Annotated in this window: 55 protein-coding genes and 1 pseudogene (1 of these 56 cut by a window edge); 18 read left to right on the forward strand and 38 right to left on the reverse strand. The window is 62.8% G+C overall.

Annotated elements, in window-relative coordinates:
- Window positions 1-425: 425 nt before the first annotated feature.
- Window positions 426-716 carry a GcrA family cell cycle regulator gene (locus tag MET49242_RS09505; protein WP_036282587.1) on the forward strand — a complete coding sequence of 97 codons (291 nt, stop codon included), beginning with the start codon at window positions 426-428 and terminating at the stop codon, window positions 714-716.
- Between the two features lie 385 nt (window positions 717-1101).
- On the forward strand, window positions 1102-1356 hold the full coding sequence (locus MET49242_RS09510) for a hypothetical protein (RefSeq protein ID WP_036282590.1): 255 nt from the start codon (window positions 1102-1104) through the stop codon (window positions 1354-1356).
- Window positions 1357-1377: 21 nt separating this feature from the next.
- On the opposite strand, the gene MET49242_RS09515 is transcribed toward MET49242_RS09510, so the two are convergent.
- The 8 genes from MET49242_RS09515 to istA form a co-directional block, all read right to left on the reverse strand.
- The gene (locus MET49242_RS09515) at window positions 1378-1743 is read right to left on the reverse strand and encodes a hypothetical protein (RefSeq protein ID WP_036282592.1); all 366 of its coding nucleotides are present in this window, start codon (window positions 1741-1743) and stop codon (window positions 1378-1380) included.
- A gap of 211 nt (window positions 1744-1954) precedes the next feature.
- Complete coding sequence (locus MET49242_RS09520; RefSeq protein WP_036282596.1) at window positions 1955-2344, reverse strand: hypothetical protein; 390 nt, start codon at window positions 2342-2344, stop codon at window positions 1955-1957.
- Window positions 2341-3675, reverse strand: a complete 1335-nt coding sequence (locus tag MET49242_RS09525; protein WP_036282598.1) for a recombinase family protein — start codon at window positions 3673-3675, stop codon at window positions 2341-2343. Before MET49242_RS09525 ends, MET49242_RS09520 begins: the two co-directional genes overlap by 4 nt.
- Window positions 3672-4175: a DUF2924 domain-containing protein gene (locus tag MET49242_RS09530; protein ID WP_192815589.1), complete on the reverse strand. Its 504-nt coding sequence runs from the start codon at window positions 4173-4175 to the stop codon at window positions 3672-3674. The genes MET49242_RS09525 and MET49242_RS09530 overlap by 4 nt, the downstream gene beginning before the upstream one ends.
- A gap of 394 nt (window positions 4176-4569) precedes the next feature.
- Window positions 4570-5007: a DUF488 family protein gene (locus MET49242_RS09535; RefSeq protein WP_192815590.1), complete on the reverse strand. Its 438-nt coding sequence runs from the start codon at window positions 5005-5007 to the stop codon at window positions 4570-4572.
- Window position 5008: 1 nt separating this feature from the next.
- Entirely contained in the window at window positions 5009-5512 is a 504-nt protein-coding gene (locus MET49242_RS09540; RefSeq protein WP_144259546.1) for a DUF488 family protein, read from the reverse strand.
- 127 nt (window positions 5513-5639) lie between these two features.
- Window positions 5640-6482 (reverse strand): IS21-like element helper ATPase IstB, encoded by an 843-nt coding sequence (istB, locus tag MET49242_RS09545; RefSeq protein ID WP_036282603.1) that lies wholly within the window; start codon window positions 6480-6482, stop codon window positions 5640-5642.
- Window positions 6479-8017, reverse strand: a complete 1539-nt coding sequence (gene istA, locus MET49242_RS09550; protein ID WP_051134102.1) for an IS21 family transposase — start codon at window positions 8015-8017, stop codon at window positions 6479-6481. Before istA ends, istB begins: the two co-directional genes overlap by 4 nt.
- Window positions 8018-8520: 503 nt before the next feature.
- On the opposite strand from istA, the pseudogene MET49242_RS09555 reads away from it, so the two are divergent.
- Window positions 8521-9333, forward strand: a pseudogene (locus MET49242_RS09555) (IS5 family transposase).
- Window positions 9334-9638: 305 nt separating this feature from the next.
- Here the strand turns inward: MET49242_RS09555 and MET49242_RS09565 are convergent.
- From MET49242_RS09565 to MET49242_RS25520, 9 genes are all read right to left on the reverse strand, one after another.
- A complete protein-coding gene (locus MET49242_RS09565; protein ID WP_144259547.1) occupies window positions 9639-10199 on the reverse strand; it encodes a hypothetical protein in 561 nt (186 codons plus the stop codon).
- Between the two features lie 59 nt (window positions 10200-10258).
- Window positions 10259-11572 (reverse strand): carbohydrate porin, encoded by a 1314-nt coding sequence (locus MET49242_RS09570; RefSeq protein ID WP_244430773.1) that lies wholly within the window; start codon window positions 11570-11572, stop codon window positions 10259-10261.
- A gap of 153 nt (window positions 11573-11725) precedes the next feature.
- Window positions 11726-12214 carry a hydrogenase maturation protease gene (locus MET49242_RS09575; protein ID WP_036282613.1) on the reverse strand — a complete coding sequence of 163 codons (489 nt, stop codon included), beginning with the start codon at window positions 12212-12214 and terminating at the stop codon, window positions 11726-11728.
- 4 nt (window positions 12215-12218) lie between these two features.
- The gene (locus MET49242_RS09580; RefSeq protein WP_036282615.1) at window positions 12219-13511 is read right to left on the reverse strand and encodes a Ni/Fe hydrogenase subunit alpha; all 1293 of its coding nucleotides are present in this window, start codon (window positions 13509-13511) and stop codon (window positions 12219-12221) included.
- A complete protein-coding gene (locus tag MET49242_RS09585; protein WP_036282617.1) occupies window positions 13486-14283 on the reverse strand; it encodes an oxidoreductase in 798 nt (265 codons plus the stop codon). The genes MET49242_RS09580 and MET49242_RS09585 overlap by 26 nt, the downstream gene beginning before the upstream one ends.
- Window position 14284: 1 nt before the next feature.
- The gene (locus MET49242_RS09590) at window positions 14285-15136 is read right to left on the reverse strand and encodes an FAD/NAD(P)-binding protein (protein WP_084678988.1); all 852 of its coding nucleotides are present in this window, start codon (window positions 15134-15136) and stop codon (window positions 14285-14287) included.
- Complete coding sequence (locus MET49242_RS09595; RefSeq protein ID WP_036282619.1) at window positions 15129-15590, reverse strand: cyclic nucleotide-binding domain-containing protein; 462 nt, start codon at window positions 15588-15590, stop codon at window positions 15129-15131. Before MET49242_RS09595 ends, MET49242_RS09590 begins: the two co-directional genes overlap by 8 nt.
- An 11-nt stretch (window positions 15591-15601) precedes the next feature.
- Entirely contained in the window at window positions 15602-16723 is a 1122-nt protein-coding gene (locus MET49242_RS09600) for a 4Fe-4S dicluster domain-containing protein (protein WP_036282620.1), read from the reverse strand.
- A gap of 341 nt (window positions 16724-17064) precedes the next feature.
- The gene (locus MET49242_RS25520) at window positions 17065-17232 is read right to left on the reverse strand and encodes a hypothetical protein (RefSeq protein ID WP_158497279.1); all 168 of its coding nucleotides are present in this window, start codon (window positions 17230-17232) and stop codon (window positions 17065-17067) included.
- A 444-nt stretch (window positions 17233-17676) separates the two neighbouring features.
- Here MET49242_RS25520 and MET49242_RS09610 point away from each other — a divergent pair, with 444 nt between their 5' ends.
- Window positions 17677-18816 carry an SGNH/GDSL hydrolase family protein gene (locus MET49242_RS09610; protein ID WP_144259548.1) on the forward strand — a complete coding sequence of 380 codons (1140 nt, stop codon included), beginning with the start codon at window positions 17677-17679 and terminating at the stop codon, window positions 18814-18816.
- Window positions 18817-18818: 2 nt separating this feature from the next.
- On the opposite strand, the gene MET49242_RS09615 is transcribed toward MET49242_RS09610, so the two are convergent.
- Entirely contained in the window at window positions 18819-19619 is an 801-nt protein-coding gene (locus MET49242_RS09615) for a DUF1217 domain-containing protein (protein WP_036282626.1), read from the reverse strand.
- Between the two features lie 156 nt (window positions 19620-19775).
- The gene (locus MET49242_RS09620; RefSeq protein WP_036287557.1) at window positions 19776-20603 is read right to left on the reverse strand and encodes a cell envelope integrity EipB family protein; all 828 of its coding nucleotides are present in this window, start codon (window positions 20601-20603) and stop codon (window positions 19776-19778) included.
- Between the two features lie 130 nt (window positions 20604-20733).
- Here MET49242_RS09620 and MET49242_RS09625 point away from each other — a divergent pair, with 130 nt between their 5' ends.
- Window positions 20734-21216 carry a RidA family protein gene (locus tag MET49242_RS09625; RefSeq protein WP_036287560.1) on the forward strand — a complete coding sequence of 161 codons (483 nt, stop codon included), beginning with the start codon at window positions 20734-20736 and terminating at the stop codon, window positions 21214-21216.
- The gene (locus MET49242_RS09630) at window positions 21213-21980 is read left to right on the forward strand and encodes a glycerophosphodiester phosphodiesterase family protein (protein WP_036282627.1); all 768 of its coding nucleotides are present in this window, start codon (window positions 21213-21215) and stop codon (window positions 21978-21980) included. Before MET49242_RS09625 ends, MET49242_RS09630 begins: the two co-directional genes overlap by 4 nt.
- A gap of 236 nt (window positions 21981-22216) precedes the next feature.
- Here MET49242_RS09630 and MET49242_RS09640 read toward each other — a convergent pair whose 3' ends face one another.
- The 3 genes from MET49242_RS09640 to MET49242_RS09650 all read right to left on the reverse strand — a co-directional run bounded on the left by MET49242_RS09640 (window position 22217) and on the right by MET49242_RS09650 (window position 26275).
- On the reverse strand, window positions 22217-23782 hold the full coding sequence (locus MET49242_RS09640) for a SulP family inorganic anion transporter (protein WP_036287563.1): 1566 nt from the start codon (window positions 23780-23782) through the stop codon (window positions 22217-22219).
- 43 nt (window positions 23783-23825) lie between these two features.
- Entirely contained in the window at window positions 23826-24473 is a 648-nt protein-coding gene (locus MET49242_RS09645; protein ID WP_036282631.1) for a carbonic anhydrase, read from the reverse strand.
- A gap of 224 nt (window positions 24474-24697) precedes the next feature.
- The gene (locus MET49242_RS09650; RefSeq protein ID WP_051134496.1) at window positions 24698-26275 is read right to left on the reverse strand and encodes a bifunctional ADP-dependent NAD(P)H-hydrate dehydratase/NAD(P)H-hydrate epimerase; all 1578 of its coding nucleotides are present in this window, start codon (window positions 26273-26275) and stop codon (window positions 24698-24700) included.
- Window positions 26276-26328: 53 nt separating this feature from the next.
- Between MET49242_RS09650 and MET49242_RS09655 the strand changes: the two genes are divergently transcribed.
- Window positions 26329-26913: a transposase gene (locus tag MET49242_RS09655; RefSeq protein WP_244430774.1), complete on the forward strand. Its 585-nt coding sequence runs from the start codon at window positions 26329-26331 to the stop codon at window positions 26911-26913.
- Window positions 26914-26917: 4 nt separating this feature from the next.
- On the opposite strand, the gene MET49242_RS09660 is transcribed toward MET49242_RS09655, so the two are convergent.
- The 3 genes from MET49242_RS09660 to MET49242_RS09670 form a co-directional block, all read right to left on the reverse strand.
- Window positions 26918-27814, reverse strand: a complete 897-nt coding sequence (locus MET49242_RS09660; RefSeq protein ID WP_036282632.1) for a neutral zinc metallopeptidase — start codon at window positions 27812-27814, stop codon at window positions 26918-26920.
- Window positions 27815-27904: 90 nt separating this feature from the next.
- Window positions 27905-29683, reverse strand: a complete 1779-nt coding sequence (aspS, locus tag MET49242_RS09665; protein WP_036282634.1) for an aspartate--tRNA ligase — start codon at window positions 29681-29683, stop codon at window positions 27905-27907.
- A gap of 125 nt (window positions 29684-29808) precedes the next feature.
- Window positions 29809-29997: a DUF1192 domain-containing protein gene (locus MET49242_RS09670; RefSeq protein WP_036282636.1), complete on the reverse strand. Its 189-nt coding sequence runs from the start codon at window positions 29995-29997 to the stop codon at window positions 29809-29811.
- 140 nt (window positions 29998-30137) lie between these two features.
- On the opposite strand from MET49242_RS09670, the gene MET49242_RS09675 reads away from it, so the two are divergent.
- The 4 genes from MET49242_RS09675 to ppdK all read left to right on the forward strand — a co-directional run bounded on the left by MET49242_RS09675 (window position 30138) and on the right by ppdK (window position 35754).
- Window positions 30138-30698, forward strand: a complete 561-nt coding sequence (locus tag MET49242_RS09675) for a hypothetical protein (protein WP_036282638.1) — start codon at window positions 30138-30140, stop codon at window positions 30696-30698.
- 248 nt (window positions 30699-30946) lie between these two features.
- Window positions 30947-32317, forward strand: a complete 1371-nt coding sequence (locus MET49242_RS09680) for an IS5 family transposase (RefSeq protein WP_036287573.1) — start codon at window positions 30947-30949, stop codon at window positions 32315-32317.
- A 124-nt stretch (window positions 32318-32441) separates the two neighbouring features.
- Window positions 32442-33008 carry an HdeD family acid-resistance protein gene (locus MET49242_RS09685; protein WP_036282640.1) on the forward strand — a complete coding sequence of 189 codons (567 nt, stop codon included), beginning with the start codon at window positions 32442-32444 and terminating at the stop codon, window positions 33006-33008.
- 67 nt (window positions 33009-33075) lie between these two features.
- Window positions 33076-35754: a pyruvate, phosphate dikinase gene (gene ppdK, locus MET49242_RS09690; protein ID WP_036282642.1), complete on the forward strand. Its 2679-nt coding sequence runs from the start codon at window positions 33076-33078 to the stop codon at window positions 35752-35754.
- A gap of 140 nt (window positions 35755-35894) precedes the next feature.
- Here ppdK and MET49242_RS25760 read toward each other — a convergent pair whose 3' ends face one another.
- Both MET49242_RS25760 and MET49242_RS09695 read right to left on the reverse strand, forming a co-directional pair.
- On the reverse strand, window positions 35895-36062 hold the full coding sequence (locus tag MET49242_RS25760; RefSeq protein ID WP_192815591.1) for a hypothetical protein: 168 nt from the start codon (window positions 36060-36062) through the stop codon (window positions 35895-35897).
- Between the two features lie 199 nt (window positions 36063-36261).
- The gene (locus tag MET49242_RS09695) at window positions 36262-36936 is read right to left on the reverse strand and encodes a Crp/Fnr family transcriptional regulator (protein ID WP_051134104.1); all 675 of its coding nucleotides are present in this window, start codon (window positions 36934-36936) and stop codon (window positions 36262-36264) included.
- Window positions 36937-37041: 105 nt separating this feature from the next.
- Here MET49242_RS09695 and MET49242_RS09700 point away from each other — a divergent pair, with 105 nt between their 5' ends.
- Both MET49242_RS09700 and MET49242_RS09705 read left to right on the forward strand, forming a co-directional pair.
- Window positions 37042-37458, forward strand: coding sequence for a secondary thiamine-phosphate synthase enzyme YjbQ (locus MET49242_RS09700; protein WP_036282643.1), 417 nt, complete (start codon window positions 37042-37044; stop codon window positions 37456-37458).
- Window positions 37459-37657: 199 nt separating this feature from the next.
- Window positions 37658-38956, forward strand: coding sequence for a cell wall hydrolase (locus tag MET49242_RS09705; RefSeq protein ID WP_051134105.1), 1299 nt, complete (start codon window positions 37658-37660; stop codon window positions 38954-38956).
- A 308-nt stretch (window positions 38957-39264) separates the two neighbouring features.
- Here the strand turns inward: MET49242_RS09705 and MET49242_RS09710 are convergent, their stop codons facing one another.
- Window positions 39265-39927, reverse strand: a complete 663-nt coding sequence (locus tag MET49242_RS09710) for an aminotransferase class IV family protein (RefSeq protein ID WP_036282647.1) — start codon at window positions 39925-39927, stop codon at window positions 39265-39267.
- Window positions 39876-41060 carry an aminodeoxychorismate synthase component I gene (locus MET49242_RS09715; RefSeq protein ID WP_036282649.1) on the reverse strand — a complete coding sequence of 395 codons (1185 nt, stop codon included), beginning with the start codon at window positions 41058-41060 and terminating at the stop codon, window positions 39876-39878. Before MET49242_RS09715 ends, MET49242_RS09710 begins: the two co-directional genes overlap by 52 nt.
- 171 nt (window positions 41061-41231) lie before the next feature.
- Here MET49242_RS09715 and MET49242_RS09720 point away from each other — a divergent pair, with 171 nt between their 5' ends.
- Entirely contained in the window at window positions 41232-42056 is an 825-nt protein-coding gene (locus MET49242_RS09720; protein WP_036287580.1) for a TIGR00282 family metallophosphoesterase, read from the forward strand.
- 19 nt (window positions 42057-42075) lie between these two features.
- On the opposite strand, the gene MET49242_RS09725 is transcribed toward MET49242_RS09720, so the two are convergent.
- The 5 genes from MET49242_RS09725 to rpmI form a co-directional block, all read right to left on the reverse strand.
- Window positions 42076-42561 carry a hypothetical protein gene (locus MET49242_RS09725; RefSeq protein ID WP_051134106.1) on the reverse strand — a complete coding sequence of 162 codons (486 nt, stop codon included), beginning with the start codon at window positions 42559-42561 and terminating at the stop codon, window positions 42076-42078.
- A 100-nt stretch (window positions 42562-42661) separates the two neighbouring features.
- Window positions 42662-43207 (reverse strand): peroxiredoxin, encoded by a 546-nt coding sequence (locus MET49242_RS09730; RefSeq protein WP_036282650.1) that lies wholly within the window; start codon window positions 43205-43207, stop codon window positions 42662-42664.
- 59 nt (window positions 43208-43266) lie between these two features.
- Window positions 43267-44706 carry a dihydrolipoyl dehydrogenase gene (gene lpdA, locus MET49242_RS09735; protein ID WP_036282651.1) on the reverse strand — a complete coding sequence of 480 codons (1440 nt, stop codon included), beginning with the start codon at window positions 44704-44706 and terminating at the stop codon, window positions 43267-43269.
- A 507-nt stretch (window positions 44707-45213) separates the two neighbouring features.
- Window positions 45214-45579 carry a 50S ribosomal protein L20 gene (gene rplT, locus MET49242_RS09740; protein WP_036282652.1) on the reverse strand — a complete coding sequence of 122 codons (366 nt, stop codon included), beginning with the start codon at window positions 45577-45579 and terminating at the stop codon, window positions 45214-45216.
- A gap of 42 nt (window positions 45580-45621) precedes the next feature.
- Entirely contained in the window at window positions 45622-45822 is a 201-nt protein-coding gene (gene rpmI, locus MET49242_RS09745; RefSeq protein WP_036287582.1) for a 50S ribosomal protein L35, read from the reverse strand.
- 281 nt (window positions 45823-46103) lie between these two features.
- Between rpmI and MET49242_RS09750 the strand changes: the two genes are divergently transcribed.
- Window positions 46104-47219: an amidinotransferase gene (locus MET49242_RS09750; RefSeq protein WP_036282653.1), complete on the forward strand. Its 1116-nt coding sequence runs from the start codon at window positions 46104-46106 to the stop codon at window positions 47217-47219.
- A gap of 78 nt (window positions 47220-47297) precedes the next feature.
- Here the strand turns inward: MET49242_RS09750 and MET49242_RS09755 are convergent, their stop codons facing one another.
- The gene (locus MET49242_RS09755; protein ID WP_036287583.1) at window positions 47298-47618 is read right to left on the reverse strand and encodes a multidrug efflux SMR transporter; all 321 of its coding nucleotides are present in this window, start codon (window positions 47616-47618) and stop codon (window positions 47298-47300) included.
- Between the two features lie 160 nt (window positions 47619-47778).
- On the opposite strand from MET49242_RS09755, the gene MET49242_RS09760 reads away from it, so the two are divergent.
- Complete coding sequence (locus MET49242_RS09760) at window positions 47779-48657, forward strand: pirin family protein (RefSeq protein WP_036287584.1); 879 nt, start codon at window positions 47779-47781, stop codon at window positions 48655-48657.
- Here the strand turns inward: MET49242_RS09760 and MET49242_RS09765 are convergent, their stop codons facing one another.
- Both MET49242_RS09765 and MET49242_RS09770 read right to left on the reverse strand, forming a co-directional pair.
- Window positions 48658-50382: an ATP-binding protein gene (locus MET49242_RS09765; RefSeq protein WP_036282654.1), complete on the reverse strand. Its 1725-nt coding sequence runs from the start codon at window positions 50380-50382 to the stop codon at window positions 48658-48660.
- A 10-nt stretch (window positions 50383-50392) separates the two neighbouring features.
- Window positions 50393-51931 (reverse strand): YifB family Mg chelatase-like AAA ATPase, encoded by a 1539-nt coding sequence (locus MET49242_RS09770; RefSeq protein ID WP_036287585.1) that lies wholly within the window; start codon window positions 51929-51931, stop codon window positions 50393-50395.
- A gap of 246 nt (window positions 51932-52177) precedes the next feature.
- Here MET49242_RS09770 and MET49242_RS09775 point away from each other — a divergent pair, with 246 nt between their 5' ends.
- Entirely contained in the window at window positions 52178-52960 is a 783-nt protein-coding gene (locus tag MET49242_RS09775; RefSeq protein ID WP_244430775.1) for a lytic transglycosylase domain-containing protein, read from the forward strand.
- A 205-nt stretch (window positions 52961-53165) separates the two neighbouring features.
- On the opposite strand, the gene MET49242_RS23305 is transcribed toward MET49242_RS09775, so the two are convergent.
- Window positions 53166-53951, reverse strand: a complete 786-nt coding sequence (locus tag MET49242_RS23305) for a hypothetical protein (protein WP_244430776.1) — start codon at window positions 53949-53951, stop codon at window positions 53166-53168.
- A gap of 612 nt (window positions 53952-54563) precedes the next feature.
- On the opposite strand from MET49242_RS23305, the gene MET49242_RS09785 reads away from it, so the two are divergent.
- Window positions 54564-54992, forward strand: the 5' portion of a protein-coding gene (locus MET49242_RS09785) for a Bax inhibitor-1/YccA family protein (protein WP_036282657.1). It continues 339 nt past the right edge of the window; only the first 429 of its 768 coding nucleotides appear in the window; it begins with the start codon at window positions 54564-54566; its stop codon lies off the right edge, out of view.

The raw sequence follows: 54992 nt of genomic DNA on the forward strand, positions 1-54992 counted from the left end.
TCGAAAAACTCTTCGCCGAAGACGCGAAGAAAAGGCAGGTCGAAGCCGGAAAGCAATTCGGGCGAGGGCAAGAAAAGCTTGTCGCAGACCTGCGACAAGCTAAGGACGGCAAGTCCACGCGAACAGGCTGCGAAGGTCGTCGCCACCTGAGCGCCGGCCAGCTTGCCCTCATCGCCCTCGATCTCGAAAAACTCTTCGCCAAAGACGCGAAGAAAAGGCAGGGACAGCGGAATGACCTGAAGTCGCAGAACATTCCGGCAGACTTGCCGGAATGTCGCCAACGTGAGTCCCGCGAACAGGCTGCGAAGGTCGTCGGCGCTTCCGGGCGCGGCGTGAGTTGCCTTGCGGATTGCGGCTTGCCTGTTTAGGTTGAGCAAACGCCGGCGTCGTCCATTCGCCGGAACACGAGAGCCCCGCGACCACGGATGAACTGGCGCGGGGTTTTTTCTATCGAGGGCCTCGATATGATCGGCGTTCCCTTCCTCGATCTGAAGCACGGCCAGTGCAAGTTCGCCCTGGGGAGCATTGACGATCCGCCGGCGCTCTTCTGTGGCGAGGCTTCCGCCACGGGCTCGCCCTACTGCGCGGCGCATCATGCCATCTGCTATCCGCCCAGGGCGAAGAATGAGAGGGGCGGCTTGTTCGCCATCGTTCGCCGACAATCGCGACAAAATGGCGGATTGGATGGCGGATTGGCTCCGCTGCAACATTCATAAATTCTTTGAATACAAAGATTTATGCACAGAAAATGGCGGACACCTCTTCCGCCAGTTTGCAGTCGCAAACCCAAAACGCCTTCCCCTCAGAGCCGAAAAACCTCGTTATTTCCGAAGGGTTTGCGGCCGATATCTCCACGTCAGAGACGACCGAAGACCGAATTTTCGGTCTCTGAACGGCTTTTGTCTCAGGAGGTCACCACGCCCCCCATTTCGGTGGAGATAAACAACTTCAATGAGTTGCATGCATTTTAGATGTTTCTGTTTTGCAACCCTTTTCGCCGCCCGGATGACTTAGCAACCCGGCGTGGAGGGCGCGACTCGACGCTCACCAATGTTCCTGCTATGTTCTATCAATCAGAGGCGACCTTTCGAGGCGAGCGCCATGGCGAGCATCACCTACTTCGTCGTGCTGTCATTCATTCGAGACGAGGACGGCGACCTCATTCCAGAACGCCCGGTCGAGCGTCAAAGCGCGCAGTCGGCCAAGTCATATGCCAAGGCGCTGGTCACCGCCGGCAAGGCGGGCGCGATCGCATTCCAAAGAACCGGAGATCCAAGCGTCGGCGAATTCGATGAGGCTGAAATCCTTGCGCGAGAAGGCAACGTCCCCGACGATCTTTTTGATTTGGCCCTCTAACGCTGCCTGCATCGGTAGGCTTCACATTCGATCCCACAAGTCCTCTGGCCACGCCTCAGGGGCGTAAACGAGTGGCAATTCCAGCTCAGGCGTGTAGAGGAGAGACAGCCGTTCATCCTCAATCGGACAATCGCCATCCCAAGCATACGACACTGAGCCATCCTCGCGAGACGATACCCACGCCGGCCAGTATGTTGGATCAAGCTCAAATTTGCGCGCGAAACCGCGTAATTTATAAAGTCCACTATAGTTTTTCATTTCGACTATCAGTCGACGCCCATGCAACTCTACTTCTACTGTTCCAAGGTACAGCCTCTTTATTGCGCCGTTCTGCCATTTCTCGATCGGCTCAATGCTTTTCGCTGTATCCCGGAGAACTACCAGCATTGGGTTAAACTCCAAGATAATTTAGTTGTGAACATCACGTTACCCATGGGCGACCTGTGACCACGCTATAACTCCGTTCATTCTAAGGCAATTACGCTGATCGCCGCGGTCCACACTTACCGCGATCAAGACTCGATGCGAGATTAAAGCAATTGATCCCTCGCGGGATTAGGTTCCAGTTTCCATGGCACCTGAGCCCCGCCAGCTTAGTCTAGCGGTCACCCGAAACGGCGATATTCTGCTCGATCCACGGCAGAGTGGCAGTCTCGGTTAGCGCCTCAAGCGAAACCCGACACGGTCGCTGCTCAATCACCAACGCCTGCAGCACGTCGGGCGCGAGATAAGCAAGGCGGAAATAGCGGCTGACGAAAGAGAGGCCGAGATTCTCCGTCTTCGCGATCTCCGTCAAAGTCGCCACTTCTCCCCTATCCAATTTCCTCCGCCAACCCCACGCCCGACCGATCGCTCGCAGCACATGCGGATCCTGCCGTCTGGCGGTCAGCGCCTCGACGTTCTCTGGCGGCAGGATCTTCGGCCGGCCATTCCGCTTCTTGAACGTCAGCGGAATGAACACCCGGATCGTGGCGGGTTGACCGGTCATGCAATGGCTTCCTTTCCTTCCGGCGAGAGCATTTCGCGAACGATGGCGCCGACGTCGTGATTGCAAAGATCAACGGCGACGCCGCCGCTGCCCACCGTGACGCGCTCGACAACCAGCTGGACGATACGGGCCTGCTCGGCGGGAAATAGCGATCCCCAGAGCTCGTCGAAGCCCGCGAGAGCCGAGACCACCGCCTTCTCGTCGGGCTCCTGCCCGGCGTTGCGCAACGCCTCGATCGCGCGCGCCGCCACCTCCGGCGTGCGCAGCATGCGTCGCATCTCCCCGATCACCACACCCTCGACCATGCCTGCAGGGAGCCGCTGTGGGCCCGTGGGCGCGCTCGTGGCGCGGTTCTTTATGAGGTCCATGGAGGTGTTGTAGCGGTAGAGTTTTGCGCCCTTCCGGGCCGCCGTGGGCGTCATGGCGACTCCGCTCTCCATGAAGATCAGCCCCTTCAGCAGCGCCGGGGTCGACGTGCGGGTATTGGCGGCGCGGGCGCGCGGGCTCTCGCCCAGAATGGCGTGAGCCTTGTCCCAGAGATCCGCTCCGATGATCGCCTCGTGCTCCCCCGGGTAGGACGCTCCCTTGTGGCAGGCCTCGCCGAGATAGACCCGGTTGTTGAGAACTCGATACAGGAAGCCCTTGTCGATTAATGCGCCACGCTTGTTTCGCAGCCCCTTCTCGGAGAACTCCTTCGCAAGAATTGTCGCCGAGCCCAGTTCGACGAAACGCTCGAAGATCATGCGGACTGTCGCAGCCTCCGTCTCATTGATCACGAGTTTGCGGTCTTTTGCATCGTAGCCCATCGGCACGAATCCGCCCATCCACATCCCGCGTTTGCGAGAGGCGGCGAACTTGTCACGGATGCGTTCGCCGATGACCTCCCGCTCGAACTGGGCGAAGGAGAGCAGAATGTTCAGCGTCAGCCTGCCCATGGAGGTCGTGGTGTTGAACGACTGGGTCACGCTCACAAACGTGACGTTGTGCCGGTCGAAAATCTCGACCAGCTTAGCGAAGTCTATCAAGGAGCGCGACAGGCGATCGATCTTGTAGACGACGATCACGTCGATTAGGCCGGCCTCAATGTCGGCGATCAGCTGCCGGAGTGCGGGCCGGTCGAGATTACCCCCGGAGTAACCGCCGTCGTCGTAGCGGTCGCGGGCGACCCAACCCTCGGCCTTCTGGCTGGCGACATAGGCCTCGCAGGCCTCGCGCTGGGCGTCGAGGGAGTTGAATTGCATGTCCAACCCTTCCTCCGAGCTTTTCCTCGTGTAGATCGCGCAGCGCTGGCGCTTGGGCATGGCGATGACGGAAGCGGACTTGCCTTTCATTTGCGCCCCCGCGACTCGCGAATGCCGAAGAAGCGCCAGCCGTTCCATTGCACGTCGGTGATGGCTCGGGCGATGGCGGAGAGGGATTTGTATTTGCGCCCCTGCCACTCGAAGCCGTCCGTCAGAACGGTGACGGTGTGCGCGATACCCTCCCACTCGCGCACGAAGCGCGTTCCGGCGACAGGGCTACGCGGGTCGCTGATATTTGAGCGCGCTGGAGCCTTCCCCTCGACCTCATCGGCCAGCGCATCCAGCATCCGCCGTGTCTCACGGCCGAGGCCGCCATAGGTCAGTTCCTGGATGCGATAGCCAATCCGCATCTCCAGGTTGCTGCGGCTGTAACTGATTGGCGGCGCGTCGAACAGCGCCTCCCACTTCTCCCGCAACTCCTTCACCGACATCTTCTTCAGCGCCGTCAGCTGAGACAGAACCGACCTGTCCAGCGCCGGGTCGTCGCCCGGCGCCGGCAGTCTATCGATCTCTTTAGTCGCACCTCTCATCATCGCCCTCCAACTCGGTTGCGCCGTTTGCGACCGTCACACCGGTGTTCCGGGGCGAGAATGTCCACTAAACTGTCTCCGGTTTCGGGAGATAAAGAACTCGACTTCTGAGACCACATGCGCCTCAGGCCGGCGGCGAGGATCTGGCCGAGTTCGGACAGGCGTTCATGATGCGACAAGCAACTTGGCGCAACCGCATTGGGGCCGGAGGAGGGTGCAGGCATCAAGACCGCTCGCGTGCGTTTCGGAATTCACGAACGGTAGGCAAATCACGCTGGTTATGCAAATAATTCAATGTCTTATCGAATTTCCAAGAGTCGCATAGAAGTGCTTCGCAATTCCGAGAAATAGAAAATCACCCCATGGGCGGCGGGGCCCGCGAATCATTACGCGGTTATGTGAGGTGCTGGACCTGGACGTCGCCCCAACGCTGGCTCAGATATTGAGCGACTAGGCGGCGATGGCAGTGGTGAGGTTTATCCTCACTGCAGAGGAGACAACCATCATTTATCGCCTCTTTGGGAATGGACTTCTCTATCTGACGCTTGTCCATGAGTTCAAGGAACTCGCACTCATATTTGCTCCAGTTTTTATGCTCCTTTCGGTAATCATCTAGCATCTTCTGGGTCGGTGCCAAGTCCGGGAAATGCACATAACCGATTCCACAAATTTCCTTCAGGAAATATTCAAGGTCGTCACGCTTGGCGAAGCCCGCTAGCTGCGAGACATTGTTTAGCCGTACGTCGACAATTCGCTTTGCTCCAGAAGATCGCAACAATTCGAAAAATTTTTTGGCACTTTTCTTCGTGAAGCCGATCGTAAATATCTTCATGCTACTCCTCCGACTCAGCATTGTCGTCATTCGTATATGCGACCCGACTCTCCTGGACCGCTAAAGCTTCTCGTAATAAATCCTCTTTGTCCCGGAACAAATCTTCGCGCGGCAGCCCAACCAGATCCAACAGCCGCTCCATGGCTTCAGCATGTGGCTCCAGCTTCCCGTTCGCGTGAATATGCTTTATGTCGAATGCTTCACTTTCCAGGGCGCGCGAGACCAGCAAGGTTCTATGACACTCGAGTGGCTCACGCTCAGCACACATCAGCGCAATTCTGTGGGTGCTCGCGCCTCTCTTTAAACGCTCGATTCCTTCGTGGAACTCCGCTCTCTGGGCAAGGCGTGAATACTGTACGCGCCCCTTCACATAGCAACTGGGATCATCCGAACGCGCGCCCAACTCCTTGCCCAAGAAAACATATTTGATACCGTGCTCTTTGAGATACTCGCCGAGGGCCGCGCGATTGAATTGAGGTGTCAATGGCGGGGACAAAATGTGCATGAAGGCGGGGTAAAAGTGTACCGGTCTGGTTTCGAGAAAAGGGCCGCACGGCCCTTGTAGTTTAGTTGACGCGGGCGTTGAGGCGCGCGGAGCGTAGCGCAGCGCGGTTCAACGCGCGCGACGGCGATCAGTTCGTCGTGTCGGCGCCTCCTTTGTCGATTGCGGGCGCGTCGGGGAGATCGCGGTTTCGCCGTTGCGCTTTCTTTGCGGTCGAGAGGCGATAGCTCCCGCCGTTCATTTCCAGAATGTGGACATGATGGGTGAGCCGGTCGAGCAATGCGCCGGTGAGACGCTCGGAGCCAAACACCGACGTCCATTCATCAAAGGGCAGATTGCTGGTCACCAGCGTCGCACCGCGTTCATAGCGCTGGCTGAAGACCTCGAAGAGCAGCTCTGAGCCGACCGCCGTGAACGGCGCATAGCCCAGTTCGTCGACGATCAGCAGTTTGACGGTGTTGAGATGCTTTTGCAGCGCGCGCAGGCGGCGCTCGTCGCGCGCCTCCATCAGTTCGTGCACAAGAGCCGCGGCGGTCGTGAACGCGACGCTGAACCCCTTCTGGCAGGCGGCGAGCCCCAGGGCGAGCGCGACGTGGGTCTTCCCCGTTCCGCTTGGCCCAAGGGCGATGCAGTTCTGTCGCTTCTCGATCCATTCGCACCGCGCCAGCTCCAGCACGAGCGGCTTGTTGAGTGAAGGCTGGGCGGTAAAGTCAAATGTGTCGAGGCTTTTGACCTGCGTAAAGCGCGCCAGCCGGATGCGGCGCTCGACATTGCGCCGCTCGCGATCAATGCGCTCCAGTTCGCACAGGCGTAGCAGATAGCGCGGGTAATCGGCGCGGTCCTGCGCCGACTCCAGCGCCACCTTCTCATATTCGCGCGCGAAGGTGGGAAGCTTCAGCGCCTTGAGATGATTACCCAGCAGCACCTGCGGCGCGACGATCGTCTGCGAACCTGGCTCATGCGAGGTGGTCATGCCGGACCTCCCGCGGTCGTCTCCATGACGCCCGCGATGACGCTCGCGCCGGCGACGAGCCCGAGATAGGCGCGCGGATCCGTCGCGCCGACCGTAGCCGCCGGCAGGTAGGGGTAGAATGTCAGATCGAGCCGCGCGGGCCGGTTCTCCAGCCTGGCCAGCAGCAGCATCTTCACTGCGTCAAAGCTGATCGCGCCAAGACGCAGCGCCTCCGCGACCGCCTGTTCGACCTGATGCTGATGAAAGTCCTCCATCAGCCGCAGCACCTGGATGAACTCGCGGCGCCCGCTATTCCCCATGCGCGCCTCCATCAGCCGCCGCAGACGATGCACGCAGTCGGCCAGACGCCAGTCGTCGAGCGGCGCGGCCTGATCGAGCGCGCGGCTCTTGTGTTCGAGCAGGGCGAGATAATGCAGCGGGTTGTAGATGAACTCGGCCTTGCCGTAGCTGCGCGCATGCACGGCGATGGTCTCCCCGCCGCAGACAATCTCGACCCGATCGACATAGCCCTTGGCCAGCACCTCCCGATGGCCGAAGCGCGTCGGGACCGAGTAATCGTTGTTGCGGTAGCGCACCAGCGCCATCGACGACACGCGCGTCGCGACCTTGTGACAGGCGTCATAGGGAGCCGGCGGCGCCGGCAGGAATGCCGCCATATCCGCCTGCATGCGTTCGCCGATCGGCGTCGACTGGCCGCGCAGGATCGCCCGCCGTCGTTTCGTGCAGGCGTCCAGGAACCTCGCGTTCAGCGCCTCGAAACTCTCCGCCACGGGCAGTGGCGTCATGAAGTTGCGCCGGACATAGCCGACAAGCCCCTCGACCTTGCCCTTGTCATTCCCCTTGCCGGGCCGGCCAAAGCGATCAGCAAAAAGGTAATGGCTCTGGAGTTCCGCAAACATTTGCGAACGCAGACGCTCTCCACCCTTCACGATCCTGGCGACCGCGAGACGCGTATTGTCGTAAAGAATGGACTGGGGGACGCCGCCAAAGAAGGCGAAGGCCGCGACATGGCCGTCGCAGAAGGCTTCCGCCGTCTCCGCCGGATAGGCCTTGACGAAGCAGCCGTCCGAATGCGGCAGGTCCATGCAAAAATAATGAAAGCGGACCTTCCTGCCGGCGATATAGGCGTCCGCCTCGCCAAAATCCGCCTGCGCATTCCCCGGTCGATGGCTGAGTGGAATAAACATCTCGCGCGACCGCAACTGCGCCTGCGCGACATATTCCCGGACGATCGTGTAACCGCCGGAAAACCCTTCTTCGTCCCGCAGCCGTTCGAATATCCGCTGTGCCGTATGACGCTGCTTGGCGTGAACAAGCCGATCATCCGCCAGGACCTTGTCGATCCAGGCCATATACGGCCCCAGCTTCTTCGAGATCGGCCGCTCCCGACGCCGATACCCCGGCGGAACCGAATATTGAAGCATCTTCGTGATCGTATTGCGGTGCACGCCGAAGCGCCTGGCCGCTTCCCGCCGGCTCAGCCCTTCCGCCATCACCGCGCGTCTCACCCGGGCATAGAGTTCCACTGTGAACATCCTTTCGGCCTCTCCATGCCAGTCGATGACATCGAGTTCGGCCTATCAGGACCGGTACACTTTTGCGCCGCCGTCAAAGCAGCCCCCAAAGCCGGTTCAGTGGTACACTTTGCCGCCGCTGTTCATAGGCGTCGCAATAGAAATCCGCTCCACGCCTTTCGGGGGTCCGTAACCTTCTTCGTCGCCGCCGAAGAAACGATCTTTAGTCGCCATCCGCCCTGCCCGAGCGCCCCGTCAGATCGGACGGGCGTCCCCGGTAGGACGCAGACCGCGCTTTGCCCCGCGATACGCCGCGCCTCACCTGCCTTGGAAAACAATGGCGCATGTCGAATAAAAAATGCATTTGCGAGCAAATCATGACCTCCGGCAGGCATGTTTGATCCGAATAGGCCCGTCGCGGCAAGTCCTGCGCAGTCGCGCGGCCGGCTGCGGGGTCGATCCATTCAATGACTTTTCTAGAGGGTGTTATGTACTTTGGTGATTGATTGTCTTAGTAGAATCGGATGTCTCCGATTCGCAAACCTTATCCGTCTGACGTCAGCGACGAAGAATGGTCGCTGGTTGCGCCTTATCTGACGCTCATGGACGAAGGCGCGCCGCAGCGTCAACATTCGCTGCGCGAGCTGTTCAACGGCCTGCGTTACGTGCTGCGCTACGGCATCGCCTGGCGCGCCATGCCCAACGATCTGCCGCCATGGTTCGCCGTGTATCAGCAATCGCAGCGCTGGCTGTCGGCGGGCGTGTTCGAGGCGCTTGCGCAGGATCTGCGCGCCCAGTTGCGCGTCGCTTCCGGGCGGGCGGCGGAGCCGACGGCGGCGATCATCGACAGCCGCACCTTGCGCTCGACCCCTGAGAGCGGCCCACGAGCGGGCTATGACGGCGCGAAGCGAAAGCGCGGCTCGAAGCTGCACATGGCAGTCGACACATTGGGCCATTTGCTGGCGTTGCATGTCACGCCGGCGAATGTCGATGACCGCGCCGAGGTCGGCAAGCTCATCGCAGCCGTGCAGGATGTGACAGGCGAAAGCGTCGAACTCGTTTATGTCGATCAGGGCTACACCGGCGAAAAGGCGTCCGAGGCGGCGAAGGCGCAAGGCGCCGAACTGTGCGTCGTCAAACTTGCCGAAGCGAAGTAGGGCTTCGTGCTGTTGCCCAAGCGATGGGTGGTCGAGCGTTCATTCGCCTGGGCGACGCGATGCAGGCGGCTCGTCAAAGACTACGAGCGCTATGCTCAGACCCTCGCAGGACTCCACGTCGTCGCCTTCGCATGTCTCATGCTCAAGCGCGCAGCAGATTTCATGATCCAAGGTGCATAACACCCTCTAACAAATTCCGCGGCTTTACTCCCGGCTTCGATGTCGTGGCTGTCGGCGCCTACAAGACCCAAGCGCGCGCCCAGTCCGTTCTTCGTCGCGTAGCCGCATGCGTGCCCGACGCCTACGTCAAATACGGCGAACATCTGGGAGAATAGCCCCGCGTCCAGTCGACGCTTCAAGGCGTCCACGGCAAATCGCATCGACGTTGTACCGGCGATCAACGACGAGGGGCCCGCGCCTGCGAAAAGCGCGACCGGAACCGTTTTGGAAACTCAATGATTTCAGGGCTCCCTTTACATTAGCGATTACTGAAGTTGCTTCCAGTTCTCGGCAATGAAGCCGCGTGCGTCGATCGTCGTGACCTGTTCATCGACGCGCGCCTCGCGTCCCACGCATTTCCAGGAATAAACCGTATCGTGACCCGTAGCGAACATCGGCACATTCTCCGCATCAGGATTATCTTTGCAAAACGCAGACGCGCCACTGGACGTTCGACTGGCGTTCGCCTTGTCGCAAACAAGATTGGCTCCGTAGTTGCAGAGCCATGCCTTGCCGCCCATGCAACGATATCTCGTGCTCGTTCGAATAAAGCGGTCTGAAACATCCGATGACAGGCCAAAAATTTGCCGCGCTGGTTGCACGAGTTCAGCGGGCAACCCCTTCAGATGATCATCATCGCCTTTCTTCGCGCAATAGGCGCGAACATTTTCCGCGCGCGCGGCCGTAAATGGTGAAAGGCCGAAAACGCCGATGGTCAATAGCAGGCTCAGGCGGCAGATGCGTCGAAATTTCATCTTCTCTCTCCTTTCGCGAGCGCTGCGACATCGGCCCATGGCGGCCGCGAAGCTCTGCTGGATGTCGGCCAAGGTCGTCAAACGCCGTATCATATCACGTCGACAAGCGTCGTCCGACACGCAAATGCGGTTTAGAATTTCGTCTGCATTCGCAGCGCTGCAAAAGTAGCACGCGACGTCGTCGCATACCACGGATCTATAATTTGCAGATCGGCGGTGAGCCGCAGCCACGGCGTGACCGCATAATTATAAAAAGCCTCTACGCCGCTCTCACTGCGTCGATAAACGCCCGATGCGGCAAGTCCACTCAGCAACGATTCGGAAAGCCCATAGTGGAAATAGCCGACCCCCCAACGGTCGAGTTCGCGGCCCGGGAGCAGATTATTTCCCGCGAGGCCGCCGAGCACGGTCCATTTGACCGGATTCGGGTTGCCGTCCGTAAGCGTAATCAGTGAAAACAGTCCCCAGCCGATCGAAGGATCATCGCTGCTTTGGAAAAGATACTGCTGCAAGGCGTAGGATATGAACCAGTACCCTTTCTTCGTCACGGACGCGCCGCCCACCAGACGTCTCCGCAGCCCCTGAATATCGTCGAGATCGAAGCCGCGAGCATTACTGTAAGCGCCGCGCACAGTGTGGTATCCGCGCAAGCCGGAAACGTCGATCGGAATGGTCGCCGTGCCGGAAACGACGACGCCCCGCTCGAAAGGGTTTTCGATCACTCTGGAATTTTGCGCGTTGCGCGGATCAGCGACCGCCAGCGTGAATTTTCCTACCTGCGTCTTCAATGTCGCCGTCGCGCCCAGCGTGTAGGTCGGCGAAACAACGACTCGGTCGGCAAGCGTTCCCGGCGACGTCACGCCAATTCCTGTCGCCGGCGCCGCGAAGGCGCGGTTCATGAAGGTCTCGACGCCGCCTCCGCCAATGAGTGGCGTTTGCGAAGCGAGCGTCATCGTATTGACCTTGCCCGCGCCGATGGAGAAGCTCTCGCCGAAATCCTGCGTCACCGCAATCGACAACGCGGAGTGATAGCCGTCGCGCTGCACGAACGCCTGCGCGGCGCTGACCGGAAGCAAAGTAAGGTCAGTATTATTTATCGTTCGCCCGAAATAGTGCTCATATTGCGCATTCAAATGTAGACCCTGCCAGAGACCCAGTTTGTGCGCGTCTACCTTCAAGAAGGCATCCAGCTTGCCGCCATAGCGCCAGGTCTTCGAGGCGTCGCCCGCGATCTCGCCCTGATATATCTGCGTGATCCAGACATCGGGCATGATGCCGATTTTGCGCAATTGCGCCTTGGGACCGTCCGGCGTGTCGGTCAAGGAGCCTTGCTTGAGCAAGGACGATTTGGCGTCCTCGGCGAATGCGGCGCTCGTCAAGCCGACGACGAGAAATGAGGCTGCGGCGATAGCTTTCTTCTCTGAGGTGACGCCTGCCCGATGCAAGGGAATTCCAATTTACTCGATGTCTCGACGCCAGCATGAAATACTGACGAGCGTTGAAGCGGATGAATCAAGATTGCTTCATTCGAGCGGTCCGCGCAATGTGGCGCAGTTACAACAGTTCGCGCAGCGACGTCCCGAAAAGCCGATATCAACCTATCCGGTGATGAGCTTTCGCCGGAGCGCGGCGATTTCTGCGCCCAATCCCGCAACTACCTGGTCCACACTGCGCGCTACGGCGTTGGAGAGAGGCGCGCCGATTTCAAAATTTTCAGCCTCAATGGCGTAAACGATGCATTGGGGCGGCATTTGACCGAGCGCGCGCGCAAGTTCGAGCGCCTCGGCAAGGCCAATTCCATGTGACGATAGGCCGAAGCGCACCCGGGGGATTTGCGTTTCGGAAGCGTCGAGGCGCAGAATGGCGCCCGGCGTGGCGCCCGAGACACAGGCGTCGATCATGAATGCGGCATGCGCGCCTTCGAGATGCGCGAGCAATGTCGTCGCCTCCCCGTCGATCTCGACGATTTGGACGCCCTCGAGAATTGTTTCGCAAAGGCGTCTCGCCACTTCCCGTCCGGCTGCGTCATCTCCACGGTCAGGATTGCCAATTCCGATGACGATGATCGAGCTCGCCTCGCTCGGCATCGAGTCACGCCCTGTCGATATCGAGGCGAAGGAAATGCGTTGCGCAGGAAATGCACGGATCGTAATTGCGAACGGTCTGTTCACAACGATGACGCAGTTCTTCCTTCGGAAGGTCAAGGAAGGATCCCACGAAGTCTGTCAGATCCTCTTCGACGCTCGGCTGATTTTGCGAGGTGGGCGGCACGATCTGCGCATCGGCGATTTCGCCGTCCGCTTCGAGGCGGTAGCGGTGATAGAGCAGCCCGCGCGGAGCTTCTGTCGCCGCGTAGCCGACGCCGGCGCGCGGTTCGTATTCGACGAAGGCGCGGTCTGGTTGGTCGTAATTTTCGATTATACGCAACGCCTCGTCACAGGCGTAAAGCACTTCGATCGCACGGATGACGATGCTGCGAAAGGGATTGCGGCAGATGACGCCCAGGCCGGCTTCGACCGCAGCTTGTTTCGCAAGCGGAGAGAGCCGATCGTAATTTAGGCTATAACGCGCGAGCGGACCAACTAGATAGGCGTCTCCATTGTCACGGAGGCGAGAGTGCAGCGCTGTCGAATGTTCTTCATGCCGCTCCTCGAAATGCTCGTCATATTCAGTCGCTGGGATATCGAGCCCCCGGTTCGAGACAATGCGTCCCTCGTTGAAGGGATATTCCTGCGGATGCCTGAGGGAGACGAAAGTGTAATCCCGCTCTCGGTCGGGAAAGTCGAAAGTAGATGTCCAGCGCACCGTCTCGAGCGCTGCATCACGCGCCCATTTCAGCTTTTCGGCGAGCGGCAGTAGCTCGCGCTTCCGCGGCGCGCGGTGAAACCCCCCGACCCGCACATTGATCGGATGGATCTCACGTCCGCCGAGCAATTTCAGGATATCATTGCCGGCCTTCTTCAACTGGAGACCGCGGCGCACAACATCGCCGTGATCACGCGCCATGTCGATCGAACCCTCATAACCGAGGAAATCCGGCGCGTGCAGCATATAGATGTGCAAGGTGTGAGACTCGATCCACTCGCCGCAATAGAGGAGCCTTCGCAACTCACGAAGGGGTCCGTCCACTGTCACGCCGAGGAGGTTCTCGAGCGCATGCACGCCGCTCATCTGATAGGCGACGGGACAGATGCCGCATATTCGCGCGACAATGTCGGGCACTTCGGCAAAGTCGCGGCCACGTAAAAATGCTTCGAAAAACCGGGGCGGCTCGAAGATCTTGAGCTCGGCGCGCTGCACTTTCCCGTCGCGAACGACGACTTTCAGACCGCCTTCGCCCTCAACGCGAGCGAGATAGTCAACCTTGATCGTCTTTTGCGCCATGGCGCTCGCTCTCCTCGCGAAACGGCTGTGCGTTTGCATTGAATGTGCGATAAACGCGCTCCAGCGAGGGCGCATCCATTCCAAGCCCTGCGAGCCATTGACTCAACGATGGCGCATTGGGCGTTTCTTTGGGCCCAAAGCATCCGTAGCAGCCACGGTCATAGGACGGACACAAGGCGCCGCATCCGGCATGAGTGACCGGCCCGAGACAGGGTGTCCGATGCGCCACCATCACGCAGACATTGCCTTTCAGTTTGCACTCGATGCAAACGCTGTGCGCCGGCGTCGCGGGACGCCTTCCCGCGAGAAAGGCTGAAATCACTTCCACAAGCTGCGTCTTGTCGATCGGACAGCCCCGCAATTCGAAATCTACCGGGACGTGATCAGAAATCGGCGTCGAGGCGGCGAGAGTATCGATGTAGTCGGGCCGCGCATAAACGATCGACACATATTCCTTGACGTCGGCGAAATTGCGCAACGCCTGGATGCCGCCCGATGTCGCGCAGGCCCCGATCGTGATGAGTTTCGAAGAACGCCGTCGCACTTCGTATATGCGTTCGGCGTCATGGGGCGTCGTGATCGATCCTTCGACGAGCGAGATGTCGTAATGGCCGCTTATCGCCGCGCGCGTGGCCTCGGGGAAATAGGCGATCTCCACAGCATCGGCCACGGCGAGGATCTCATCCTCACAGTCGAGAAGGCTGAGCTGGCAGCCGTCGCAGGAGGCGAATTTCCAGACCGCGAGTCTTGGCCTTGCGCTTCTCGCGCTCATTTCAGATTTCCTTTACCCCGATAAGGCGCCGCAGTCGATCATAGCTGAAAACTGGTCCATCGCGACAGATGAACACTGGCCCGAATTGACAATGCCCGCAATGTCCGATGGCGCATTTCATATTGCGCTCCATCGACAGATAGATCGCTTCGTCTCCAACGCCCGCCTCACGAAGCGAAGATGCGACGACGCGCATCATCACCTCGGGACCGCACACCATCGCGATGGTTTCCTGCGGATTGATTTGCGTTCGCGAGATGAGCTTGGTGACGGCGCCGACATGCCCGTACCATTCGGAGGCGGCATGATCGACCGTCGCCTCGACGTCGATATCGAAACGGCCACGCCAGCTCTCGACCTCACGCCGGTACAGAATGTCCTCTGGCGTTCGCGAACCATAAAGGAGCGTGACCTTGCCGTAGTTTCCCCGTTCGCGAAGGAGGTGATAAATCGCGGGGCGCAACGGCGCCAGACCCAGTCCGCCAGCCACGAGAATGACGTCCTTGCCGCGCGCCTCAATCAACGGCCAGCCTACGCCGAATGGTCCGCGCACGCCCATCGGATCGCCGGGTTTGAGCTGCGTCAACGCCGTGGACACCGGCCCGACAGCGCGAATGGTATGAATGAGGCCGCCATCCGCTGGATCGCCGCTGATGCTGATCGCAGCCTCACCGACGCCAAACGCCGTAAGCATATTGAACTGGCCGGGCGAAAAGATTTCAGGCGCTCCGCCTTCCATTTCGAGTTCCAGCGTCCATGCCTGCGGCGCGTCACGACGCCGGCGCAAGACATGGGCCACTCGCGGAATCATTGCCGTTGCGGCGTCCGCCGCGCGTGTCGCGACGTCAGACATGGGAGCCGTAGATGTCCAGCATTTGCATACGCGTCGAATGCAGCCGCTCGATCAGCACCGCCATGAGGCGCTTCGACAATTCATAACCGAGATCATGATCCGCCTCACATTTGTTGCGCAGACACGCAGCGTCTATCGCGATGGCGCGGGTGAGCTCGAGCGCCTTGGCGTCATATGTCCATTGGTAGGGCGGAACGAGCCATGTTACGCCGAACACCTCCCCGGCGCCGAGCGTCAGAAATGTCGCGGCGCTACGGCCAGGCGCCGATATCTGGAGCGCGATGCGGCCTTGCCGGACCAGATAGAGTTGATCGGCGGGTTCGCCTTCGTGGAAGATATATTGGCCGGCCTCGAAGCGGACATTCTTGGCGCAGCCGCAAGCGAGCTTGCAAAAGCCCTCGTCGAGATCGGCGAAAAACGGGTGCTCGTGAAGAATGCGTTCGAGTGTCTCCAAGGCCTCGCTCCTCAAATTTGCTCACTATCGTGGATTGCGTGCGCTTCTTCGGTAATATCGATCCCCACCGGACACCATGTGATGCAACGGCCACATCCGACACATCCGGAGGAACCAAACTGGTCGAACCATGTCGAAAGCTTGTGCGTCATCCATTGGCGATATCTCGCCGCAACGCTAGAACGGACGCTTCCACCATGGATATATGAAAAATCCATCGTAAAACAGGAATCCCATCGCCGCTCCCGTGCGGATTCCACGCCTTTCAGATCGCTGACTTCATCGACCGACGTGCAAAAACAGGTAGGACACGCCATTGTGCAATTGGCGCAGGAGAGACAGCGCTCCGCAACCTCGTTCCAACGCGGATGTTGGAGATTGCGCGAGAGGAGCTGATGCAGGTCGACGGCGGGCATTTCGCGTCCCATGTTCGCCGCGGTCCGCTGAACAACGGCCCGCGCCCCGTCGACTTCCGCTGCACTCGCGGGACGATTAGGCAATTCCTCAAGAATCTCCCGCCCCGCCTGCGAACCGGCTTCGATCACAAATGAATGTCCGTCGTCGGAGATGAGTTCCGTAAGGGCGAGATCGAAATCGCCGTCGACTTCCGGCCCCGTTCCCATGGAGGCGCAGAAACAGGAGCCTCCCGCCTTCCCGCAATTCACCGCCACAAGAAAAGCGCCCTCGCGTCGCGCACGATAATGCGGGTCGACATATTCGCCGCCCAGCATCACCCGGTCCTGAATGGCGATTGCGTGAAGTTCACAGGCGCGAACGCCGATGAACGCCAGTTCCTGCGCCGCAGTCTCGGCCGGCTCGACCTTGACCTGATCGCCGTATCTTTCGGCCCGCCAAAGACGCAGCTTCGGCGGATGGAGAAAACTCTTCCAAGAGTGCGGACCGACCGCATAGCCGAACAATGCGCCGTCGTCGCGGCGCCTCAGGTGATAGCGGCCCGCGTCCTGATCGTCGGTGAAGCCGGCGGGGAGATCATCGACAGCGGCAATGTCGTCATATGCGATGACTTTGTCGCGAAGCGTCGGACCGATCACGCGGCGCCCGCGGCGTTGCAACGCGTCTATCAACGCCTGCAAACCCTCTATCGTCATGACGTAGTGTTCAGTCGGCCGCATCTTCTTTCCTTGAAGGCATTATTGATGGAACCCCGGTTGCGCTTCAAAGCGGTTCTTTGTCGCTGCTTCTAACCGTGGCGAAACGCCAATTTCCCGGAGCTTAGATCACGAATTTGAAATTCCAATATCAGCGGGCTTCGGAAGGCGCGGAGATGCGACGCTCGGGCCGCTGCGGCTCCCGTCCGGCCACGATCGAAAAACGCTGGCACAACGAGACGAAAGCTGAGCGCATGTATTCGAGTGACACGAGGCTGTGTTCTATAATCAATCCTTGCATACCATGCCCACGCTCTGGTTATTGGCTCCGATTTTAGCGCCGGTCACTGGTCCCCTCGCTTTTTTCAATTTTGGCGCTTTTCATCAATCCAAATATCATTAGCTTTGACTTGCATCTTTACCGTAACCCAAGCATGAGGGACAATGAAATGATCCAACATAGCGGGACTTCTATGTTCAAAGCAGTCGGGTTTGTTGTCGCAATATTGGCGTTTTTTCTTGTCGTTATGCATCAGGCAGCTCAGATATTCCGCTAGAAATACGTAAACAAAAATATATTCAGGGTTTAAGCTTCTACAGCCGAGGGTTCAGGATATTCGTCGATAAAGACGTTGTGGCGACTCCAGCCTGCGGTCGCCATATCCGGTGACGGCGGAGACGTGGTTGGACATTGTTTAGTCTCCGCCGTCACAAAATATTTCTGCATTTCTCATATTTTTAACCTTCCCGGAAAGTGAACGGACAGTTCCACCCGCCGCTGCATTCGCGCCGTTCGCGCGTCAATTCGACGCCCCATGCGAACGATTGCTCGAATGTCCCAGCTTTGCAGTCACCAAAAACCATGCATTAAGTCCGTCGCCGCCCGCGCGGTCGCCGCGGTGTCGTCCGCCGCAGGGCGGGCCGCAGCGGCGTGAAAGACGCCGGCGAATTTCACGGGAGGCGCAGGAAATCGGCGGATGCGGAACACAGTTCAGCAAGAAAAAACGCAGTGCCCGAGCCAGGGGGATTGCGCGAGCCCATCGGCCGCCGAACAGCCTCCGAAGGGCATGAACATTCTCCTGCTCGGCGGCTCCAATGCGGGCCTGAGGGACGGCTGGGCCACGCAACTGCAGATGCGGGCGGGTGCGCATGTCGTGGAAAACAGATTCCTCGGCGCGGTGGGTTCGCTTTACGGCCTCATGGCGCTGCTGAAGCATCTGCGCGAGGGCGCCGCTCTTCCGGACCTTGTCGTCTTCGAATATTGCCTCAACGATGTGCTTCTGGTCGACGCCGGCGTTCTCAGGGAGCCGCTGATCGTCGATACGCTCGACGCGATCGTGAATCTCTGCGCGGACGCGCGTCTTCCACTGCTGTTTCTCTGCCTCGAACCCCGGCCCGACGGCCCGAGACAATCGCGTAAAGCGCTCGCGCGCGTGCAGCCGCTTTACATGGCGGCGGCGCGGCGCGCGGGCGCGCCCTGTCTCTGGCTCAACGAAATCTTCAACGACGAATTGACGAAAGCGGACTACCAGGACGAGAACCATCTCACGCCGGCGGCTTCCGCGCGCGTCGCGGAAGCCGTGCTGGCGTCGATCGGCGCGGGCGCCTCGACCCCGCGGCGGATCTCCGTGGAATCGCCGCGTTTCGATTACGTCGACGCGACGCAGGCGCGCACGCAGGGACCCTGTCATTTGCGGCCTCTCACGACGCGCGTATTCGCCGGGCCTTTTCTCGACATCGCGCGCGGCGGCGCGAGCTTCTGGACAGGTGACGGACGACTTGTCGGATTGATGCTGCAATCGACCGAAACGAGCGGCGTTTATCTCATTCGCGCGCAGAGCGGGACCTATCGCAAGAATCCCTGCTCCCGGATGCAAGAGATCGTAAGGAATCTGGTGCTGCTTCATTACACGTCGCGCGTCATTTCAGTTCACGGCGAAGTGGAAATCTCCATGCCGGACAATGAAGCGCGTCTCATGAACGTTGCCGAGGACCGCACATTGCTTGCGGTCCCCCCTGCTGCGCCCTTCGCGGCGCAAAGGCTCGAGATTCACGGCGTGATGTTCTGGCGCCCGCGTTCGATGCTTCATCGCCTGCGCGCGTATTTTTCACGCTGAAGCTACATCAGCCGGTTGGCGTTCTGCAGTCGCAGGATGAGGCTGAAATCGACGCCGACCGGCCCATCCGCCCCGAGCAGCGAGGCGCCGTAGAGAATGGCGTTTGACGACGCCGTCGCCGACGATACCGTTCCCTGATTCTGCATGTCGTACATCGCCGAAAAACGCGCGATGAAGGCGGTTAGCTTCTTGGGGTCCTTGAAGTCCTCAACGTTCACCTTGGCTTTCAGCAGCCGCGCCTGCGTATCGATATTCTGCGCGGAGGTTCTCGGCGAAATGTCGAGCGCGGTCTGCACGACCTGCACCAGCTTCTTGTCGGCGAGAACGCCATAAATGCTGGTCAGGCCCGGCGCCTTTTCGCGGAAATAGAGAGCAAGCTCCACGCCCGGATTCCGCTTGCCCTGCTCGGCCTGCATCGCCTGCTCGACGAAACGGGCGGTGACATCCTGGATGAGTGTGGCGGAAGGAACGCCGGCGCCCTTGGCCGAGAAATCGAATGCCTTGGCGAAAGCGAGGATGTTCGGGTTGTTGAGCGTTCTCGCGAGCGCCTTGGGATCATCGACGCCTTGCTCCATCACCTTGCGCATCAGGCCGATCGCAAATGTTCTGTCGCCGAGACCAAAGGCCTTCATGGCGTAGTTGAACAGGCGTCGATCCTTGAGAAAGGCCTCTATCGACGTCGCCTTGCCGATATTCTCCTTGAAATATTTCGTCTCGAGCGCAACGTCCGGCGCCTTGGCGGTGATCGACCGCCACCTGCCGAGATCATTGGCGATGGAAAGATATGATGCAATCGTCGTCATCGCATGCGCCTTCGCAAAGGGCGCGCCGAACCACGCGCGCCCGTCTCGAAAGTCACGGTTAGCAGACAAGGCTTTACGGAAAACTACGAGACCAGATAAATACGGCTCATGTCGACATTAATACTGCGCTTTACTGCGCACGACGCACGGGGAGCGTCATTTCTTGCAGGGCGGCGTCGGCGAGATTGTCAACTCGCTCATCTCGCCCTTCAGGACGAAGTCCCCGTAATCGAGCTTCAGGGCGCGCGACACCCCGTTCTCGTAGAGGTCGAATGACAGAACGTAAATGGGCTGGCCGTCGCGTTTTCCGGGCTCGAAATAGGAAACCGCCACCGGCCAGCGGGCCATGCCCTTGAGCGCGTCCGCCTGCGCGGCCTTCTCCTGCGCGGGCGCCCCGATTGGCTTGCCGATGAGCGTCAATGTGTCGAAAGCCTTGTCGCCCTCGCCGGTGCCGTCATAGACGCGGGCCTCGATCAGCGTTTCGCCAGCGCGCGCGGCGGCTATCACGCGGCGCAGATGTTCCGTAGGAAACAGCGTCGGACCATCGATCTGCAAATGAGCGCGTTTGGGCTTGGCGATGTCTATCGAAATGCCCGAATTCTTTGTTTTCTGCGCCTTGCCGTCGATCGCCTCGGTGGACGAGTTGTCGACCTTTGTTTCGATCTTGAAGCGATAATCCGCGCCGTCCGGCGCTTCGAAGGTCGCCGAACGCATGTCGGAGAGTTTCGCGGCCCCCTCAGCGGGCTGAAGTTCGGTGATCTGGCGGAAATTCTGCACGTATCCGTCACAGGCCGAGCCGGAGAAATCGAAGGCGATTCGCCCGCGCGCCTGCGCCGGCGCCTTGGCGCCCGAGCCTTTCGCCAGGGTCAGATCGTAAACCGCGCGATGCGACGCAAGCGGAACCTGCGTCTCCGCCTTCGCGAAAGGAAGCGGCAGAAGCGTGAGTGCGCAGGCGCCGGCGGCAAACGCGCGAAAAAGGATCATGGAACTCGTCTCGATGCGGCGAACGCGCGCCTGGGGCCTGCGCGCGCAGCCATTGCGTCGCGCGCGCGACGAAATTAGGGTCGTGGCCGGCATGGAGCAAATGATTTTGTAGATGGGGGGCGCGCCAGGCATGACGACTGCATCGGAAACCACGCCGCTCGCGCGGCTCGCCGCCCTCGGGCTGACCTTGCCGGCTGCGGCGGCGCCGGTCGCCAATTATGTTCCCTGTTCGCGCGCGGGAAACCTGCTGTTCGTATCCGGGCAGTTGCCGATAGGCGCCGGCGGGATAGACCCCGCCCACAAAGGCAAGCTCGGCGCAGGCGTCTCTCTCGAAGCCGGACAGGCGGCGGCGCGCCAGGCGGCGCTCAATGTTCTGGCGCAGGCCGACGCCGCGGTCGGCGATCTCGCCCGGCTACGCGCGGTGCGCATCGGCGGCTACGTCAATTGTGCGCCGGATTTTGGTTCGGTCCCGCAGGTCGTCAACGGCGCCTCCGATCTCTTCGCCGCCGTCCTCGGCGACAATGGCAGGCATGCGCGTTTCGCTGTCGGCGTGGCGCAACTTCCGCTCGACGCCGCTGTCGAAGTCGAAGGGATTTTCGAGATCCTCGCGTGAACGCGCGCAACCACGCATGGATCGCCGCGCGACCCGTTGCGCATCGCGGCTTGCACGACGCGGCGCGGGGAATCATCGAAAATTCGATCGCCGCTGCGCGCTCGGCGGTCGCCGCAGGTTACGCCATTGAGTGCGACGTCCAGCGCACGAAGGACGGCGAGCTCGTGGTCTTCCACGATGAGCGCCTTGAGCGACTGACCGAAAGCGCCGGCAGGGTCTGCGATTTCACGGCCGACGCCTTGGCGCGGATCGCCTTGCGCGGCTCCAGCGAAAAGATCCCGCGTCTCGCCGACTTCCTCGCAGCGATCGGCGGCAACACGCCGCTCGTCGTCGAGATCAAGAGCGACTTCGATGGCGATCTGACCGCGGCGCGGCGGGCGGCCGCACTGCTCGCGCATTATCATGGGCCGGTCGCCGTCGAAAGCTTCGATCCCGAGCCCATGTCATTCTTACGCGAAAACGCCGAAGCGCTCGGCGTCTCACATATACCGCTCGGCATGGTCGCGGAGGCGCGTTACGATGAAGACGATTGGCCTGCGCTGACAGCGGCGAAGCGCGCCGAACTGACGCATTTTCTGCATTATTCCCGCACGCGCCCCGACTTCATTTCATGGAATGTCGCCGACCTGCCGCACGCTGTTCCGCTACTCGCGCGCGAAGGTCTCCATATTCCGGTTACGACCTGGACCGTGCGCTCGCGCGAGCAGGCCGGGCGCGCGAGACAATGGACCGATCAGATCATTTTCGAGGGCTTCGCGCCATAAAGCAGTAGAGGCGTCCGGCGGCGCCAATCACGCGGCGCATCTGCGCAATATCGCGCAAGGACAGGCTTCTGGCGCGCCGCTATTTTCACAAGGCCTGCAAGCTCGATCCGGATTTCGCGGCCTGTGATTTCGCCCGTTCGGAGCTTCACGAGATGGACAGGAAATGACGCTCGATATTTGAAATGACGTTCCCCGGGCGAGCGGCGCAAATGCGCCCGCCCGGGAAAGTTGGCAGGTCATGCGGCGACGAGGCCATTGTTGTTAGGCGTCAGACCACGCACGTTTTTCAATTCGACGCGGATGTTCTTGTCGCTCGCGGCTTTGATGAAGTCCTCGAGCGTCTCCATGATATCCTGATCGATGAAGGTCGCACGCGAGCCGTCGATCATCAGATAGCTGTCTTCGTCGATGCTCTCGAGATAGGTGCGCAGCGGCGCCTTGTTGAGGAAGGAAACGTCCTTCTGAAGCCGGAGCAGATAATTCTTGCCGTCGCGCGTCAGCGTGAAGGCCGAATGATAATTCGCCCGCAGCACGAAGAACAGCCCTACCGCCATGCCGATCGCCATGCCCTTCAGAAGATCCGTGACAAGGATCGCGGCGATGGTGACGGCGAAGGGCGCGAACTGATTGAAGCCCTTTTCATATTGCTCCTTCACCAGTTTCGGCTTCGCGAGCTTGTAACCGGTGAGCAGCAGCACCGCAGCAAGGCAGGCGAGCGGGATCATGTTGAGCACAGTCGCCAGAAACATCACGCTCAGCATCAGCAGCCAGCCATGGACGATGCAGGCCACCTTGGTGTGCGCGCCCGCGTTGATATTGGCCGAACTGCGCACGATCACCGCCGTGATCGGCAGGCCGCCGATCATTCCGCTGACGAAATTGCCGACGCCCTGCGCCTTCAGCTCCTGATTGGTCGGGGCCGTTCGCTTGAGCGGATCGAGCTTGTCCGCCGCCTCCAGGCTGAGCAGCGTCTCCAGGCTGCCCACAAGGGCCAGAGTCGCCCCGGTAACGTAAATTTGAGGATCGGTCAGCCGGCCAAAATCAGGAAATTTGAGCTGATGAGCGAAATCGATCGGCCCCGAAATCATCGGCAGAGTAACGAGATGTTGCGACGCAACCGCGAGAGACGGCAGGAGCGCTTGCGCGACCGCGTTATATGTCACACCGAAGATGACGGCGACGAGCGGACCCGGCACGAGCGAGAGGACGCGATGTTTCTTGATCCGGGACGTTTCCCAGAAAAGCAGGATGGCCATGGACGCGAGCGCCACGATCGTCGCGCCGGGCGAGACGGCCTTCAGCGACTCCCACACGAATGAGAATGTCGCGCCCTTGTCGTCCTCGACGAATGAAAGATCGCTTTCCGCATCCGCGTCGTACCCGACCGCATGCGGCAACTGCTTCATGATGAGGATGAGGCCGATCGCCGCCAGCATTCCCTTGATGACGGCGGACGGAAAATAGGCGCCGATCAGGCCGGCGCCGAGAAAACCCATCGCAAGCTGGAAAATGCCGGAAATCGCGACGGCGAGAAGCACGCCGTCGTATCCGAATTTCTCGATCGCGACGGCCACGATCACGGTCAGGCCGGCCGCGGGGCCGGAGACGCTGAGCTGGGACCCGCTGACGACCGATACGATCAGGCCGCCCACGATGCCGGCGATGACGCCGGCGAAAGGCGGCGCCCCAGACGCCACGGCGATGCCGAGGCAAAGCGGCAACGCAACCAGAAACACGACGACGCCCGCCGGAATGTCATGGTCGAGGTAACGCAGGTAATAGTCGAAATGCTTCTTCAGCACGCTCACGCACTCCTGTTGAGGGTCTTGCCGCCAGTCCCGCCGATCAGAAGCCGTCGACGTCGTATTGCTGGTAGATAACGTCGACGTCGCTTCCAGCCGGAAGCGTCACCAATTGCTGCAGCACGCCGTCATCCAGCCCATAGACCCAGCCGTGAAGCATTGGACGCTGGTCGTTCTTCCAGGCGGTCTGCACGATGGAAGTGTGCGACAGGCGGCGCACCTGTTCGATCACATTCAGTTCGACGAGCCGATTGGCCTTTTCGACGGACGTGTCCAGAGCGTCGATCTCCGCGCGATGCATCCGGTAGATGTCCTTGATGTGCATCAACCATTTGTTGAGCAGCACCAGATCCGGACGCTGGCGGTCGAGCGCGGCTTTCACGCCGCCGCAATTGTAATGGCCGCAGACGATGATGTGCTGAACCTTCAACACCTGCACCGCATATTGAATGACGCTGAGGCTGTTGAAATCCGTCGCGATCACCTGATTGGCGATATTGCGATGAGCGAAGATTTCGCCCGGCTCCGCATTCACGATGATGTCGGCCGGCACGCGGCTGTCGGCGCAGCCGATCCACAGAAATTCGGGCTTCTGATCGGCAGCCAACCGCTCGAAAAAGTCAGGCTCGCGCAGCTTTTTTTCTTCGGCCCAGGCCTTGTTTTCGAGCAGCAGTCTCTCGTGTGATTTCATTTGAAGCCCATCAAGTTTATGCTCACGGCGCAGCCGCAAGGCGACGTGCCCCCCGAATGTTACAGCATTGCGACTGGAAGCGTCGCTTATGCTCGCCTCCGGCTTCGCCACGTGTCAGCGGGCCTCGGGCGCCATATTTACACGGTTCGGAAACATTGCAGAAACGTGGCGTCGTCTCAAGAGCCAAATCGTTGATTCTATAGGTCCACTCTGAACTATTTGAATTACGCCACACAGCTTTCGCTTGATGAGCGCGGACAGTAGCGCAGCTGCTTTCCCTGCAGTTCGCGCCACACCATCGGCAGGGTCGCGGTGATGTCGTCCGCAATCAATCCCGGGCCGAAGATTTCCGCGGCGCGCGCGTGCATCCAGGCGGCGCAGGACGCCGCTGCAAAAGCATCCATGCGTTGCGCAAGAAGGCCCGCGATAATTCCTGTCAGCACGTCGCCCGAGCCCGCGGTGGCGAGCCACGGCGTCGCCCAGGGCAGGATCGAGGCGCGTCCGTCGGGCGCCGCGACGACCGTGTCGGGCCCCTTGTAGAGCAAGACCGCACCGCTCACGCGCGCCGCATCGCGCGCCTTGTCGAGCTTCGAGCGAAGGGCGCGATCACTGTCGCACTCGGAAAAGAGGCGTCCGAATTCTCCGGCGTGAGGCGTCATCACAACGGGTCCGGGCGCCGCGCGCGTCGCGCGCCAAAGACGGAAAGGATCGTCAGCGAAACTCGTCAACGCGTCGGCGTCGAGCACCGCGGCGCGGCGATAGGCCTGCGGCGTGAGCGCCGTCTCGACCTGCCGGCAGCTTTCCTCGCTCACGCCGAGGCCGGGACCGATCGCCACGGCGTTCTTGCGCTCGTCCGACAGCACGGCCGCAAGGCCCTTCGCGCCATCCGCCGGACGCACCATGACCGATGTGAGCGCGCTGGCGTTGACCGCGAGCGCCTCGGTCGGGCTCGCGAGCGTGACGAGCCCGGCGCCTGCGCGCAAGGCCGCCGCCGCGGAAAGCCGCGCCGCGCCGGTGAAGGAAGCGCCGCCGGAAACCACGAGCGCGTGGCCGCGCGAATATTTGTGGCCCTCGATCTGCGGCAGCGGCAGTTCCTGCTGCCAGAGCGCCGGCATGTTCACGAAGGTCTTGACGTCGATCGTCGCGAGCGCCGAGGAGCGGATGCCGATATGGGCGCAGGTCAGCGCTCCGCAGCGCGAACGGCCCGGCAGCAGCAAATGGCCAGTCTTCACGCGAAAGAAGGTTACGGTCGCGTCGGCCTCGACGGCGGCGCCGCGAATCGCGCCGGTCGTGCCGTCGACGCCGCTCGGAATATCCACGCTGACGACATTCTGCTTCGTCTCGCGGCGCCACTGGTTCAGCCGCTTCACCAGCGCCTGCGCCTCGGGATCGAGATCGCGCGCGAGGCCGGTGCCGAACAGCGCGTCGATCACCAGATCGACCCCGGTGAAATCGCAGTCCTGCGCAGGAATCACCTCGCCGACCCAGCCCGCCGCCGCCCGCGCCGCGTCGCCGCGCAGCTGATTCGGCGGCACGAGAGACGCGACGCGCACCTTGTAGCGCTGCCCGCGAAGCAGCCGCGCCGCGACATAACCGTCACCACCGTTATTGCCCGGCCCGCAAAGCACCAGCACGCGACGGCCGCTCGTGCGTTGCAGAATCTGGCTGGTGACGCGCGCCAGCGCCGCCGCCGCCTTCTCCATCAGCGCCATGCCGGGCACGCCGCTTTCGATCGTCAAGCGATCGGCGCGCGCCATCTGCTCTGTCGTGAGAAGCTCGAGAGGAAAAGGACCATACGGCATGAGCCGGATGGTGACCGAAGGCGACGCCCGGCGCAATGGGCGGCGCCGCGAGAATGACGGAAACGCCTCAATATTTGGCGCCGCATTCCGTCGCGCCAAGCTTTACGCTATGTGTGCGGCTCATGCTGACGGCTATCCTTCTCGCCTATGACCCGCCTGCGCAGCCCCTGCGCGGCGACTCCGTGGCCCGCAGTCTCGGGTCGCTTGTCGAAGCCTGCGTTCAGGGGCTTGTCGCCGACGCCGTTCTCGTCGGGGCGCCGGAGCGCGGATTTGGCCGGATCGCCGATGACGCGGGCTGCGCGCTCGTCGAGACGTCGCGCCCGGACGAGGGGCTGGCGCAAGCGCTCACGCTCGCGCGACATGACGATGTCCTGCTGATGCTCGCGGGTTATGCTGTCGAACGCGGTTTCATCGACGAAGTGCAGGACAATTTCGCCTATGGCGATCACAAGCGCCCGCTCGTCCTTCGCGCGGCGCCGAATTCGTTGCTCACACGAGTTGCGCCGCAGCTCGCGGCGCCTGTCGGAATCATCGCCCGCAGAAGTGACCTTCGCGGCGCCGCCTCGTCCGATCTTGCGCGACTGACAAAAAAAATGGTGGGCGTGGATCTGACGACCCGCGCCCGCCGCATTTTCTAGAGCCTCAACGCGCGAAAGTGTTGCAGGCGTCGATGCTGCCGGTCTGAAGGCCCTTCAGCAGATATTGCGTGCGTTGCGCCGATGAGCCGTGCGTGAAGCTGTCGGGCACGACATAGCCGCGCTGGGCTTTCTGCAGACGATCGTCGCCGATCGCCTGAGCGGCGGCGACCGCCTTTTCGATGTCGCCTTCCTCGAGGAACTGCCGGCGCGCATTGCCGTTATTGGCCCAGACGCCCGCGAGGCAGTCCGCCATCAGCTCCACGCGCACGGAGAGGTTGTTGGCCTCCGCGCGACTTGAGGCGCGAGCCTGGGCGCGCTGCACCTTGGGCAGGATGCCGAGCAGGTTCTCGATGTGATGCCCCATCTCATGCGAGATGACGTAAGCGTAAGCAAAATCGCCGCCGCCGCCGAAGCGCTGTTTCATGTCCCGGAAGAAGGAGGTGTCGAGATAGATGCGCTGGTCGATCGGGCAATAGAAAGGACCCATCGCCGACTGCGCCATGCCGCAACGCGAGCTGGTGACGCCGTCGAAGAGGACGAGACGCGGCGGCTGGAACTGGATGCCCTTCTGCCGAGGCAGCACTTCCGACCAGACTTCCTCGTTGGAGCCCAGCACCTTGGAGACAAAGAGGCCCAGCTGATCCGTTGGCGCGCCCTGCTCCCCGCGCGGCGCCTCCTGACGCGTGACCTGGCTGGGCCCGCGCATCTTGTTCAGCATCTCGGCGCCGCCGATGAGAATGGCGGGATTGACGCCCAGCGCCCAGCCGATGATGCCCAGTATGACCATTGTGCCGAGGCCGATACCGCCCGCGCCCATGCCGGGTCCTCCGGCGACCATCGGTCCTTCCTGGCCGCGGCGGTCCTCAATGTTCTCGGATGTCTGTAAATCTTCCCATTTCATATTCGCTGGCTCCGCCGGGGCCGAACTCAGGGCCGCCCGAAAACCTATTTAATGGACGCGGGCGGGCCTGTGTAGGGGAATAGCGACGGCTCAGGCCTTCTCGGGCAGGTTGAGCCGGATGTGCAGCTCGCGCAGCTGCTTCATGGTGGCGTCCGAAGGGGCGCCCATCAGCAGGTCTTCCGCGCGCTGGTTCATCGGGAACAGCGTCACCTCGCGCAGATTCTCCTCCTCCGCGAGCAGCATGACGATGCGATCCACGCCGGGCGCGATGCCGCCGTGAGGCGGCGCGCCATACTGGAAGGCGCGATACATGCCGCCGAACTTCTCGATCAGCACGTCCTCGCCATAGCCCGCGATCTCGAACGCCTTCTTCATGATCTCGGGGCGGTGGTTTCGGATCGCGCCCGAGGACAGCTCCACGCCGTTGCAGACGATGTCGTATTGATAGGCGAGGATGTCGAGCGGATCCTTCTCCTCCAGCGCCTCCATGCCGCCTTGCGGCATCGAGAAGGGGTTGTGCGAGAAGTCGATCTTCTTGTCGTCCTCGTTCCACTCGTACATCGGGAAGTCGACGATCCAGCAGAATTCGAAGACGTCCTTCTTCGAGAGGCCGAGTTCATTGCCGATGCGGATGCGCGCCATGCCGGCGAGCTTGGCCGCCGCCGTCTCCTCGCCCGCCGAGAAGAACACGGCGTCGCCCGCCTTCACGCCCGCCTTGGCGGCGATCGCCGCCTGCGCGTCGGCCGGAATGAACTTGGCGATCGGCCCCTTGCCGACGAGCGCGCCGCCTTCGTCCTCGAAGATGATATAGCCGAGGCCCGGCGCGCCTTCAGACCGCGCCCAGTCGTTGAGCTTGTCGAAGAAGCTGCGCGGCTGGCTTGCTGCGCCCGGCGCGGGGATGCCGCGCACGGTCTTGCCGCGGAAGGCCTTGAAGGTGACGCCCTCCCCCTCGAACTCGGCGCTGAGATCGACGATGATCAGCGGATTGCGCAGATCGGGCTTGTCGGAGCCATATTTCAGCATCGCCTCGCGGAACGGAATGCGCGGGAATTTCTGCGTCACGGCCTTACCGTTCGCGAACTCCTCGAAGACGCCGCGCAGCACCGGCTCCATCGAGTCGAACACGTCCTCCTGCGTGACGAAGCTCATCTCGACGTCGAGCTGATAGAATTCGCCCGGCGAGCGGTCGGCGCGGGCGTCCTCGTCGCGGAAGCAGGGCGCGATCTGGAAATAGCGATCGAAGCCCGCAACCATCAAAAGTTGCTTGAATTGTTGCGGAGCCTGCGGGAGCGCGTAGAACTTGCCGGGATGGAGGCGCGACGGCACGAGGAAGTCGCGCGCGCCCTCGGGGCTGGAGGCGGTGAGGATCGGCGTCTGAAACTCGAAGAAGCCGCCCTGCTTCATGCGTGTGCGGATCGAGTCGATGATACGGCCGCGCAGCATGATATTGTTGTGGAGCTTCTCGCGGCGCAGGTCGAGGAAGCGATATTTCAGACGGGTGTCCTCGGGATACTGCTGGTCGCCGAAGACCGGCATTGGCAGTTCGCCGGCGGGGCCGAGGACCTCGATCTCCGCGACATAGATTTCGACGTGACCCGTCGGCATGTCGGGATTCTCGGTGCCGGCCGGGCGCTTGCGCACCTCGCCGTCGAGGCGCACGACCCATTCAGAGCGCAGCTTCTCGGCCTGCGCGAAGGCGGGCGAATCGGGATCGACCACGCATTGCGTGAGGCCGTAATGGTCGCGAAGGTCGATGAACAGCACGCCGCCGTGATCGCGGATGCGGTGGCACCAGCCCGAAAGGCGAATCTTCTGGCCGGCGAGCGCCTCGGTCGGCTCTCCACAATTATGCGAACGGTAGCGATGCATGGGCCGCTTTCGGTTGGGAATCTCGGGAAACGCCGGAGAGGCCCGGCGACGCGCGCGAGAAGAAGCGCAATGCGGTCGTCCCTGTCAAGCCAAGAGGCCCCCCGCCGCAAGTCCCACCCGGCGGCCTATTTCCTGAAAAACGTCTCCGCCGTCGCGCTCGCCGCAACCTTGGCGGCGCGGCCATTCTCCAGCCGCGCGATCTCGTACTTCAGCGCGGCGATACGCGCGTCGATTTCCGCGACAGACAGGAGGTCGAGCGGCTGGCCGATTTCGAACGACGGGCGGCGCGGCGGGTCTTCGTCTTCACTTTTCATATGTATACAACCCTCAGTTGTAATTTGACGTTAACTGTCGCGCTCTAGCCTGCTCCCCGCAAGCGCCCTTTCGGGCGTCAGCATGATTAATCGTCGAGGTCGTTCGCAAGAACGCGACTTCCATGCAGAGGCGCTGTCGGATGGGCTATATTCTGTCGATCCTGCTCTCGATCTTCCCGCTTCTTGCGTGGAACAAGATCCGCGAACTGCTGACTCCGACCGGCTTCGAGACTGCGATGCGCGAAGGGGGAACGGGCCTTCGTGGCGACATGATGCGCTTTCTGGCGCTTCGTCTGGACGCGATGCAGATCACCGAAACGCAGTTCGTGGTCACGTCGCTGGTTATGGGACTGCTGCTGATTTTCATCGGCTTCCTGTGCGACGTCCTCCTCCACGACCGAGGATTCGGGCCGAAAGGGAACAGCGGCGTGCTGCTGTTCGGCGCCGCCATTTTCTCGACGGCCTGGGTGGCGCTGGCTCCGAAGGAATATATCACGATCTTCTCGGGCACGGTTCTGATCTCGGCGGTCGGCGGAGCCGTGACGCTGGTGGCGGCGGCCCTGTTGAAGCGCGCCCTCGCCGCGGCCTTCGACGGTTTCACGAGCAAGGGGCCGTCACGGCCCGAGGGCGTCTCCATGCGTCATGCGCGCGGCAATCCAATGACCGTCCTGAGACGTCGAGTGGGTTCCAGCGGACACTGAAAAACGCCGAGAAAGTTACAGGCCGACCGGACGAAAGGCGTCCAGGCGAGCGCGACGGTCGCCGCCCGCGACGATAGGTAGTCACCCGTGAACTATCCATAAGGCGCTGTTGAGACACTGTTTTCCGTATTGGAAAAGTATCGTTTTTTGCAAGAAAGCGGGTGCTTTCGGTCTGTTTTCCGGCGATTTGATCTGGGCGGCATGGCGTGATTCTCTCCTTTTCGGGATCGAAAAGGGAGACGCTTTCGATGCGGCCGAAGGAGCGACGCGACAGCGGGCAGAGCGATCTTTTCCGGGCGCGGCTCGATCAGATCGTCGACAGGGCGCATCCGCTCGTAAAGCTCGCCGCGGCGATCGACTGGGGCTTTCTCGAGCAGCGCTTCGGCGCGGTTTATTCCGACGGTCCCGGCCAGCCGCCGCTGCCGACGCGGCTCATGGCCGGCCTCGCGATTTTGAAGCACATGCACGACCTCTCCGACGAGGTTTTGTGCGACCGCTGGCTGGAAAACCCCTATTATCAGCTGTTCTGCGGCGAGGAGTTTTTCGCCCATCGGCTGCCGTTCGACCGCTCGTCGATCACCCGCTGGCGCCAACGCATGGGCGAGGAGAAGCTCGCGGCGCTATTGCAGGAGAGCCTGTCCGTCGCGACTCGCACCGGCGCAGCGAAGCCCGCCGACTTCACCAAGGTGATCGTCGACACGACGGTGCAGGAGAAGGCCGTCGCCTTCCCCACCGACGCGAAGCTCATGCACCGCGCGCGAGAGAGGCTTGTGCGGCTCGCCAAAAAGCATGGCGTCGCGCTGCGCCAGTCCTATGAGCGAATCGGCAAATACGCGCTCATCGACCATCAGCGCTACAAGCACGCCAAACAGCACAAGCGGGCGAACAAGGCGCTGCGCAAGATCAAAACATTCCTTGGCCGCGTCATGCGCGACATCGCCCGCAAGGCAAAGGGAAACGAGGCGCTCATCGATGTCTTTCGCCGCCCATTGTGGCTGGCCGAGCGCGTGCGCGAGCAGCGCCAGAACCAGAGGGGCAAGAAGGTCTACAGCCTGCATGCGCCGGAGGTGGAATGCATCGGCAAGGGCAAGGCCCACAAGCCCTATGAGTTTGGCGTGAAGGTGTCGGTGGCGACGACGCTGCATCGCTCGAAGGGCGGGCAGTTCATCGTTCACGCCAAGGCGCTGCCGGGCGCGCCTTACGACGGCCACACGCTGGCGACGGTCATCCCCGAGATGGAGCAAATGATCGGCGCGCCGATGCAGCGCATTCTCGCCGACCGCGGCTACCGCGGCCACAATGCCCCGCCAGAGCGCAAGTTCCGAGTGTTCATCGCCGGCCAGAAACGGCGCATGACCAAGGCGATCAAGCGCGAGATGAAGCGCCGCTCCGCTGTCGAGCCGGTGATCGGCCACGCCAAGACCGACCACCGCATGGGCCGAAACTTCCTCGCCCACGCCATAGGCGACGCCGCCAACGCGGTGCTGGCCGCCGCCGGCTACAACTTCAGACGCCTGCTGGCCTGGCTGAAGTTTTTGCGCGCCTTCATCGACGCGCTCTTCTCAGCCTATGGCGAAGCCCTGTCCGCAGCTTCAAGCGCATTCTTCACGGGAGACTAGGTAACAGTGGAAAATCGGCGACGGCGCTTGTCGCGGCCGAGGTTTGCGCCACACTTGAAGGACGAGGCTCCGTTCGTCGGCGGCGGACCGCCGAAAGCGCGGCGCGGAGCCCGCGGAGACAGAAATGTCCTTCTCTCCCTTCAGTCGCCCGACTGACATCGAGGCGGCGATTGCTCGTTTGCGCAGTCGCTGGGCATGGTTCGTCGCCTTCGGCGCCTTCGCCGTCGCGCTGGGGCTGGCGACTCTCGCGCTCGCCAATGTGGCGACGATCTTCTCGGTCTATCTCATCGCCCTGTTCGTCATCATGGTCGGATGGTCGGAGATCATTCTGGGCGTCAACGCCCACATTTGGAGCCATCGGCTGCCGCTCATTCTGGTTGGCCTCCTTTATGTCGTCGCCGGCTCCTTCATGCTCGCCAATCCCCTCACCGGCGCGGCGGCCTTCACCCTCCTGCTCGGCGCCGCCCTGCTCGCGACCGGCGTCGCGCGGGCGGTCTTCGGCGCAAGCCTGCCGGAAGGGCCAAGCGTCTTCATCGTCCTTGCGGGGGCGCTGACCAGCGTGCTCGGCATGATCATTCTCTTCGACTGGCCCGATAATTCGAGCTACGTGCTTGGACTGTTCCTCGGCGTCGATCTGCTATTCTACGGCGCGAGCTGGATCGGATTTGGCCTATTGGTCCGGGAGCGCTAAAGCTGAGATAAGGCGCGCTCCGCCCATTATTCCAACCCGTAACCAAAGACGCGGGAAGAAGAAACAGATGACGAAATGGGTCTATAGCTTCGGCGCGGGTCGATCCGAGGGCTCGGAGTCCATGAAAGACCTCCTGGGCGGCAAGGGCGCCAATCTCGCCGAGATGGCCTCCCTTGGGCTGCCGGTTCCGCCGGGCTTCACGATCACGACCGAGGTCTGCGCCTGGTTCTACGCCCACGGCCACACCTTCCCGGCGGACCTCGAGGCGCAGGTGGACGCGGCCCTCGCCGAAGTTGGCCGGGTCGCCGGGCACGCCTTCAACGACACGGAATGGCCGCTGCTCGTCTCCGTGCGCTCGGGCGCGCGCGCCTCCATGCCCGGCATGATGGACACGGTGCTCAATCTCGGGCTCAACGACGAGACCGTCGAGCGGCTCGCCCGTTTCTCGGGCGATGACCGCTTCGCCTGGGACTGCTACCGCCGCTTCATCGAAATGTATTCCTCGGTCGTGCTCGGCGTGGAGCATCACATCTTCGAGGAGCGGCTCGAGGAGATGAAGGAAGAGAAGGGCCAGACGCTCGACACGCAGCTCTCCGCCAACGACTGGCGCGCGGTCGTCGCGGCCTTCAAGGCGATCGTGGAGGCGAATGCGGGCTGTGGCTTTCCGCAGGAGCCGCGCGAGCAGTTATGGGGCGCGATCAAGGCGGTATTCTCCTCCTGGATGAACCATCGCGCCATTGTCTATCGCCATCTGCACAACATCCCGGAGAGCTGGGGCACCGCCGTGAACGTGCAGGCCATGGTCTTCGGCAACATGGACGCCAATTCCGCGACCGGCGTCGCCTTCACGCGAAATCCGTCGACCGGCGTGCGCGAGCTCTACGGCGAATATCTGATGAACGCGCAGGGCGAGGACGTCGTGGCGGGGCTGCGCACGCCACAGCCTCTGACGGAAGTCGCAAGCCGCGCGTCGCCGGGCGAGAAGATTTCGCTCGAGGCGGCGATGCCAGCCGTCTTCGCGGAATTCAAGGAATATGCGGACCATCTCGAACGCCATTACCGCGACATGCAGGACATGGAGTTCACGGTCGAGCGCGGCAAATTATGGATGCTGCAGACGCGCAACGGCAAGCGCACGGCGCGCGCGGCCCTGAAGCTCGCAGTCGACATGGCCAATGAAGGGCTCATCACGAGGGCTGAGGCGCTGACCCGCGTCGAGCCGACTTCGCTCGAACAATTGCTGCATCCCACCATCGACCCGGCGGCCAAACGAGACATCCTCGTCACCGGCCTGCCCGCCTCGCCGGGCGCGGCCTTCGGCGAAATCGTCTTCAATCCGGAAGAGGCCGAGACGCTCGCGACCTCCGGCCGCAAGGTCATCCTCGTGCGCACCGAGACGAGCCCCGAGGACATCGGCGGCATGCACGCGGCCGAGGGCATCCTCACCGCGCGCGGCGGCATGACCTCTCACGCCGCGGTCGTCGCGCGCGGCATGGGCAAGCCCTGCGTGACCGGCGCGGGCGCATTGCGCATCGATTATGAGGACCAGAGCTTCACGGTCGCGGGCAAACGTTTCGTGAAAGGCGACCGCATTACCATCGACGGTTCGGCCGGCCATGTGATCGCCGGCGAAGTGAAAATGCAGCGCCCTGAACTCACCGGCGAATTCGCCGTGCTGATGGACTGGGCGGACGAAACGCGCCGGATGAAAGTGCGCGCAAATGCGGAAACGCCGTCGGACGCGAGAGCCGCCCGCCGCTTCGGCGCCGAGGGCATCGGCCTTGCGCGCACGGAGCACATGTTTTTCGAGGGAGAGCGCATTGTCGCCGTGCGCGAGATGATTCTCGCCGACGACGCCGCCGGCCGCCGCGCCGCGCTGGAAAAGCTTCTGCCGATGCAGCGCGAGGACTTCAAGCAGCTCTTCGAGATCATGTCGGGCCTTCCCGTAACCATCCGCCTGCTCGATCCGCCGCTGCACGAATTCCTGCCGCACTCCGATTCCGAGATCGCGACGGTGGCCAAGGCCATGGGCGCGGACCCCATCAAGCTGCGACGCCGCGCCATGCAGCTCTCGGAATTCAACCCGATGCTGGGATTTCGCGGCGTCCGCCTCGCGGTCGTGTTTCCCGAAATCGTGGACATGCAGGCGCGCGCGATCTTCGAGGCGGCTATCGAAGCGAGCATGATCACAGGCGCGCCGGCGCAGATCGAGATCATGGCGCCGCTCGTCTTCGCCCGCGCCGAGCTCGATCTCGTCAAGGCGCGCGTCGCGGAGATGGCGAAACTCGTCGAGGACGAGACCGGCATCCGCCCGCGCTATCACGTCGGCACAATGATCGAACTGCCGCGCGCGGCGCTGCGCGCCGATGAAATCGCGCCCTCGGCGGATTTCTTCTCCTTCGGCACCAACGACCTCACACAGACCACGCTCGGCATTTCGCGCGACGACTCCGGCTCCTTCCTCGGCGTCTATGTCGAGAAAGGGATGCTGCCGCGCGACCCCTTCGTGTCGATCGACCAGGAGGGCGTCGGCGAACTCGTCGCCATCGGCTGCAAGCGCGCCCGCGCCGCAAACCCGAAGGTCACGCTCGGCGTCTGCGGCGAGCATGGCGGCGACCCGGCGTCGGTGGCCTTCTTCGAGCGGGTGGGGCTCGACTACATCTCCTGCTCGCCCTTCCGCGTGCCGATCGCGCGTCTGGCCGCCGCACAGGCGGCGCTTGGAAAGAAGGCGGTGAGCACCGCGTAAGAGCCCGTCCGCGCCGCCGCTATTTACTGACGCAAAAAAGGACGGCGCCATTCTGGGAATGGCGCCGTCCTTTTTTTGCCTTGCGCTTTTCCTCGACCGCGGAGTTCGCGCAAGGGGCGACAAGCTCGCCTTTGGAGACGTTACTGGATCATCTTCACCGTGCGGCCGACCTCGGGGGCGCCGACGTCGCCCTGGGGAGCGATCCAGTCGGGAACCCATGTGAGCGCCACGACGACGAAGGCCGCAAAAGCGATAACCCACATCAGGATCTTGCCCATTTCGGCATTGCTGTGCACTGCGAGCGCCATATCAGACCTCCACGATATGATGCGCCTCGACGCAACTGGCGTCTTCTGCGCCGTCGACTGTTGCGACGGGACGTATTGGGAGACGTGGGACCATTCCACCCGAAGGCAAGCAGTCCAGTGAGAAAAAATATAATTAAACCATTAGCTTGGCTGCGTGTCAGGCGGGGCGTTCTTCAGCCGCCCCATTCGGAAGCCGCGGTCAAGAGCTCTCGAGCTCTGCGTCCCGGTGGTTCATCTCGAACCGCCGCACGATGAGACGGACGAGATAGAGGCCGAATTCGGGGTTCTGGAAATAAAGCTGCTCGAACTGCTCATAGGTGATGACGAGGAGGCGCACGTCGCTCGCGCAGCGCGCTGTGGCGGTGCGCGTTCCATGCGCGGTGAAGAGCGCCATCTCGCCGAAAATATCTCCCGGCGCCAGGACAGCGCCGCACTCCACGATCTCGACGCTCCCCTCGACGACGACGAAGGCCTCGGTCGCCGGGTCTCCCTTTTCAAAGACGAGATCCGTCGCCCGCAGGCTGCGTGGATGCATGAAGGGCTTCAGCCACTCGATATTGAGATCGCTCTCATTGGCCTGGCGCACGCTGGCGATGAGGCGGCGCATCTCGCGCATGCGCGTGGCGTTCAGCGGAAAGTTGATGGCGTGCTTGACGATCGTCGGCAGGCTTCCCGTCCCGAGACCGACGATGACGCCGAGCACATTGCCGGACATCGCCATCATGCGCAACGGGATCATGCGCTTGGCGTAGGCCGCGCCCACCACGGTCGCCGCCTCCGCCCAGGCGAGCGCCGCCAGCGCATATCCCCCCATGTCCCGGGCCGTCTCGGACGAGGCCAGAGTCGCGGCGGCGTCGATCACGCTCTCGAACATATTCGTCCCTCATGGTTTTCGACGCGCTTATCGCGTGGGGCGAAAAATGCCAAGCTCCGTCGGACCCAAACTGGACTTTCTCACGCCCATGCTCAAATTGGGGACATGCGACAGGCGACACGAATTCTCCGCATCGACACGACCGGCCGCGGCTTTTTCGAAATCACCGTAAATATCTGCGATTTCGTGCGCAGCGCGCGCATGAGCGAAGGGCTGCTCACGGTTTTCTGCCGGCACACCTCGGCGTCGCTGCTCATCCAGGAGAACGCGGACCCGACCGTGCTGCGCGATCTCGAAACCGTCTTCGCGCGGCTCGCTCCGGAGGGCGCGAACTACATCCACGACACGGAAGGCCCCGACGACATGCCCGCCCATATCCGCGCGGCGCTGACGCAGACGCAGCTCTCCATTCCGCTCATCGGCGGCGCGCTGACGCTCGGAACCTGGCAGGGCGTATTCCTCTGCGAGCACCGCCGCCGTCCGCACCGCCGCGAGATCGCGCTACATCTGATCGGCGAGTAAATCAGCGTCACGGAAATCGAGGCGTCGTTCCTTGCAAGCTTGCCGCAGCCTTGCGCCATTCTGGCACGCTCGCGCTCGCGCCGCAGAAACGGTTCCGCAAGCCTAATAGTCGATAAGATTTTACGTAAATTCGCATCCGGGCGAGCGGCGGCTTGATCGCGATCGCTTGCGATTGCCGCCGTCGGACGTGGATAGGCTTATGCGTCGTCAGTCTAAAGCGCGTTGGGTGAATAGCGTCATGGGGCCCTGGGCGTTCAGCGTCATGGCCCCCTGGGCTCTGGGCGTTGGCGTGCTGGTGTCTTTCACGGCCGACGCCGGGCAGGACTCCGCCGGCGACTGGAACGTCGCCCCCCTCACCGCCCGCGCCCGCGCGACGAACGCCCCCGCCCCTTTCCGGCTGGCTTCTTTCGGCGACGCCGCGACCGGCGATTTCGGCATATCCGGCCAGAGCCGCGCTTTGGTGCAAAGCGCGCGGCTGATGGTCGGCGCGCCGGAGGACATCCGCTCCATCCCCGACGAGAGCGAGCCGCATGTCGATCTCAAGCCGGAAGTAAAGAATTTCCCGGAGGTCGACCGCACGCACAAGGGCGATCCCGTCGTCGCCATGCGCCCGACCTTCGACACGCATTTGATCACGCCGGAAAAACTCGGCATCCTGGAGCCCGCGCATCTGACCTTCCGGATCGAGGGAAAGAGCGCGGCGCGGACGGCGATCAAGCTTGCGCCGCGCGGCGTCATGCCGGGCGATGACGCAATCTACGAGGCTGAAGCCGCCAAGGCCGACGCGCTTTCGACCACTCAGACCCAGAAATCGACAGCCGCCGCCTCGCCGACGCAAACGGCCTCCACCGCGACGCCGCCGGTCAGCGAGCCTGCGCCCGCGACCGTGAACCCGGCGCTGGCCGAGCGCGCCCTGCACGGCGCCACGCCGCAGGTCTCGCGCGCCATGGCGCTCAGCTCGTCGACGCCCGCGCAGCCCGACGCGATCCCGATCGAGGTCTCGTCCTTCCCGCGCGCGATGCTCGCTTTGGGACGGACCGAAACCGGCGCCGCGCGTCCGGATTACGCCGCGCTGATCGATCACGACAAGCTTGATCGCGAGAAGCGTTGTCTTGCGGAAGCGGTCTATTTCGAGTCGCGCAGCGAACCGGAGGCCGGACAGGCGGCGGTCGCGCAAGTGGTGCTCAACCGCGTGCAGAGCGGGCTCTATCCCGCGAGCATCTGCGGCGTCGTCTATCAGAACCGGCATCACTACAAGGCCTGCCAGTTCTCCTTCGCCTGCGAGGGAAAATCGCTTCGCATCACCGAACGCGAGTCATGGGAGCGCGCCGTGCGCATCGCCAATGAGGTGATGGACGGGCGCACCTACATCACCGATGTCGGCCGCTCGACGCATTATCACGCGACATATGTGAAGCCGCGCTGGGCGCGCGCGCTGACGAAGATGGACGCGATCGGTCGTCACATCTTCTACCGGCTCAAGCCGGGGCAGACGTAGCCGGCGGACGCCGGACCTGACTCGCCGGCTCCCTGCTCCGCGTGGACGAATAGATCACGATCCACGCGATGAACGTCAGCGCAAGCCAGACCGACGCGAAGGGATGCTCGATCATCATGTAGCTTATTGCGTTCATTTTCCCCTCACAACGTGTGCAAGCGAAACGCCGAAAAAGTGAACCAAGCGCTTATGCTCAACTTGCAGGCGATGGCGCGGCTGCGCGGCGGAAACTAGGCGCGGCGCGTTAAAAACGGCGAAAGAGCCTGCGTAAACGCACCGTCAATTGCGGCGGTGGTTAACGCCGCTCGCTATTGCATCAAGGTCGCGCGCACGAGACCGCGCACGGAATTGCCGAGATAGAATTCTGGCGGTAGGTCCGCGAGCCGCAAGAAAGCTTCCCGCGCGCGCCCGTCGGCGAGAAGGCGCGCGCGCAGCGTTCCCGGCAGGAGGCCGCACGACAGCGGCGGCGTCAGCAGAATATCGCCCTGCGGCGCGAAGATATTGCAACGCGCGCTTTCGCAAACTTCTTCGCGCTCGTTGAGAAAGAGAACTTCATCCGCGCCGCAGCGCTTCACCGCTTCCGCAAGCTCGTCCTCATAAAGCGCGCGGCGCGTCGTCTTGTGACGCAGGAGCGGATCAGCGGAAGAAAAGCGCCGATGCGCAATTGCGACGCGCCAGACCGTTTCGGGCGGAACGGGATCGATCGGCGTGACGCTTGTTTCGATCCCGCCGTCGCGCGACAATACGAGCCTCACCCGCAGACGCCGATCCACGGCGCCGCCGACGGCCGCTTTCAAGGCGGCCCGCGCACGCGCCTCATCGTAAGCAAATCCGAGCGCCGCGCTCGATGAAGCAAGGCGCGCGAGATGCTCGGGCAGGAGATCGAACCCGCCGTCGCGCGTCCATAGCAGCGTTTCGATCAGCCCGAAGTCGTCGGCGCGCCGGTCAGGAATCGGGCCTTGATCAGACATTCCTCATACTCTTCGCGCGCGCGGCTGTCGGCGACGATTGCCGAGCCGACATTGCAGACGAGTTCATTATCGGGAAAGAGCGTCAGCGTGCGGATCGCGACATTGAAACGGATGTCGCCGTCCGGCGCGATCAATCCCAGCGACCCGCAATAAACGCCGCGCGCGGCGCATTCGAGATCGCGGATGATCTCCATGGCGCGAATCTTCGGCGCGCCGGTCACGGAGCCGCAGGGGAAAAGTCCCGTGAAGAGATCCGCGAGCGTGACGTCGTCGCGAAGGCGCGCCTCGATCCCCGAGGTCATCTGATGCAGCGTCGGATAGGTCTCGATGGTGAAGAGGTCCGTGACCTTCACCGAGCCGACTTCCGCGAGCCGCGACAGGTCGTTGCGCAGCAGATCGACGATCATCAGATTTTCGGCGCGCGACTTCTCGTCCTCGACGAGATATTGCGCGCGGGCCATGTCTTCCGTCGGCATGAAACCGCGCTGCGCCGTGCCTTTCATCGGCCGGGCGCGAATGTGCCGGCCCTGCGCCTCGAAGAAAACCTCCGGCGACAGCGAAACGACCGTCTCCTCGCCGAGCGCGACCACCCCGCCATAGGCGACGGGCTGGCGCTTGCGCAGGCCGCGATAGAGCGTGAGCGGATCACCCTCGTATCGGCCGTAGAGCGGGAACGTCAGATTGATCTGATAGACGTCGCCCGCGTAAATGTAATCTCGGCACTGCTGGAAGCGCCCGGCGTATTCGGCTTCCGTCCAGGCGGGCGTGAGCGGAATGCGCGGCGCGGCGCCTTCGGCCGGCGGCAGCGCCCATTGCTGCGGCGCGCGAAAAGCCCCGAAGAGCAGGAGCGGCGTGCGCGAGCGCGGCGTGACCTGCGTCGCGAATTTCGGCTCCAGCGCATAGCCCAGCTCATAGCTGGCGTAGCCCGCGAGATAGAGCCCGCGCTTCGTCGCCGCCTCCATGCGGACGAAGGCCTCCTTCACCTCGGCTGGCTCGCGCGCGGTGATGATCTCCTCGGGCTGGTCGAACAGCAGCGCCCGGCCGGCGTCGCGCCCGTCCTCGAAGACGACGTAAGGCCGCGCCGGCGCGTCGGTTCGCGTCAGGGCGGCGGGGCGTTCGGCGGCGTCGTGCATCTCTTGCGGGGCTCGGTCTAGCGGGGCGATGTTACAACAGACGCCTTCACGTATGAAAGCTGGCGGATTTCCGCAACACGTCAAATTGGCGGCGCTGACAAAGGATTTTGCTCTCGCTCCCGCCACGGGCTATGGAAGGGGATGTCCACCGCGCCGCAATCCACGCAAAATCTGCGCCTTCTCTTCGTTGGCGACGTTCTCGGCCGCTCCGGCAGGGCCGCGATCACCCGCTTCGTTCCGCGGCTGCGCGACAAATGGGCGCTGGATTTCGTTGTCGTTAATGGCGAGAACGCCGCCGCCGGCTTCGGAATCACGGAATCGATCTGCGAGGAGATGCTCGCCGCCGGCGTCGATTGCGTCACGCTCGGAAATCACGCCTTCGACCAGCGCGAAGCCCTCGTGTTCATCGAGCGTCAGCCCCGCCTGCTGCGCCCGGTGAATTACCCGGCCGGAACGCCTGGGCGCGGAGCCAATCTCTTCTCGGCGGCGCGCGGCCAGCAGGTGCTGGTCGTCAATCCGATGGGCCGCGTCTTCATGGACGCCATGGACGATCCCTTTGCGGCGATGGAGCGGGAAGTCGGCGCCTGCCCGCTGGGCGTCGGCTGCGACGCCATCATCGTCGACATGCACGCCGAGACCTCGAGCGAGAAAATGGCCATGGGTCATTTCCTCGACGGCCGCGCCTCGCTGGTTGTCGGCACCCACACCCATGTGCCGACCGCCGATACACAGATCCTGCCCGGCGGCACCGGCTACCAGACCGACGCTGGCATGACCGGAGATTATGATTCGGTCATCGGCATGGACAAGGAGGAGCCGCTTCGCCGCTTTCTGCGCAAGACGCCCGGCTCGCGCTATGAGCCCGCCCATGGCGAGGCCACGCTCTGCGGCGTCGCCGCCGAGATCGGCGCGGACGGCCTCGCGACAATGATCGCGCCGGTGCGGCTCGGCGGGCGTCTGCGGCAGGAATGGCCGCAGGACTGGGGCGCGCCGTAGAAGACGCGCCCGCGAGAGATCAACGCAGAAGCACGTAGCCGCGGCGCTGCAGGCAGCGATCCACCACCAGCCGGTAGTCGCTCGCCGCCATGTCGGCGCCAGCCGCCGCCTGGGCGCTTGCGGCGGCGCCCTGCGAACCGATCGCCGCGCCCGCAGCTTCCGCAGCGCCGCCGCCGGCCCAAAGGCCATTTGCCGCGCCGAGTCCGGGAACCGGCACGTAACGCGCGATGTTTCCAGCCGTCGCCAGCGCCGCGCCCGCCGTCGCCTGCTGCGCCCCGGCGGCCGCCTCCGCCGCGCCAGCCCGCGCGGCGTTCTCCTGCGGCGCCGCGCGATTGCGGCAGAAGGTCAGATCCTTCTCGTATTTCTTTTCCTTGAAGCCCCTCGCGTCGCGATCGACGAGCGGCTCATAGATCGCTGCTTCGCCCTGCTGCGCCGCAACCGGAGCGGCGGCGGCGAATGTCAACAGGCAGGCGAAACCGGTAAGCACGAACTTGCTTGAACGCATTTTTGTCAGCCCCCCACAGACCTCCTTCAGAGGTCCGAAACGCGGGAATCATAATTGCTTGGCTCAAGCATGTGAAGGCGGCGCCCCCGGGATGGCCCGCTCAGGGCCTCCCGCCACCTCGCCACTCCTTCACGACGGAAAGCGCATTCTGAATGTGCTTCGTCGAGCCGTTGTCCTCGACCGCCGAAAGAATTTTGCCCTCGGGCGAGATGACGTAGGAGATGCGATTGGCGAACACTGGCCCGGCGACCGGGACGCTGAAGGCCGCGTCATAGGCCTTGATGACCTTGAACTCCGGATCGGCGCCGACAGGGAACCTGTCTCGACATTCCGTTTTCGAGAACTCGCGCTGCGTCTCGATCTTGTCGCCGGAAACGCCGATCACGCTCGCGCCCATCGCCTCGAATTGCTCCATCGCCTCGGCGAATTCATGCGCCTCCACCGTGCAGACGCTCGTGAAGGACTTGGGATAGAAATACAGAACCACCGGCCCTTTCTTCAGCGCCTCGGCGAGAGAGAAGGTGAAATCCTTTCCGCCAAGGGCCGCCTTCACGGTGAAATCGGGCGCTGGCGCTCCCGGTTTCAGCGCCGCGAGGGCCGCGGTGGCGAAAAGCGCGAAGGCGAGTGACAAGGTCGTTGTTTTCATCGGGGGCTCCATGAGACACCGCGAAAACTAGGCCTTTGCCCGAGACCTTCAAGCGCGCGTCAGATATGGATCGCCCGACCGAAGGCGTCCAACACGCTTTCATGCATGGTTTCCGAAAGCGTCGGATGCGGGAAGACCGTGCGCATCAGCTCCTCCTCAGTCGTCTCCAGGTTCATGGCGATCACAAACCCCTGAATCAGCTCCGTCGCCTCGGCGCCGATGATATGCGCGCCGAGCAGCCGACCCGTCCGGGCGTCGAAGATCGTCTTCACCAGCCCCTCCGGCTCGCCGAGAGCGATGGCCTTGCCGTTGGCGAGATAGGGGAAGCGGCCGATTTTCAGCTCCAGCCCCTGCGCCTTCGCCTTCTCTTCCGTCAGGCCCACCGATGCGATCTGCGGATGGCAGTAGGTGCAGCCCGGCACGAGCGATTTGTCGAGCGGATGCGCGTCCTTGCCCGCAATCGCGTCGACGCAGGAGACGCCCTCATGCTCGGCCTTGTGGGCGAGCATCGGCCCGCCCGCGACGTCTCCGATGGCGTAGATCCCCGCGACATTGGTGCGGCCGAGCCCGTCGGTCTTGATGACCCCGCGCTCGACCTCGACGCCGAGCGCCTGCAGCCCGAGATTTTCGACATTGGCGACGACGCCCGCGGCTGAGAGGACCCGATCGAACGCAATCGACGTTGTCGCGCCATCAGCGCCCCTGAGCGTCGCAACGACGCTGTCCGCCTGCTTTTCGAGCCGCGCGACGGTTGTTGCGCTGTGGATGGCGACGCCCTGCTTCTCGAAACTCTTGCGCGCGAGGGCGGCGATCTCGGCGTCCTCGGCCGGCAGGATTTGCGGCAGCGCCTCGACCAGCGTCACCTCGACGCCGAAGGTGCGGTAGAAGGAGGCGAATTCGACGCCGATGGCGCCGCCGCCGACAACGAGCAGCGACGTGGGGAAGCGCTCGGGCTTCAACGCCTCGAAATATGTCCAGACGAGCCGTCCGTCGGGCTCGAGGCCAGGCAGCGCGCGCGGGCGCGCGCCGGTGGCGATGACGATATGCTTGGCCCGATAGGCGCCCTCCCCCAGCGTGTTCTTCGGCGCCGGCAGTTGCGGCGTCACCGGAGCCTTTTTCGGCGCGGCGACGCGCACCTCGCCCTTCCCGGTAAGCGTCGCTTCGCCCCAAATGACGTCGATCTTGTTCTTCTTCAGCAGGAAGCCCACGCCGGCGTTGAGTCGCCCTGCCGCCTCGCGGGAGCGCGCCACGATCCGTGCGGCGTCGAAGCCGGGGGCGGCGCCCGTGACGCCAAAGCGCTCGCCCTCTTTAGCGAGGCGATAGACTTCGGCCGAGCGCAGCAGCGCCTTTGTCGGGATGCAGCCCCAATTGAGACAGATTCCGCCGAGATGCTCGCGCTCGACGACCGCGGTTTTCAGGCCGAGCTGCGCGGCTCGAATCGCGGCCACATAGCCCCCCGGCCCGCCGCCGATGACAATGAGATCGTATGCCTCGCTCATGAGCCGCCCTCGCCGCGGCGCGATGCGCGCCGCTCGCCCCTGTTATCCGTCCGCGCCGCTGACGTCGAGGCGCGGGATCATACACGGGGATTTGGAGCTGCGTCGCCAGACAGGCGAGATGAGGCTCGGGAGAAAAAAAGCGCGTCGATGGCGAAGGGGAGGAGACCCTGGCGTCGACGCGCGCGGCGGTCGTAAGCATGTTCCTGGTTTACCGGGACCGCCGGGTTTGGTTCGGGCGTTCGACACGCACCGGAATGGGCCTCAAAACGGGCGCCGCTATCGTTCCGCGCTCCAGAGCCTCGATCAGCGCGCGCCACAGACTGCCCAGTGAAAATGTGTGTTTCCTAATCCTTTTCATGGTCGCTACTCCTGTAAGGACTACCTCAAGAGCAACCGCCGAAAAGCGTCGTTTGATCCATCATTTGTCAAAAATATTTTAGAACCGATCTAAAAAAGCCCCCGCCGGCGGACCGGCGAGGGCTGCTTAAATTCAGTTTTTACAGCAGCTTACGCAGCAGCCGGCAGAGCGCTCTTGGCCTGGGCGACGATCGCGGCGAAAGCCTCCGGCTTTTCGATCGCGAGCTGCGACAGCACCTTGCGGTCCACCGCGACGCCAGCCTTGGCGAGACCGTCGATGAAGCGCGAATAGGTCAGGCCATGCTCGCGGACGGCGGCGTTGAGGCGCTGGATCCACAGAGCGCGGAACACGCGCTTCTTCGCCTTGCGGTCGCGCGTAGCATATTGCATCGAGCGGTCGACCGCGGCCTTGGCGGTGCGAATGGTGTTCTTGCGGCGGCCGTAAAAACCCTTGGCGGCCTTGAGCGTCTTCTTGTGCTTGGCGTGGGACGTGACGCCCCGTTTTACGCGAGCCATGACGAAACTCCTCGATAGAATTCTGCGGTTGGGTTGGGACGGTTAGCCGTTCGGCAGGAAGTATTTCTTGATATTGTCGCCGTCGGTCTTGAACAGAACATTCGTCCCGCGCAGATTTCTGATCTGCTTGTTCGTGCGCTTGATCATGCCATGGCGCTTGCCCTGCTGGGCGTACACCACTTTTCCAGTGCCGGTGATCTTGAAGCGCTTCTTGGCGCCGGATTTCGTCTTCAGCTTGGGCATTTTGCTCTCCTGGGCCTTGGCCCTGTTTTTCTTGGCGCGTCCGACTGGGTCTGGACCTTGAGGACGCAATTCGCGCGAGCGAAAAAGAACCGCCACGGCAGCCCATCACTGGCCGGGCGGTTCTGAAGGAGGGCTTATAGGCGCAAGTCGTCCACAAAAGCAAGTGGCGCGCCGGTAGACGAGCGCCGCCACGACGACATATTTTGCGTCGCGGCCGGACCGGCGATCAACGTCGGCGCAGGGACAATAGTGTTCTGAGAGCAGGAAACGAGGGCTGACGAATGAACATACACGCATCGATGACGGAGGCGGCCGTCACGGCTGAATGTCCGGTCAATTCCCACAATGAATGGGATCCCCTGGAAGAGATCATCGTCGGCCGGCTGGAAGGCTCCACCATTCCGTCGGATCACCCCGTCGTCACCTGCAACATTCCCGGCATGGCGGCGCGCGCGCAGGCGCTGGCGGCCGGCTTCCGCTTTCCGAAATTCATGATCGAGCCCGCCCAGGAGGAACTCGACAATTTCATCAAGGTGCTCGAATCGCTCGGCGTCACCGTCACCCGGCCGGAAGCGTTCAACCACAAGGCCAAATTCTCGACGCCCCACTGGTCCTCGCGCGGCTTCTGCAACTCCTGCCCGCGCGACTCCATGCTCGTCATCGGCGACGAAATCCTCGAAACGCCCATGGCCTGGCCCTGCCGCTATTTCGAGACGCATTCCTACCGGCCGATCCTGAAGGACTATTTCCGCCGCGGCGCGCGCTGGACCTCGGCGCCCAAGCCCCAGCTCACCGACGAGCTGTTCGACCCGAATTTCAGGCTCCCCGAAAAGGGCGAGCCGATGCGCTACATCCTCACCGAATTCGAGCCGGTCTTCGACGCCGCCGACTTCTTCCGCTGCGGCCGCGACATCTTCGTCACCCGCTCGAACGTCACCAACGCCATGGGAATCGACTGGCTGCGGCGGCACCTTGGCGAGGGCTACCGCATTCACGAGATCAAGAGCCGCTGCCCGAACCCGATGCACATCGACACGACGATCCTGCCGCTCGGGCCGGGCAAGATCCTGATCAATCCGGAATACATCAACCCGGACGAACTGCCCGAGATCCTGAAGAAATGGGACATTCTCGTCGCGCCGGACCCGGACCCGATCGAGGACCGCATTCTCAAGATCACGTCCATGTGCGGCAAATGGCTGAGCATGAACATATTGATGGTCGACGAGAAGCGCATGATCGTCGACCCGCATCACACCAACATGATGCGGCAGGTGGAGAAATGGGGCTTCGAGCCGATCCCCGTCCCCTTCCTGCACTACGCGGCCTTCGGCGGCGCCTTCCATTGCGCGACGCTCGACGTGCGCCGCCGCGGAACGCTGGAGAGTTATTTCTAGGACAAATGTCCGGGGCGTATCAGCGAGACGAAAACGCAATCCTCGGGGCTTTCCGGCGCGGCCAGAGCCGGAAAGCCCTCAGGAGTTCGTCCCGAGACGAAGACCGATGATCCCGACGACGATAAAGATTATCGACGCCAGTCGCCAGGGCGTCGTCGGTTCGTTGAACAGATAGACGCCGACCAGCGTGACGGCGGCGACGCTGCCGCCTGTCCAGACGGCATAGGCGGTGCCGGCGGGAATGGTTTTCACCGCAAGACCGAGACAGCCGACGCTCGCGATCATGAAAAACAGCATGATCACCGACGGCCAGAAGCGAGTGAAACCGTCGGCGTATTTCATGCCCACGAGCCACCCGACTTCGCAAAGACTGCCAATCATCAGAATGACCCAGTCCATTTCGTAATGCCCTCGTTCGATCGGCGCGAATCTCCGCCCGTGGCCTTGTTGGCGTTCTACGCCCTGCCGCGTCAAGGACCAAGGTTGAGCCGGGTCGTTTGAATTTCCCGGCCCGCGCCCCAGATAGATGGTCGTCGAACTCGCCGCCAAGAGGCCGCTCATGAGAAAAATTGTCGGCGTCTATCCTGCGCCTGCCGGCGTGCGCTGGGTCGGGGACGGTTTTCCGGTGCGCTCGCTCTTCTCCCATCATGAACATGGCGCGCGCGTCAGTCCGTTCCTGCTGTTCGATTATGCCGGGCCCGCCGATTTTTCGCCGACCGGACATCGGCGCGGGGTCGGCCAGCATCCCCATCGCGGATTCGAGACCGTGACGATCGTCTATGATGGAGAGGTAACGCATCGCGACTCGACCGGCGCCGGCGGTCTCATCGGACCGGGCGACGTGCAATGGATGACGGCCGGCTCCGGCGTTTTGCACGAGGAATATCATTCCGAGGCTTTCGCGCGCTCGGGCGGGCGTTTTGAAGTCGTGCAACTCTGGGTCAATCTGCCGGCGCGCGACAAGATGACGGCGCCGCGCTACCAGACGCTGCTCGACAAGGACATTCCGCGAGTCGAGCTGCCGGAAGGCGCCGGCGTCCTTCGCGTGATCGCAGGCGAATATGACGGAGTCAAAGGCCCTGCCCGGACTTTCACGCCGATCGACATCTGGGACATTCGGCTCGACAAGGGCGAAGCGGCGAATTTCACGCCGCATGAAGGCCATTCGCTGATAATCGTCGTGCTCGGCGGCGCGATAGAGATCAACGGACAGGCCAGGGCGAAGGAAGCCGAGGTGGTCGTCTTCGAAATGGGCGGCGGAGCGTTGAGCCTGTCGGCGCTGGCCGACACGAAGCTCCTTCTCCTTAGCGGCGAGCCGATCGACGAGCCCGTTGCGCAGCAAGGCCCTTTCGTGATGAACACGGCTGAAGAGATCAAGACGGCGTACGCCGATTACGAGTCGGGTCGTTTCGGCGCCATCGCGCCGCAAGACGCCTGATTAAACGGCGCCGCGCCGTTCGATCGGGCGCGGCGAGAGACGCAGCTCCTCGAGGGTTAGGGCAAGCCGCGAGAAATCCACGGGTTTCGTGAGAAAGGCGTCGACGCCGGCGGCGCGCGCGGCGCTTTCGTCTTCCTCCTGCGCGCTCGCTGTCAGCGCAAGGATCGGCGTCCTCGGCGCGCCGGCGCGCGCCTCGGCGTCGCGAATGCGTCGCGTCGCCTCGCGGCCATCGAGCTCGGGCATGAAGAGATCCATGACGATGACGTCGAAAGGCGGCGACGCGTCGCCAATCGCCGCCCGGACCAACTCCACCGCCTCGGCGCCGTTGCGCGCGCGCGTCACGCTCGCGCCGAGCTTTTCGAGATGACGGGTCAGAATGAGCGCGTTGACGTCATTGTCCTCGGCGACGAGGGCGTTGAGGCCGGCAAGCGCGCGGACAGGTTCGGCGGTTTCGTGTTTCGGCGCGTCGATGCCCGCCGGCGAAAGGCGCGCGACGAGAGAGGCGATTCGGACAGGCTTGACCAGCCATCCGTCGAAATCGCGCAAGGCGGCCTCGCCGAATGCGCGCCGCTCCAGCGGCGAGAAAAGTAGAAACAGGCGCCGCGCCCCGGCCGCGCGCGCCGCCTGCGCGAGACGCGACGTGACGGGCGCGCCCAGGGCGCAATCGACGATCACCACATCGAGCGGCGGCGCGGCCGTCCGTTCGAGGCGGGCGATTCCCGCCGCTTCCCCCCCGGCGACCTCCGCGTCCGCGCCCGCCGATCGCAGGCTGCTCGCGAGATAGGGCGCCTCGAACAGGCTCAAGGCGATGATCAGCGCGCGGCGTCCCGCGAGCGGCCTGGGAGAATCCATCTTCGTCCGCGGCGGAGCGGGCAGCGTGAACGCAAAAGTGGATCCTTCCGGAGATGTGACTGCGAGCGTCAACACGCCGCCCATCTGCGCGACGAGGCGGCGTGAGATGGCGAGGCCGAGACCCGTGCCGCCGTGTCGGCGCGTCTCCGAGGCGTCGCCCTGCTCAAACTCCTCGAAGATCGCGGCGCGCGCCGCCTCTGGCACGCCCGACCCGGTGTCCTGCACTTCGAATCTCAGCATCTCGCCGTCGCGCCCGACTTTGACGCCGACGCCGCCGTGATCGGTGAAATTGACCGCATTGCCGATAAGATTGACCAGCACCTGCCGAAGCCGCGCCGGATCGCCCTCCATCTCCTGCGGCGCCTCCGGCGCAATATGGCTGGCGATTTCAAGCCCCTTTGCGAGTGCGCGGGGCGCGAGTAATTCGACTACGCCTTCAACGAGCGGCGCGAGCGCGAATGTTTCGCGCCTCAATTCGAGTTTGCCCGCCTCGATCTTCGAAAAATCGAGTATGTCGTCGATGAGTTGCGCCAGCGAGCGGCTCGAATCATTGATCGCCTCGACATAGCTCGCCTGCTCGGCGTCGAGACGCGTCATCGCGAGAAGCTGCGCGAGACCCATGACGCCATTCAACGGCGTGCGGATCTCGTGGCTGACAGTGGCGAGAAAGCGCGACTTGGCGAGGCTCGCGGCCTCCGCCCTGTCGCGCGCGGCGGCGGCGGCGCGCAGTTCCCAAATTTCATCGCGCAGGCGTTCGAGCTCAGATTCGACCTGGCCACGACCGCGCTTTCGGGCCGCGACGAAGATCGAGACGGCGAGCAGCGTAACGACAAGCTGCGCCGCGACAAGAATCAGAATGTCCTTCGCGCTCATTCTTCAACCATCAGGCCGCGATCCTTCCAGCCGCAAGCCCCGCGCGGTAGGAGAGCGCCTCCGCAAGATGCGGGCGCGCGACCTGAGCGGCCCCGTCGAGATCGGCGATGGTGCGCGCAAGTTTCAGCACGCGGTGAAATCCTCTCGCCGAAAGCGCGAAACGGTCGGAAGCCTCGCGAATCAGCGTCGTCCCCGCGGCGTCGAGCATGGCGACGCGCTCGATGACGGCGGCTGGCGCGGCGGCGTTGGCGGCGACGCCCGGCAGACCCAGCGCGTCATAGCGGTCGCGCTGCAGCGCGCGGGCGCGTCCGACGCGAGCGGCGACCTCGCGCGACCCTTCCGATGGCGGCGGCAGCACCAGATCGGCGGCGGTGACGGCCGGAACTTCAATTTGAAGGTCGAAACGGTCCAGCAAGGGGCCGGACAGGCGCGCCTGATATTGCGCGACGCAGCGCTCGTTGGGCTGGCGGCGACAGGCGTAGCCCGGATCGAGCGCGTGACCGCATCGGCAGGGGTTCATCGCGGCGACAAGCTGGAAACGCGCGGGATAGACGGCGCGATGATTGGCGCGCGAGACGGCGACCTCGCCGGTTTCGAGCGGCTGGCGGAGACTGTCGAGCGCCTGCGGCTGAAACTCCGGCAATTCGTCGAGAAACAGCACGCCATTATGGGCCAGCGAAATTTCGCCAGGCTTCGCATGCGTTCCTCCGCCGACGAGCGCAGGCATCGAGGCCGAGTGATGCGGCGCGCGGAAGGGACGCCGATCGGTGAGTTCGCCGCCGGCGATCTGCCCGGCGACGGAATGGATCATCGAGACCTCGAGCAGCTCGCGCGGCGTAAGCGGCGGCAGGATCGACGGCAGACGCGCGGCCAACATGGATTTGCCGGCCCCGGGCGGCCCGCTCATGAGAAGATTGTGACCGCCGGCGGCGGCGATCTCCAGCGCGCGCTTGGCGCTCTCCTGCCCCTTGATGTCGGCGAGGTCGGGAAGGTCGGCGGCGAGCGCGCGCACTGCCGGTTCGGGCCGCGCGAGCGCCTGCGTTCCCTTCATGTGATTGACGAGCTGGATGAGCGAACGCGGCGCCAGCACCTCCATGTCGCGCGACGCCCATGCGGCCTCCGGACCACATTCGCGCGGGCAGATCAGCCCCTGCCCCCGCGAGTTGGCGGCCACCGCCGCCGGCAACACGCCCGCGACCGGGGTCAACGTTCCATCGAGCGCGAGTTCGCCGAGCACGACGAAACCGTCGAGCGCGTCCGAAGGAATGGCGCCGATCGCCGCCATGACGCCCAGCGCAATGGGAAGATCGTAATGGCTCCCCTCCTTCGGCATGTCCGCGGGCGCGAGATTGACCGTAATGCGCTTCGCGGGCAGGGCGAGCCCGGAGGCGATGAGCGCGGCGCGCACGCGCTCCCGCGATTCGGCGACGGCCTTGTCCCCAAGGCCAACGACGTTGAAGACAACGGAGCCGCTCGTGATTTGCACCTGCACGTCGACTGGCCGCGCCTCGACGCCTTCGAATGCGACCGTCGCAACTCTCACCGCCATGACCTGCGCTCCGAAAAATTCGGCAAAGCCTGAAACAGCACCAAAGTAGCGTTCAAGCTTTTCACGCGCAAGAACAATGTGAGAACGCCTCATGTGGCTCGAGGGTCCCGGACCGTCGCGCCGCGGCGGATTCATTGGCGCGGCAGTTGCCGAGAAGACAAAATTGTTTAGGCTCCTCTCGACTCGAAGGTTTATCCAGAAGGAGGCCATACTATGCGAAATCTTTTGTGGAGAAGCTCTGCGGCAATGGTTTTCACGGCTGCGACGCTCGGTTCTGCGCCTTCCGCGAGCGCCGCGCAATGCGGCAACGGCCCCGGCGGTTTCGAGCGCTGGAAGCAGGATTTCGCCGAAGAAGCGCGCGCCAGCGGACACGGACCGGGCGCGATCGACGCCCTGATGGGAACCCATTATAATACAGCTACCATCTCGGCCGATCGCGGCCAGAAAAGTTTCCGCCTCTCGCTCGATCAGTTCATGGCCAAACGCGGCGCCTCGGCCATCGTCGCGCGGGGGCGTTCGCTCAAGCGCTCCCAGGCGGCGCTGTTTTCGTCAATTCAGCAACGCTACGGGGTCCCGCCGGGACCGCTTCTGGCCATCTGGGGCATGGAGACGGGGTTCGGCGCCGTGCTAGGGAATCAGCACGCGCTCTCGGCTATTGCGACGCTGGCCTATGACTGCCGCCGGTCGGATTATTTCACGGACCAGCTGAACGCAGCGCTCACGCTGATCGATCACGGAACGCTGTCGCCAAACGCGCGCGGGTCCATGCACGGCGAGATCGGTCAGACGCAATTCCTGCCCAAGAATATCCTCAACTACGGCGGCGGCGGCAATCTCGACAACGCGGGCGCCGCGCTTTCCGCGACGGCGAATTTCCTCCGGGCTCACGGGTGGCGTCCGGGCGCAGGATATCAGCCCGGCGAGCCCAATTTCGATGCGATTCAGGCTTGGAACGCCGCTTCGGTCTACCAACGGGCCATCGCCATTATTGGCCGTCAGATCGATGGCGGGGGCGGCGAGTCCGATTGATCCTTCGGGAGCGGGAGCACGCGCGATTCGGTGCGCAAATCTGAAAGGGTTTGCGCACCGTTGATATAGAACACGGTTTGGCCGGGCGCTCTCTCTTGAATTATCTCTGAAATCTCAGAGAGCCCGCTATTGCCCTCTCTCGCGAACTCGCCAGAAGGGAGCAAGTGGTCGCGCCGGCAAATCTTCGCCGGCGCTAACGGAGCGGCTACTCGGCGGCGGCGCGATAATTGTCAGCGTCGTCCGGATCGTCCTTCGCCTTGCCGGCGCTCGGCTTGTCCGGACTTTCCGCCTCCCCATCCTGATTTGCCGTCGTCTCTCCATGGTCTGCGCCTTGTGGGTCGGCGTCATCCCCGAGTCCCGAATCGGAAAGGGGCGGCGGCGATTTGAAGGCTGCGGCGGCGGTCGCGATCTGCGGCGGCGGGTTGCGCCTGCGGTGGACGAGATAAATGCCTGCGACCGCCAGCACGCCGAGACCCATCATCAGATAGACTGGCAGATCGCGCATGAAAGTCTTGTCGACGGAGAATGGGAAGCGCGACACCCAACGCTCGCCATGCTCGCCGATCACGGTCACGATGCCGACGAAATAGCCGGGCTCGTTGAAAGTATGCTCGAAATTGATCGTGCCGGTCGGATAGATCTTCGGCTCGCGGTAAGCCACGGTCACCGCTTCAAGATTTTCGTTTTCCTTTTCCTCGCCGCCGACGTCCTTGACGATGCGCAGCTCAACCTTCATGTCTCGCAGCTCGGCCTGCTCGGCGTCGAGCACCATGATCATCGGGCCGGTCGAGGGGATGTCTTCGCAAAATTCGTTCTTGGAGGCCTCGGGCAAATAACCGGTGAAATTCATGATGTCGGGGCCGATGAACAGGCGGCACCGACCCTCAGCGGCGCCAAGCCGCCCATGCGCCTCGGCCGGCGCAGCAGCCGCGCCCGCGACGACAAGAAGAGCTGTGGCGGCCAGAAGCCGGAGCGGATCACGGCAACTCATCGTCGGAGCACCCGACAACGCGCCTCGCACCGATCTGCCGAACGATAAGACGAGGCGCGACATTCTCTCATTCAGTCTACTGAACTGAGCAGATTCATCGTCACGCATATTCTCCTCCTGGTCTTCGTGCGACAAGGACACGCGACACTTGGGGTTTGCTTCGCGCCGCGTTTTGCCCTCACCGCGGCCGTGAGGGTCGGACGACGCCGTTGTCGAATGTTACCGCATTCTTGCGCGACAGCAAGGGTGCGACAATCGGTCATCTATACCGCTCTGCACTAATCACGCAGCCGGAAAGCTGGCCTGTCGGCATTCAAATTTCGCCATTCCTACAACAAATAAGCCGTCGTAGCCCGATCGGAAGGGTTTTTGCGCCGCTTTCGCTTGTGCGAAAGGCGGCGGCGCGGGCGCCCCCGAAAACGGGGGCCGAGGGATGTCGAAAGCGGACGATCGCCGGAACGATTAAGCCAAGTATTACCTTAACAAGAGTTCATCCGAGCCCGCCTTGTCACCCAGTTTGGACCAAGCCATATTGCAGGTAGCCAGAGAGGCTAAGGCCACAGCGCGTCGGTAAAGTCCGGGCGACTGGCCATGGAGATCGAGAGGGTCACAATGTCAAACTACGACCGCAACACGAGCTTCGGCTACGGCCGCGGGGTCGCTCGGTCAACGACGGCCGAGATCGACGAGGGGCTGCGCGCCTATATGCTCGGCGTTTATAATTACATGACGATCGGCCTTGCCGTCACGGGCCTGGTCGCGCTCGGCACCTACATGCTTTCGGTGGCCAAGGTCGGCGCCGGCCAGATCATTCTGACCCCATTCGGCCAGATGATCTTCACCTCGCCGCTGCGTTGGGTGATCATTCTGTCGCCGCTCGCCTTCGTGATGTTCCTCGGCGCGCGCGCCACCACCATGTCGGCGGCGACGGCCCGCAATCTGTTCTTCGCCTTCGCGGCGGTGATGGGCCTTTCGATGTCGTCCATCCTGCTGGTCTTCACCGGCGCGTCGATTGCGCGGATATTCTTCATCACCGCAGCC

This window comes from Methylocystis sp. ATCC 49242, assembly GCF_000188155.2.
Lineage (GTDB): Bacteria > Pseudomonadota > Alphaproteobacteria > Rhizobiales > Beijerinckiaceae > Methylocystis.

Excerpts from the sequence above, each read along its gene's own strand:
- MET49242_RS09505 (WP_036282587.1), top strand. The coding sequence starts at position 426 with ATGAACTGGCGCGGGGTTTTTTCTATCGAGGGCCTCGATATGATCGGC.
- MET49242_RS09510 (WP_036282590.1), top strand. The coding sequence starts at position 1,102 with ATGGCGAGCATCACCTACTTCGTCGTGCTGTCATTCATTCGAGACGAG.
- MET49242_RS09515 (WP_036282592.1), bottom strand. The coding sequence starts at position 1,743 with ATGCTGGTAGTTCTCCGGGATACAGCGAAAAGCATTGAGCCGATCGAG.
- MET49242_RS09520 (WP_036282596.1), bottom strand. The coding sequence starts at position 2,344 with ATGACCGGTCAACCCGCCACGATCCGGGTGTTCATTCCGCTGACGTTC.
- MET49242_RS09525 (WP_036282598.1), bottom strand. The coding sequence starts at position 3,675 with ATGAAAGGCAAGTCCGCTTCCGTCATCGCCATGCCCAAGCGCCAGCGC.
- MET49242_RS09530 (WP_192815589.1), bottom strand. The coding sequence starts at position 4,175 with ATGAGAGGTGCGACTAAAGAGATCGATAGACTGCCGGCGCCGGGCGAC.
- MET49242_RS09535 (WP_192815590.1), bottom strand. The coding sequence starts at position 5,007 with ATGAAGATATTTACGATCGGCTTCACGAAGAAAAGTGCCAAAAAATTT.
- MET49242_RS09540 (WP_144259546.1), bottom strand. The coding sequence starts at position 5,512 with ATGCACATTTTGTCCCCGCCATTGACACCTCAATTCAATCGCGCGGCC.
- istB (WP_036282603.1), bottom strand. The coding sequence starts at position 6,482 with ATGACCACCTCGCATGAGCCAGGTTCGCAGACGATCGTCGCGCCGCAG.
- istA (WP_051134102.1), bottom strand. The coding sequence starts at position 8,017 with ATGTTCACAGTGGAACTCTATGCCCGGGTGAGACGCGCGGTGATGGCG.
- MET49242_RS09575 (WP_036282613.1), bottom strand. The coding sequence starts at position 12,214 with ATGCCGAGCGAGGCGAGCTCGATCATCGTCATCGGAATTGGCAATCCT.
- MET49242_RS09580 (WP_036282615.1), bottom strand. The coding sequence starts at position 13,511 with ATGGCGCAAAAGACGATCAAGGTTGACTATCTCGCTCGCGTTGAGGGC.
- MET49242_RS09585 (WP_036282617.1), bottom strand. The coding sequence starts at position 14,283 with ATGAGCGCGAGAAGCGCAAGGCCAAGACTCGCGGTCTGGAAATTCGCC.
- MET49242_RS09590 (WP_084678988.1), bottom strand. The coding sequence starts at position 15,136 with ATGTCTGACGTCGCGACACGCGCGGCGGACGCCGCAACGGCAATGATT.
- MET49242_RS09600 (WP_036282620.1), bottom strand. The coding sequence starts at position 16,723 with ATGCGGCCGACTGAACACTACGTCATGACGATAGAGGGTTTGCAGGCG.
- MET49242_RS25520 (WP_158497279.1), bottom strand. The coding sequence starts at position 17,232 with ATGCATAACGACAAGAAAAAACGCCAATATTGCGACAACAAACCCGAC.
- MET49242_RS09610 (WP_144259548.1), top strand. The coding sequence starts at position 17,677 with ATGCGGAACACAGTTCAGCAAGAAAAAACGCAGTGCCCGAGCCAGGGG.
- MET49242_RS09615 (WP_036282626.1), bottom strand. The coding sequence starts at position 19,619 with ATGACGACGATTGCATCATATCTTTCCATCGCCAATGATCTCGGCAGG.
- MET49242_RS09620 (WP_036287557.1), bottom strand. The coding sequence starts at position 20,603 with ATGATCCTTTTTCGCGCGTTTGCCGCCGGCGCCTGCGCACTCACGCTT.
- MET49242_RS09625 (WP_036287560.1), top strand. The coding sequence starts at position 20,734 with ATGACGACTGCATCGGAAACCACGCCGCTCGCGCGGCTCGCCGCCCTC.
- MET49242_RS09645 (WP_036282631.1), bottom strand. The coding sequence starts at position 24,473 with ATGAAATCACACGAGAGACTGCTGCTCGAAAACAAGGCCTGGGCCGAA.
- MET49242_RS09650 (WP_051134496.1), bottom strand. The coding sequence starts at position 26,275 with ATGCCGTATGGTCCTTTTCCTCTCGAGCTTCTCACGACAGAGCAGATG.
- MET49242_RS09655 (WP_244430774.1), top strand. The coding sequence starts at position 26,329 with ATGACGGAAACGCCTCAATATTTGGCGCCGCATTCCGTCGCGCCAAGC.
- MET49242_RS09660 (WP_036282632.1), bottom strand. The coding sequence starts at position 27,814 with ATGAAATGGGAAGATTTACAGACATCCGAGAACATTGAGGACCGCCGC.
- aspS (WP_036282634.1), bottom strand. The coding sequence starts at position 29,683 with ATGCATCGCTACCGTTCGCATAATTGTGGAGAGCCGACCGAGGCGCTC.
- MET49242_RS09670 (WP_036282636.1), bottom strand. The coding sequence starts at position 29,997 with ATGAAAAGTGAAGACGAAGACCCGCCGCGCCGCCCGTCGTTCGAAATC.
- MET49242_RS09675 (WP_036282638.1), top strand. The coding sequence starts at position 30,138 with ATGGGCTATATTCTGTCGATCCTGCTCTCGATCTTCCCGCTTCTTGCG.
- MET49242_RS09680 (WP_036287573.1), top strand. The coding sequence starts at position 30,947 with ATGCGGCCGAAGGAGCGACGCGACAGCGGGCAGAGCGATCTTTTCCGG.
- MET49242_RS09685 (WP_036282640.1), top strand. The coding sequence starts at position 32,442 with ATGTCCTTCTCTCCCTTCAGTCGCCCGACTGACATCGAGGCGGCGATT.
- ppdK (WP_036282642.1), top strand. The coding sequence starts at position 33,076 with ATGACGAAATGGGTCTATAGCTTCGGCGCGGGTCGATCCGAGGGCTCG.
- MET49242_RS25760 (WP_192815591.1), bottom strand. The coding sequence starts at position 36,062 with ATGGCGCTCGCAGTGCACAGCAATGCCGAAATGGGCAAGATCCTGATG.
- MET49242_RS09695 (WP_051134104.1), bottom strand. The coding sequence starts at position 36,936 with ATGTTCGAGAGCGTGATCGACGCCGCCGCGACTCTGGCCTCGTCCGAG.
- MET49242_RS09700 (WP_036282643.1), top strand. The coding sequence starts at position 37,042 with ATGCGACAGGCGACACGAATTCTCCGCATCGACACGACCGGCCGCGGC.
- MET49242_RS09705 (WP_051134105.1), top strand. The coding sequence starts at position 37,658 with ATGCGTCGTCAGTCTAAAGCGCGTTGGGTGAATAGCGTCATGGGGCCC.
- MET49242_RS09710 (WP_036282647.1), bottom strand. The coding sequence starts at position 39,927 with ATGTCTGATCAAGGCCCGATTCCTGACCGGCGCGCCGACGACTTCGGG.
- MET49242_RS09715 (WP_036282649.1), bottom strand. The coding sequence starts at position 41,060 with ATGCACGACGCCGCCGAACGCCCCGCCGCCCTGACGCGAACCGACGCG.
- MET49242_RS09725 (WP_051134106.1), bottom strand. The coding sequence starts at position 42,561 with ATGCGTTCAAGCAAGTTCGTGCTTACCGGTTTCGCCTGCCTGTTGACA.
- MET49242_RS09730 (WP_036282650.1), bottom strand. The coding sequence starts at position 43,207 with ATGAAAACAACGACCTTGTCACTCGCCTTCGCGCTTTTCGCCACCGCG.
- lpdA (WP_036282651.1), bottom strand. The coding sequence starts at position 44,706 with ATGAGCGAGGCATACGATCTCATTGTCATCGGCGGCGGGCCGGGGGGC.
- rplT (WP_036282652.1), bottom strand. The coding sequence starts at position 45,579 with ATGGCTCGCGTAAAACGGGGCGTCACGTCCCACGCCAAGCACAAGAAG.
- rpmI (WP_036287582.1), bottom strand. The coding sequence starts at position 45,822 with ATGCCCAAGCTGAAGACGAAATCCGGCGCCAAGAAGCGCTTCAAGATC.
- MET49242_RS09750 (WP_036282653.1), top strand. The coding sequence starts at position 46,104 with ATGAACATACACGCATCGATGACGGAGGCGGCCGTCACGGCTGAATGT.
- MET49242_RS09755 (WP_036287583.1), bottom strand. The coding sequence starts at position 47,618 with ATGGACTGGGTCATTCTGATGATTGGCAGTCTTTGCGAAGTCGGGTGG.
- MET49242_RS09760 (WP_036287584.1), top strand. The coding sequence starts at position 47,779 with ATGAGAAAAATTGTCGGCGTCTATCCTGCGCCTGCCGGCGTGCGCTGG.
- MET49242_RS09765 (WP_036282654.1), bottom strand. The coding sequence starts at position 50,382 with ATGAGCGCGAAGGACATTCTGATTCTTGTCGCGGCGCAGCTTGTCGTT.
- MET49242_RS09770 (WP_036287585.1), bottom strand. The coding sequence starts at position 51,931 with ATGGCGGTGAGAGTTGCGACGGTCGCATTCGAAGGCGTCGAGGCGCGG.
- MET49242_RS09775 (WP_244430775.1), top strand. The coding sequence starts at position 52,178 with ATGGTTTTCACGGCTGCGACGCTCGGTTCTGCGCCTTCCGCGAGCGCC.
- MET49242_RS23305 (WP_244430776.1), bottom strand. The coding sequence starts at position 53,951 with ATGAGTTGCCGTGATCCGCTCCGGCTTCTGGCCGCCACAGCTCTTCTT.